Source organism: Buttiauxella warmboldiae (assembly GCF_003818135.1).
Taxonomy (GTDB): Bacteria; Pseudomonadota; Gammaproteobacteria; order Enterobacterales; family Enterobacteriaceae; genus Buttiauxella; species Buttiauxella warmboldiae.
Map to the genome: position 1 here is coordinate 115344 of NZ_RPOH01000010.1, position 57671 is coordinate 173014.

Genomic DNA, 57671 nt, shown 5'->3' on the forward strand with positions numbered 1-57671 from the left:
GGATAAGCGTGTTGCCAGTTATGCCATGGCCCTTGAAGGGCTAAGGGACGGCATGACGGTTCTTGCTGGCGGGTTTGGACTGTGTGGCATCCCTGAAAATCTGATTGCGGAAATTCGCCGTCGCCAGGTACGCAACCTGACCGTGGTCTCCAACAACTGCGGCATTGACGGTTTTGGGCTTGGGTTACTGCTGGAAAACCGGCAGATCCGTAAAATGATCGCTTCTTATGTGGGCGAAAACGCGCTGTTTGAGAAGCAGCTGCTGAGTGGGGAGCTGGAAGTTGAGCTGAAACCCCAGGGCTCGCTGGCTGAAAAACTGCGGGCGGGAGGGGCGGGGATCCCGGCGTTTTATACCGCCACAGGCTACGGCACGCCGGTGGCGGAAGGCAAAGAAACCCGGCAATTTGGCGCTCGCCATTACCTTCTCGAACCAGCAATACAGGGGGATTTTGCCATTATCAAAGGCTGGAAAGCTGACTGGTACGGCAACATTATCTATCGTCATACCGCCCAGAATTTTAACCCGCTGATGGCGACGGCGGCACGCATTACCGTGGCTGAGGTTGAGGAGATTGTCCCTCCAGGCGAGCTTGATCCTGCGCATATCCATACGCCGGGGATTTATGTGCACCGTCTTATTCAGGGGCACTTTGAAAAACGCATTGAAAAAAAGACGCTTTTACAAGGAGCTGCCGATGCTGACTCGTGAACAAATGGCGCAGCGCGTGGCGCGCGAATTGCAGGATGGGGATTACGTCAACCTGGGGATTGGTATTCCGACGCTGGTGGCGAACTATGTGCCGCAGGGGATCTCGGTGATGCTGCAGTCGGAAAATGGGTTATTAGGAATGGGCGGGTTTCCCGAGCCTGAGCAACTGGATGCCGATATGATAAATGCGGGCAAGCAGACGGTGACCGCCTGTGCGGGAGCGGCGATTTTCGACTCGGCACAGTCGTTCGCCATGATCCGTGGAGGACATGTCGACCTGACCGTTTTGGGCGCTTTCGAGGTTGATGTGCAGGGTAACGTCGCCTCGTGGATGATTCCGGATAAGCTGGTGAAAGGGATGGGAGGGGCGATGGATTTGGTCGCCGGTGCTCAAAATATCATTGTTACCATGACTCATGCCGCTAAATCCGGTGAATCAAAGCTGTTAAAGCGCTGCACGCTGCCGCTTACCGGCGCGGGCTGCATTCAAAAAGTCCTGACCGATCTGGCGTGGCTGGAAATAGAAGGGGGCTGTTTTATTCTGCGCGAACGCGCGCCCGGCGTCAGCGTTGAGGAAATTATTGCCAAAACAGCCGGGCCTTTACGGGTACCGGACTATGTTCCAGAAATGCAGTTCTGAGCGCGGCTAACAGGCCGCGCGGTTTTCAGAAGGCGATAAAGGTATTGAGCCAAAGCTGTGAGATATCCATAGTATTTTCACTTAACAGCGAGCGCTTCCAGGAAAAATAGGCACCATAACGCGGTGTTCCCCAACCCAATTGTGGCCCCAGCGTCAGTTCGTTAATGCGGTTTCCATTGGCACCGACTGAACGATTGTGCTGCTTATCATCGCTTATCTGGCTATGCCAGAATCCACTGACGCCGACGAAAAATCCCTGAGCAAAATAGTAGTTTGCCGAGTACTCAAGATTGGTCTCAATACCGGATTGATAGTCGGTATCTTCGTTGCGGGTGTTATACACAATTTTTGCCAGACCGCTGATATCAACATCCCGGCGTGGATACCACGTCCATGCCCATGAAGCCTGGATGCCCCAGTAGTTTCTGCCGTTATTTGCCAGCCGGTTCTTGTCATACTCGCCGGTTGGCGCGGTCACCAGCAGGGCAAAAATGTCGTTATAGGCGCCGAAGTGGCGCCCGAGCGAGGGGCCAAAGGTTATATCGCTTAAACCCGATGACGTGGATTTATCCATATAGTCCATATCCAGGCTGGTGCGCGTATAAACAAAGTTAGCCTCGAAAGCCAGATTGCCCGCCTCAATCAGGCCCGGGTCCGCTACGTGTAACAAGCGAAAGGCATGGGCCTGAGTCGCCATCGTCATTCCCATGCCGTTATCGTTGCCGTGCTCGTCTCGCGCACTAAACCCGTTGACCCAGGCGTTGTAGTTGTAAAGGTAATTTCCCGCGGGCATCAGCAGGCCGGGGAGCATAGATTGTACGCCTACGGGAACCACCGAACCGCCATTTTCCGTGGCGTAGGAGGCAGCAGGCAAACACCACAACAGGGCTACAGATAGTGCGCCGCAAGCACGACAACTTCTCATTTTTATTCTCCACTGTGACAGGTAACGTGTTGAATAAAATGTAGCCATTGCCGTTGAGATCAATGATTGCGGCTGCAGATAGCGACTATCCGGCAGAATGATAGATGGGCAGGGTGTCTGTTTTTTTATTCCGCTAAAACGCTCATTAAAAGAGGATAGAACTGCATATGAAATTGTTAACAGGCTTATCTATATGATGGCGCGCAACGGGTGATATTCAGATGTGAAGGAGGCGCAAGTTTCAGCCCGGTGATAGCCCCAATCTGGGAGCCAATACGCTTAACGCAGCCATAAATTAAGCGTACTAGCTCAGACTTATAATCTGACGGGTAGGTCTGTGCCGGGAGCGTTCGTTGCTAAGTTACATGGCAGCGCAGGTCACCACCACTTTCTATTAGCAGCGGAAATTGCATGCCATTCATTTGGCAGTGACCCAATCAGGTACGTATAAAAGAATTAACCGCTAACGGATTAATTCAGGAACTGAAGGTTTAACCCGAAGAAAATCTGCCAGTGAGGCTGCCCCGGACCGCGGTCTGCAACCGAACCTTGAGGCTCCACAAAGAAGTTGTAGACGGTTTTATCCTGCTTGATAACCTGCCCAATACCTAAACCCAGCGGTACACTGTAGCTATCATTCTGGAAGTTATAGACCCAGATAGGCGCCGCTCGCAGATAAGTGCCCCCACCCAGTTGATAGAATAAAAATGGCTGGAAAGTACCCAGATTCACCTCGCTGCGGTTGTCTTCTCCGGCAAAGCTATGCTGCCATGAGGCCAGATAACCGTACTGGAATTTTGGCGAACTGGCATCGAAGAGCACGTTAACCAAACCCGCAGACCATTTTTCTGTTCCCAGAGCATCTTCAGTCGCAGTCGGCGCCGTAATTTGCGGACCGAAACCAAAACTCACTGCCGGATTGCCGGTATCAATAAGCCATGACGCAAATAAGTTCAAATCACCTAAACCTGTTTTATGACCACCGCCAGGCGCAACCGGATAGGTATTAATCGGTAATGAACCACGCAACAGCCATTTGCTGTCACCTAATGAAAAAGGCTGCGCATAACGGAACCAGAACTGATTGGCATCCTGATCCGTACCGCTCACATCCCCGATGTAATAGTTCTGCATATTAAATGCAGTCATATTCGCCAGAGGGTTGTTTGCCTGCGCCGCATCCGGGGCATGCTCTTGCACAGCTAAGGCATAAGATGAAACAAGACATAATATTGAAGGTAAGATCGAGTATGAAAGACGCATAGGATTACCTGAAGTAAATCCCCTGCAGCCGTGACGCCGCAGGGGAATTATTTATGGTGTAACGATGTTGAACCAGAACTCAAACTTGTCCATGTAGCCCAGCATCTCATCGAGCTTCGCACCGTTACCGGTGACTTTCACTTCGCCTTTATCTTCAGCCTGCTTCAGGGTTTCTTCTTTCAGGATGATCTTATTGAGCGTTTCACGATTAAGCGTAATAGTCGCATCCGCGTCTTTCGCTTCAGCACCTGCGGTATGGTTCAGTACGCCATTTTCCAGCTCCAGTTTGTACTTGCCGCCGTCGCTGCCGAGATCGATATTAAACACCGCTTTAGCGCTTGCCGCTTTTTCACCATTGATGTGAACCCCGAGGTAATCGAAGAACATCTCCGGTGACATGGCTTTCACCGTATCCGGGCTTGCGGTATTTGGAGTTGGCAATTTCTGAACCCCATTACGCAACTCCTGCGCGCCGGTCAGGTAGAAGTTACGCCATGGTCCAGACTCTGCCTGATATCCCAGTTGCTCGAGTGCGTCAGCTTCCAGATTACGTGCCGCCTCGTTGTTTGGATCGGCAAACACGACCTTACTGACAACCTGCGCAACCCATCGATAATTACCCTGTTCGTAATCCGTTTTCGCTTTTTGCAGGATGTTATCGGCACCGCCCATATATTCGACGAATTTCTTCGCGGCCTCTTCTGGTGGCAGCTCATCGAGTGTTGCCGGGTTGCCATCGAACCAGCCGAGGTACAGCACGTAGGTCGCTTTAACATCGTGACTCACCGAACCGTAGTAGCCACGGCTTGCCCAGGTTTTCGCCAGGCCTTCAGGAAGTTTGAAGTTAGCGGCAATTTCATCACGTGTCAGGCCGGTGTTTGCAAGGCGTAAGGTCTGGTCGTTGATATAGCGGTACATATCACGCTGACCCTTCATCAGATTAACAACGTTTTCATTACCCCACGTCGGCCAGTGGTGCTGAGCCATAATGATTTCGGCTTTGTCACCCCAGCGGTTAATAGCATCGTTGATATATTTTGACCATGCCAGCGGGTCACGAATTTTCGCGCCGCGCAGGGAATAGGTATTGTGCAGGGTGTGGGTGACATCTTCCGCAGCTTCGATGAGTTTTTTCTCTTCGATGTACCACAGCATTTCGGACGGTGCTTCAGAGCCAGGCGCCATCATGAAATCGTAGGTCAGGCCGTCAATCGTCTCTTTCTGTCCAGTTTTGGTGATGTAGTTCGTCGGAGCGATTAATGTCACCGTCCCGGCAGAAGTCGTGGTACCCAGACCCGCACCCACCTGGCCTTTAACATCAGGCTTCAGCAGGTTGCCGTACATGTAGCTGGCGCGGCGGCTCATGACGTTCCCCGCCATAATGTTCTCGGACACGGCTTCATCCATAAAGCCCGCCGGGGCGTAAATCTTCACTTTGCCTGATTTCACGTCAGCTTCGTCGACAACCCCACGCACACCACCGTAATGGTCAACGTGGCTGTGGGTGTAAATCACCGCGACCACAGGTTTATTGCCACGATTTTTGAAGTACAAATCCATGCCGACTTTTGCTGTTTCAGCAGAAACCAGTGGATCAACAACAGTAATACCCTCTTTACCCTCAATAATGGTCATATTGGATAAGTCGAGATTACGGATCTGGTATACACCCTCGGTCACTTCAAAAAGGCCGCTGATGTTAATTAATTGAGACTGACGCCACAGGCTGGGGTTGACACTATCCGGCGATTTATCACCTTCTTTAATAAAGGCATATTTCTGCGGATCCCAGACCACATTCCCCTGCTCACCTTTTATAACATCAGTGGGAATTGCAGCAATAAAGCCTTTATGTGCGTTGGTAAAATCGGTGTTATCAGAGAAGGGAAGTTGGTTATAGAGTGCATCATTGGCTTGTTTTGTTGATGCCGTTGCCTCTTTGGGGGCTTCCTGCGCAAACAATGGAGTCAGTACTGTGGATGAAAGCAGCCCTGCCAGAGCAAGACTTTTGACTATTAATTTAAGTCTCATTTCTATTCCTCATATGTGATCCCTCAAATTACTCAGATTATCCGAGTAGTTACATCGAGTAATAATTCATTGGTCTAAATAACATTTACGACTAGGGAGTATTGTCGTTTTTAAATATAACCAAAGAGTTACATTTCGCTATATTGGAATACAAAATATTAGCAATTTAACTTTTGCTGGTTTGACGTTATCAGGAGTAAGGTCGCATGCTGGTATTGCGCATAGTCATACCATTGATGTTTAGAGACCGTCCAACAGCTTGATTTGCGCGTTTGAAGCTTCTTCGCTCAGAGCAGACCTCGCGGCGCATCAGGCAGTCCGCTCCGTGCCGGAGCTGAAGTTACCGAAATTCTAATGTGTCCATCAACCGTGAAGAGAACGATACCCTTGAAGCGGCGGTATGGAAGCCAACAAATTCAATATCCCTGAACAGACTCATTCTCCGGATAAAAACTGCAGCTTCAGGACATGATGAATAGTAAACCCCCGTAGTAAACGGGGAAGCGGTCATATTGCTAATGCATCAACCACTTGAGCAACGGTTTTAATCTCTCGAATACTGCCGATGCCGGTACCCAGTGATATATAGCCTTCATCGGTGTTCCCTTCTAGCATCCCTATACGCAAACCGCGTAACCCGCCCATGGTTTTTCCAAGCTCTTCGTTACTGGCTCCCGCTTTATCCATTTGCACCAGTTTTTCCGCCAGCTTACCGGGCAATGAACGATAGTAATCAGGCATGGTGCGGAAAAGCAGCATATCGAGTCCGTCAGAATTGATGATTTTGTCTTTCACTGACTGCGGTACGCGGCTTTCTTCGGTACTGATAAAAATGGAACCGGCAAAAACCCCGCTTGCCCCAAGGGCGTGAGCTGCTCTGGCGGTACGGTTATCTGTGATACCTCCGGCGGCCAGTACCGGGACATTTTGCACGGCATCTGCAATCAGTGGAACGATTGAAAATGTTCCCAGCGCCTTGCCTGGCAAGGTTCCGCCTTCGTCAAAACCGGTGGCGACAATAATATCTGCCCCGGCGACTTCGGCGAGGCGGGTGTTTTCAGGGGTGGGGTTGATATCGCGGTAGATAATCTTGATGCCCGCTTCTTTCAGTTGGTCAAACAATACGGGGATCACCGCACCTTCGCCATAGCCTGTATAAACCACAACTTTCACCGCTTCTTCTTTGATCACCTGTAAGATTGGCGGAGTCCATATGTCGTTTTCAGGTGTCGGGATCAGATTGACGCCAAAAGGTTTTTCTGTGAGCGCTTTGGTTTTACGAATTTCCTCACGCATTTTTTCGGCCGTTTCATGTGGCGTAGAAACTGCGGTTTCTGCCGTTAATCCTGCGTTTGGGCCCAGCACACCAAGCCCTCCGGCATTGCTGACAGCGGCGACTAAACGGGCATCGGTCAACCATGATAATGGCCCCTGAATGACAGCCTTTTCTATGCCCAAAATTTGGCAGATACGGTTATTTTGCATGGCGTAATGTCCTTAACAAAGAGGTCCGGCAGCCTGAAACGGCGACCTTAAAGAGTTTTTATGTTTCGAAATGGCGCTACACAGCCGCTCAGGTTTCGGAATGGGGAGAGTGTAGAATGGGGGATTGTTTGGAAAAATAGTAAAAACAGTTCATCACTATTACGAAATCAATAATAATATGGTTATCCGGTTGCGAATTGACGACTCTTAGCTCTCCTGTGAAAGAAATAAGCGATGCAAATTAATCTCTTTGAATCTATTAGAATTTTTATCGGAATTGTCGAGTCAGGTAGCCTCACGCAGGCGGCGGAGAATCTGCAAATCCATCGTCCTGCTGTCACCAAAGCTCTGCAACAACTCGAGCAACACAGCGGTATTCGATTATTGCAGCGCACGACACGGCGAATTAACCTGACGCCAGAGGGGGAAGAATTTTATCGCCGCAGTAAACCCTTACTGGCCCAGACGGATGATCTACTGGAGTCGTTTGCCGCCGACCATGTTTTGCGTGGGCAGTTGCGCGTCGATATGCCAATCGCTTTTGCGGCTTTACTCGTCGTGCCAAATTTGCCCGATTTTTACCGTGAGCATCCTGATATTGAAATCATACTGAGCTGCTCAGATCGCCGCAGGGATATGCTGCGCGATGGCCTGGACTGCGTGCTGCGAGTCGGGGAACTCGATGATGGCGACTACATCGCCCGGAAGATGGGCTCCATTAAAATGACGACGTGCGCCAGCCCGGCTTATCTTGCAGAACATGGTACGCCAGAAACATTGGAGGAGTTGCGCCAGCATCAGGCCGTCAATTGGATTAACAGCAGCAGTAGGCAAATTATGCCGTGGACGTTTCAGACACCAGGGGGTACAGAAGAAATTAGCCTTTCCGGTAAGCTTGTGCTGGATAACTCCGAAGCCTATATAGCAGCGGGTCTGGCAGGGCTGGGAATATTACAGGGGATGAATGTTTTTTTACAACCTTACCTCAACAGTGGCCGCCTGGTAGAAGTACTGACAGACTATCCCGTACCACCTCGTCAGCTGTCACTTCTTTATCCACACCGCCACCTCTCCCGTAAGGTAAAGGTATTTGCCGAGTGGTTAGAGAGGTTATTGTAACTTTTAAGTCGAAAGTTGAGATGATTAATGATTAGCCACAACTTCCGCTCCTCGCTCAAAGCGACCCTCCGCGCCACTCTCCCGTCCGCTCCGTGCCAGTAGAGGAAGTTGCTACGACTGGCGTGTTAATCAATAGGGCGCAGGCTAAAGTAATGCATTTGCATTGTGCAATGCACTTGCATTATAATGACCGTGCTCATCAGAGCAATCGCAGCTAATGCGACTTAACTTTAAAGGAAACAACCCAGCGGCTTAGCAAACCGATAGCTCCGCAGTATGAGTCTGGGTAAATAAAATGAACTATTCCCGGTGGGTTAGGCCCGCCCCTTGTGATGGAGGAAGTGGGAATGAAGAGGGTTCAATCAATGGCTACTCAATTTTTAAATAGTGCGAACGTGTCACTGCGTGCGGAGTCTCGACTCACCGAGCGTAGCCAGACAACGATTCCTGCTGCAATACGCGATGCTTTGCATCTCAAGCCTGGTGAGTACATAAAGTACACCTTGCTTGCAGGCGGTAATGTCATCATGTCCCGACAGGAAGAAGAACAAGATGATCCGGTTATATCGCAGTTTCTGACTTTTCTCGAAAATGACATGAAGACAAAACCACAGAACATTCACCCCGTACCGGCGTTGTTTTGGGAAAGCATTAAAGAATTAACTGCTGGAGTTAATGTCGATTTAGACGCGCCGCTTACCGATGACTAACAAATAAGAAACGACGGTGAGGCATGGAATACTTAGTAATAAATGGGTGGAAAATCTGCTTTCATTCATGCTTTCTGACACAGATTGCAGAACTTTCTCAGAAGGTAATTGAATTAAAGGCTGCAAAGCCCAGCGAATACCGCGGCAAGAAGGAAACAAAGCTCCTGCATGCGATTGAGCGAGTCATCGAGGAATGGATAGCAGTTGACCCCCTCAATGCGAAATATCGTCAGGGTGATACTTTAGGCGATGAATTTAAACATTGGTTCCGCGCAAAGTTCTTGTCGCAGTTTCGTTTGTTCTATCGTTGCAGTGCGGAGCATAAGACTATCATTATCGGTTGGGTAAATGATTTCGATACCCTTCGTGCTTACGGATCTAAGACAGACGCTTATACGGTGTTTGCAAGGATGTTAAAAGCTGGCGACCCTCCAGGCGATTGGGAGAAGCTTCTCAGCGAGGCTAAAGCTGCCACTGCCACTACTTCTATTCCAGGTTTCCTCGAAAAATAAACCGGAGAGCATTCACAGGGATGCGATAGCTTCAATAGCGAAGAAGTTAATTCCGCTTCACGCCCACTTTTGTCCTTTGAGGACTAGCAAATATTTCGCTTCGTCGTAACAGTTTCTGCTCTTTCAGTCGCCGTAAAATGCAACTGCCGAGTTCACAGAACCTCAACCACCTCAAATTCTTCTGTGATCAGCTCCATATCATCAGAAAAATAACCTTCCCGAGTAAAAAATCGCTGATGCTCTTTCCGCCAGTACTCGAGGCTTAAATCGCCTTCGCCCTCTTTTCGAGCAAATTCCGCGGTAACATCACAAAAACGCACCAGTCGCATCGAAACCAATCTGATAACGCATACAGGTACATCCTGACCATCAAGGATGATGTTATAACTCCCAATTTGGGGTGCAGATTCTTCCTGCTGATAAGAGGCAAAAGATCCACATGAGGCCGTTTTAATCCCTTTTATAATAAGGGTTGCGAGTTCGTTGGCCAGCACTTGACTATCACCCACTTGCCAGGCATTCGCGCCTGGATACTTCACTTTTAATACATCAATCTCACGCATCCGAAGGCCTTCTTAATCGCATGTTAACAAAGAAATTGCATACATTTTTTGAGCATGAATTGACCGGACATTAACATTGATGCCGACATATTGGTATCTTGTTCACGCTCCACGTCCTGAGGTATGCGATTTGTGTCGCCAGTGCTGCTGCCATCAAAGCATTAGCCTCTATAACACTCGGGTCTGCCGTCAATGGGATCGCGTTATCAATATTCACCACGCGTTGCCCGATAAGGGCCATTGCGTGGCCACCTTTGGCATTCAGAAAATTTCAGATCGTGTCGCGCCTGGCACGTTTCAGTGGTTGCAGACTGGGCCACCGTATCATCAGTTCACACAGCAGTAAGCTACCCCGATGTGAGAACCATTCCAGTGGCTGAGGATAATCCTGTTTAAGCGTGTTGATTATTCGGTTCACAAAGCGACCTGGTTACAGGCCGCCTTGTCCCGGAATTGATCAACAAGGCCGATTTGTCCTGGTCTTGTTCTTATGGTTCTCCGGATCAGACATTGGAGATGGTACTCAGGGGTAGCTGCCTTTGCGGTTTCAAAAGCCAGATGACGAGGGCTGCGAAGACGAAAGACAGGGCAAACAGCAGATAAAGGTCAGCGGGTTGCCAATGTGCATCGATCAACCGGCCAGCCACCAATGGCGAGAGAATCGCGCCGGCACGGCCGATGCCAATACCCCAACCCAGGCCGGTGACGCGCTGGGTGGCGTTGTAGATAGTCGGAGTTAGGGCATAGAGTCCGGCAACACAACCGTTGACAAAAATTCCGATCAGCAGTACCAGGGCGAAGGCCAGGCTCGGCAAGATAGTGAACTGTACGAAGGCGGCCAGGAGCACCGCGTTGACCAGAAGGTAGAGCATCAGCACCCGGGACAGACGAAAGCGCGATGCGAGCAAGCCGATCAGTGACGTGCCGAGAATGCCGCCGACATTGAGCAGTACACCACCGGTGATTCCCTGTTGGTTCGACAGACCCGCTGAAACCAGCAGCCTCGGAGTCCAGCTCATTACGAAGTAGAAACCGAACATCACCAGGAAGAAGGCTATCCAGATGAGTAAGGTTGAACGGAGCAGGGTTGGTGAGAAAAGCTCGGCGAAAGTTGCTTTTAGCGGTTTTCGGGCGTCCTGCCGCGCCTCGGGCATTTGATCGACGGCAGCGATCGCGACTCGTTGCAGCAAATTATTGATGCGTTTCAGTGCATTCCGGGGTTGACGAGACAGCAGGAAAGCCAGGGACTCGGGTAACCAGAGTGCGAGGAGCGGAAGGATCAGCAATGTTGTTACGCCACCGTAAAAGAACACCGAACGCCACCCCATGGAAGGGATGATCTGCGCTGCGATGATGCCCCCTATTGTTGCCCCCAGTGCATAGGCCGTGGATTGCAGGCTAATGGCCAGACCGCGCCACTTCTTGTTTGCATACTCCCCAGCGACGACATAGCTGCTGGCCAGAATGCCACCGATGCCGAGTCCGGTGATCAGCCGCAGCACACCGAGTATCTCGGGGGATGTCGCCCTGGATGACGCCAACATGCCGAGCCCCGCGATGCCGACACTTAGCAGGATGAGCGGACGTCGTCCAAAGCGGTCGGCCCAGGGGGCGATAAACAACGACCCGATCGCCATTCCGACAAGCCCTGCGCTAAGCAAGTAGCCGAGGTGAATGCCGCTGAGGCTCCAGTCGGCAGAAATAGACGCGGCGGTGAATGCCATCACCAGGACATCGAAGCCATCTAGCATGTTGATCAGAAAGCAGAGCGCAACCACGCCCCACTGGAAACTGACCATAGGTTTTTCATCCAGCTGTTGTCCGATCGAATGGCTCATGGGATCAGTCTCCGAAGTTGTAGGTCGGGAAGGGGGGTGAACAACGTGCGACCAAAGTCGTCCAGCTATTCAGTGGATACCGTTTGTACATGTCTATATCTTCGTCTTTTGGTTGGTGTAGCATGCATAATGCTGTCTTTGGCGCAGCAAATGCCCTGGAGCCATGTGTTTGGCTTCAAGGGTTTGGTCAACGCATCCGGACCATAATGCGCACGCACATCCAGCGGTACGTGCACCGTGTGCTCAAAAGGTGGACTGGCGAAGCTGCTCAATGATTCGGCGGGCGCGATTGGCACCGGCATCGACGTGTATGTCAATCATCGGTTTCGCGCCGAACCGGCACATGTTCTGGAACTGGGCTTCGATAATTATCTTGTCTTCATCGAAGGTCATTACCGTTTGCTCAACAACCCTGGCCTTGATGGCTTCGGGGTCGCTTTCGGGATTGGTGGCAATGGTCCAGAAGTAGTGACTGGTGGTTTCGGTTTCTGGTGTGACGCCGTGGAAACCGCGCATATGGAAGCCACCGCGATCGGGGTCATCCAGGGCATCGGTACCGGCATTGACCGCACCGGTCCAGATACGCAGGTGACTGACGTGAAATTCGATTTCCTGCCAACGGTCCACGGTGCCTTTGAAGGGATAAGCGGCGGTGTAAGTGGGGGGTGGAACGGAGTCCGGCATGTGGCGTACGACCCGCACTATGTCGCCTTTACTTTCGACAGTCATCCGGGCATTCATATGAATACTGGCGTTACCGCCGATGGTGCGCAGGTGGACATAACCCAGATGACTCAGGTCCATGAGGTTATCGTGGATTAACTGATAAGGCGCGTTGTAGTGATACACGTTACCGTCGAACAGGTACTTGCCATTGCTGTGAACAGGGTAAGTCGGTGGTTCACAGCTCGGTTCCGGTTGAGCCTCACTGCCAAACCATATCCAGACGATCTGGTCCTGCTCACGCACGTGATAGGCAGGCACTTTGGCTTTGCTCGGTATCTTGTCCTGGCCCGGGATTTCGATGCACTTCCCAAGCGCATCGAAAACAAGGCCGTGGTAACCACACCGAATACCGGATTCTTCTAGCGTGCCGTTCGACAGTGGAAGCGCTCTATGGCAACAGCGGTCTTCCAGCGCAGCGACCTCGCCGTTGGTTTTACGGAACAGTACGACAGGCTTGTTGAGTAATGTCCGGCCAATGGGTTTGTCCTTCAGCTCCCATCCCAGAGCCGCGACGTACCACTGGTTGAGGGGGAAGCCTGGTAAGGCAGGCTCTGAAATTTCTACTGCAAGAGTTTGGCAGGCGGATGTGTTCATGGTGTTCTCCATATTGATATTGTTGTTTGGGTTCATAGATCAAGAACGAGGCGCGATGATTTGGCGCGCGAGCAGCAGGGGGTAAAACAGTTATTTGCGGCTTGTTCTGCCACGGTCAGGAATTTGTCCCGATGTTCCGGGGTGCCCTTGAGTACACGGGTTACGCAGGTGCCGCAGACGCCTTGCTCGCAGGATGATTCGATCTCTATTCCGGCCTCGTCGAGCACTTCGAACACGGTGCGTTCGGCAGGAATCTGAAAAACCTGGCCACTGCTCGCCAGTTCAACTTCGAAGGGAACATTGGTGTTGAGATCGGCGGGCTCTGCGGTGAAGAACTCCTTATGTACGCGGTCCTGCGACCAGCCAGCATTCTGCGCAGCATCGAGGATGTAGTTCATGAAACCGACCGGCCCACAGACATAGAGATGGGTGCCAGCGTCTGGTTCTGCCAGCACGGCCGACGCATCCAGTTTTTGTATTTGAGCACCACTGTCGTCATGAAACTTTATGCGACCGGCAAAAGGCGTTTGAGCAAGCATCCCAACGAACGCCGCTCGTTCTCTTGATCGAAAGCAGTAGTGCAACTCGAAATCGGCCCCTTGATGTGAAAGCTCATAAGCCATGGCTAGCATAGGCGTGATGCCGATACCACCGCCGAACAGCAGATGTCGGTTGGCTGAGCGTTCAAGCGGGAAAAGGTTGCGCGGAGTGCTGATAGACAACGTTTGTCCTGACCGTATCTGCTCGTGCATGGCCCTGGAGCCGCCACGGGAAATCGGGTCCTTGAGCACACTGATAAGGTAGCGATGGCGCTCCCGGGGATCGTTGCACAAGGAGTATTGCCGGGTGAGGCCATCGGCAATGTGAATGTCGATGTGGGCACCTGCCTTGAAGGCTGGTAGTGCGCCGCCGTCTACAGCACATAATTCGAAACTGCAGATGCCTTCGGCTTCCTCTGCTTTGCGGGTGACGTTGACTTTAAGCATGACTTGTCCCTCCAGACTTAAGTGGCTGCTGAAAAAATGCATGAGTTAGGGCGTTAGATTGAGCCGAGTCAGCCGGTCGCAGGCACGTGGAGGACGATCGTTTGCTTGTTGAACAAGGCTAATGGGATGACATTGAAGGTGTTCATGACCAAGTCCTTATAATTATTTTCATGTGGCAGAGCGACGGCATATTATGCAGGTCATCGCATTTGCCATTCGGTCCAGAAATACTCGTATCATTTAGTTGCGATGTCAACGAATGCAGTGCAAATATTCAACAAGCATTTAACAAATGTTAAACAGATCTCTAATTCAAGGTGTTTGCTCAATGTCCACAGAATCCCAACTGAACCTGGCTCGTTATGTCCCGGCACTACTGAATTTCCTGTCCAACAAGCTCTCCGCTGGAGCCTCACAGTGCTATCGCAAGCATTTCGGCATAGGGGTAGTTGAGTGGCGAATGCTCTCAATGCTCGCCGTGGAAAATGACATCACCGCCAATCGAATTTGTCAGACGATCGGGCTCGACAAGAGTGCGGTCAGCCGTTCACTACAGTCACTTGAAGTGGCGGGGCACATTAGCAGCCAGGTTGATTCAAAGGATGCACGACGCAACACCGTCAGCCTGACTGACAGCGGAAAAGCGTTACATGGCCGAGTATTGAAGGTTGCACTGGAACGAGAGCGACGTTTGCTCAGCGGGCTTTCTGCTTCGGAAGTGGACACCCTTATCGAATTGTTGGGCCGCTTGCATTCCCAGGTATCTAACGTGAACGATTACGATCCGGCACCCTGAGTCACTTCATTGTGTAATTCTCAGGGCGTGAATGACTATATCTCGCTCATAGCTGACCGAGGTCCTATGGACGGTTTAGTGCCAAAAAATGGACATCCAGTTAAAAAAGACAATCAACCTTGAATGATTTCCTGGATGGCATTTTAGCTTATTAGGTCTTTACCTCAACCCTATAGCATATTGGCCCATTTTCATTGATTCCTGGCGTGCGGCTTACTCACTACCGCTCCCTGTAATGGCAGCTTCAGCAGGCCGTCGGTGCATCTTTCTCACCAAACATCGCCCTGCTTAAATCTATCCGCCATGCCGGTAAAACCCGAGCCATTACGATTGACCTGATTTCATCGGCTAATGACCAGAGGGCATATCACGGCCGATCCCTTCCTCGTTTTATAGTAAGCCCACTCGCATCCCCGATAGCACAACAGCCAATACGGTGGATGAATCAATCTGATTAATGACTGGAGCCATCAATGAAATTAACGCAAATCCGCAATGCCACGCTGGTACTGGAATATGCCGGTAAAAAATTCCTGATCGATCCGATGCTGGCAGAAAAAGAAGCCTGGGATGGATTTGCCGGAAATGCACGCCCGCACCTGCGCAATCCCATGGTTGCCTTACCTGTGGCCGTTAAGGATTTATTGGCGGTTGACGCCGTTATCCTGACTCACACCCATACTGACCACTGGGATGAGGCTGCTCAGCAGGCTGTTCCCAAAGAGATGCTTATCTACACGCAGGATGAAAAAGATGCGGCGCTTCTTCGTTCTCAGGGCTTTCTCAACATTCGCGTTCTGAAAGATGAAAACCATTTCGTTGACGGCCTGACTATTTATAAAACCGACGGCCAGCACGGCAGTAACGAATTGTATGCCGATGCTCAGTGGGGTGAGCTACTGGGTGATGCATGCGGGCTGGTCTTTACCCATCATGATGAAAAAACGCTGTATATCGCGGGCGATACTGTCTGGGTTAAGCCTTATGCAAGAAACCTGCAGCGTTTCAAACCGGAGATTGTAGTGCTGAATACGGGTTATGCGGTCAACGACCTTTACGGTCCGATTATCATGGGCAAAGAGGATACGCTGCGCACGTTAAAAATGTTGCCTGGTGCAACCGTCGTGGCTTCCCATATGGAATCGATTAACCATTGCCTTCTTACCCGTGCGGAACTGCGCGAGTTCACTCTTGAGCACGGCATTGAAGATAAGGTTCTTATTCCCGCAGACGGCGAGACAATGGCTTTCTGATAAGCCATTCCGCATGGCCGATGACGAATGCCATTACTACTGGTCACCTGTTATCCTTGAGTCAGTTAAAATCAGCGTGTTAGTCGCCGGCGATCCGGTGGCTATCATTTACGGTAAGGTTAAGGTTATGTCTGCACTGACGGTCGCCGTGATTGCCACGGCCGGATTTAGTCCATTTCACTTTTCAGTCCCTTGTATTATTTTCGGGCAGTCTATGCCGCAGCCGGATTTATTCTGCGTCGAAATCTGCGCTGAAAACCCAGGCGTTGTGCTGTCTGATATGGGCCTGTCCATCAACGTGGAGCATGGACTTGAGCTGCTGGATACCGCAGACATCGTTATCGTACCTTACTGGAATCATCCGGAAGAAAAGCCTTCTCAGGCCCTGCTGGATGCGCTAATAAACGCATGGCAGCGCGGCGCAGAAGTGGTGGGGCTTTGTCTCGGTGCTTACGTACTGGCCTATTCAGGTTTGCTTGATGGGCATCGTGCCGCCACGCACTGGGAGTTTGAACAGGACTTCATTGCACGATTTCCTGCTGTTCATCTGGACAGCAACTCGCTGTATACCAGTGATGAACGCCTGATTACCTCTGCGGGTACCGCCGCCGGTATTGATTGCTGCCTGAATATTATCCGTGACCGTTACGGCTCGGCGATAGCTAACCGGGTAGCAAGAAGAATGGTTGTTCCTCCTTACCGGGAAGGCGGTCAGGCCCAGTTTATTGAACGTCCGGTCCCGGTATCTACGCGGGATAGCAAAATGAACGAGCTGATAGACTACCTGCGGCGCAATCTCGATAAGCAGCACAATCTCGATTCACTGGCCGGATTTGTCAGCATGAGCCGACGAACGCTAACGCGCCATTTTTTCAAGGCAACCGGCGCCACGCCTGGCGATTGGCTGAATTCTGAGCGCCTGCAACGAAGCCAGGAACTACTGGAAACGACGAACAGTAGCATTGAAAGTGTGTCCGATATGGTGGGTTTTCAGTCGCCAGTCTCGTTCCGGCAGAGCTTTAAAGCGAGATTCAGCGTCAGCCCAAGCGAATGGCGTAGAGCCTTTCGCGGACCTGCGCCTGTTGATGTGGAAGTAAAGTGAGAGGTGGCCTGCCAGCTCAAGTCTGAGCTAATACAAGTAAAGCCCACATAAGTAGAGTGGGCTCTGCAACCTTGCCTGCAGTTCAGCGGGAACTTAAAGCATTTCGGCTGATCTTCAATTGCTTACTGGCTATTTAAAACATCAGCAAATATTGGCTGAGGTCAGCTGAAACTGGCTCGCGGTATTAATTTTCACGGCTCATAACCGCCGCTTCTTCCTGCTTCGCCGTGTTTGAGCGGATCAGACTTTGTCCACAAAGTAAGTAGGTTAATTTGTTTGACAGGGGCCAGGCCACCATCGTCATAACAAAGGCTATTGGCCAGGCGACCAGAAACTGTTTAGGCCAGATTGTCAGCAATGCTGCTGATGGGCCAAGGGCTATCAGCAGCATAATGCCTGACATCGAAAGGGCCATTATGCCGGTCATCAGAAGTTGATTAACAAGTACCGTACGCTTTTCCATCATCAATCCTGTCAGGGATGGCGGTGCGCTAAGCGAAGGGATCGACGAAGGCACCATCCATCAGTTGTGGGTGGTGCCGCGGGTTCGGAGCAGGCGCTCCGACTTCATCTCGCTACGAGGACTGGAATAACCAAACCAGTCTTAATCTTTTCGGCGCCGGGAAAGTATCAATTAACCCCATAACATTCAATATATTTACGCAAAACAATTTATGCCGCCAGACCGCTGCTGGCGGCAAGGGCGGTTACCGACATTCGGCAGGCATCAGGGCATTAACATCCTGCACCAGTTTTGGCAGGGTGTTGGCCGCCGTGTCGCGAGCGGTCACTAATGCTTCGGTGTGGCCTTTAATCACTTCAATAATTTTTAGTGAGTTTTCCCCCGGGAATGAAGCCCATTCGCCTAATACCGGTACCTGTTTCAGGCTGGTGGTATGGTTCGGGTGAGAGGTGTAAAAATTGCCAAGCAGCTCTGCGTGCTCCACGGCAATTTTGTTGCCCGGCATATAGCCTGTCAGGCTTGCCATCGCGGTCTGGCCCTGCGGGCCGGTGACGAATTTAACATATTCCCAGGCGGCGGCCTGGCGTTTAGCATCTTTTGAAAGCACCATAGCGACGTTCCCGCCTGCGGGTAATTGCCCCTTCGCATCGGCCAGTGGGAACGGCATGGTTTTAAAGCCGAAGGTACCGCCAATCTGTTTTTCAGCGGCGGCGACGTAAGAGGTGGAATCCGCCATGATACCCACGGTCCCTGAGACAAATGACTGCCGCGCCTGCCCAAGCGCCAGGTTAGGCATACCTGATTTGCCAAACAGCTCCAGCGTTTGCAGCGCCCATTTGCCCGCATCACTGTTAAAGCCAATTTTGCAGCTGCCGGGTTGCAGCATGTGCCCGCCTTTACTGGTTATCAGCGTCTGGAACAGCCAGTTGCCGGTCTGCTCCCACTGGTAATAGAGGCCCGTCACCGGCGATGGCGCGCGGCTTTCCATCGCCTTACCTAATTTAACCAACTCAGGCCAGGTATTCGGTAACCGGTCGGGATCGCCGCCCGCCGCTTTCACCATGTCCGTATTAATATAAAGAACCGGGGTGGACACCGCAAAAGGCAAACCGTACTGCTTGCCTTTCCAGGTCCCAAGCTTAGCCAGCGTCGGGTAGTAGCCTAATTTATCCAGGCCACCCTCCCGGTGAATATATGCATCCAGAGGTGTCCCAATGCCACGTTCAACAAACAGGCCGATTTGGTTAATGCCGTTGAAGGCCACATCCGGCATGCTATTGGTGATTTGGCCCCGCAAAATTTCCTGCGCCGCCTCCTCATAGCCCTTTACCGGATTACGGAACTTAACTTCAATATCAGGGTGTGCCTCAGTAAAGCGCCTGGCTAATTCCTTGTGCAAAGAATTAAACGTTCCCGGGGTGGTATAAAGCACATCAAGGGTTATTTTCTCATCCGCATGGACGGCCGTAATACCCGACAAGATAATCATGCCGGACAAAATGCGGCGGCACACTGCAACCGGTAAAGACATGGTGTTCTCCTGAAGTCATTAAAATAAAAGTTTATTTATCTGCTGATGTTGTCATGCCATCGATAAAACGGCGCTGCGCGGCAAGGAATACGAAAATTAATGGAATAACAATAATGACTGCCCCTGCCATTAGCGGCCCCAGCGACTGGCCTGATTCATCATCGCGGAATAATAAGATGCCTAATGCCGGGGTCGAGATAGCCTGGTCGCGCACCGCGATCATCGGCCAGAACAGGTCGTTCCAGTGCGCGACTAACGAAAAAATGCCGAATGAAGCGAGGGCGGGGGTACTCATCGGCATGATAATGCGCCAGATAATCGAGAACTCGCTCAGGCCATCAAGTCGCGCGGCCTGAAGGATCTCTTCGGGGATTTTGCGAAAGAACTGGCGCAGCAAGAAGATGCCGAAGGCCGAAATGATCCACGGCAGGATCAGCGAAACATAGGTATTGAGGATGCCGAAGAGGTACAGCATCAAAAAGTGAGGGATCGCCAGCGCCTGCGGCGGTACCAGCAAACCGACCAGCACGGCGGAAAAAAGGGTATCCCGGCCGAGAAACCGCAGTTTTGCCAGCGCATAGGCACAGGGCACGCACACGATGAGCTGGATCAGGAAAATCACGGCGCAAACAAAAATGCCATTGGCGATAAACCGCAGCATCGGTACCGATGTTAAGGCCGCCCGGTAGTTCTCAAGGCCGAAAAATTGCGTAGGCCACAGCTGAAAATTAGCGGCGAAAATCTCCTGCTGCGGCTTCAGGGACAGGCTCACCATCCAGATAAACGGCAGCAGGGTAAACAGAGCGGTCGCCAGCAGAATCACATGCCGCAACACCTGCTTTGGCGTAACAGCGAATGAGGGAAATTTAATCATGAGTAATGTACCCGTCGCTCCAGAATTTTCGACTGGCCGAGAGTGAGGCAGACCACAATCAGCAGATAAACTACGGTAAGTGCCGCGCCGTAGCCGGTTCTCAGGTAATCAAAACTTTCGGTATACAGCCGGTGCAACAGAACTTCCGAAGCGTAATTAGGCCCGCCCTGGGTCAGCACCCTGACGCTGTCGAACACTTCAAAAGCCCGACATGCGGTCATCACGCTGACGAAGAGCATCACGGGGCCGAGCAGCGGAAGGGTGACGGTGCGCAGTCGGTCAATGATGCTGTCTGCCCCATCAATGGCGGCAGCGTGATAGAGATCCTCCGGGATGGACTTCAGTCCGGAGACAAACAGCACCATGGCGAAGCCAAAGTTTTGCCAGATGCCAATAACGGCAATCACCAGCAGAGCCGTATCTTCATCGCGCAACCAGTTCGGGCCGGCGATACCGAATACCGACAGCGCGCGATTCACCAGTCCGATGGTGGGGTGAAGCATTGACCCCCAGACGATGGCCATTGCTGACATCGTCGACATCACCGGCAGAAAGTGAACCGCACGGTAAAAGCCGCGCAGGCTGGGGCTGGATTCGATTAGCAGCGCAACGATCAGCCCCAAAACCACGGTTCCGGGCACGACAATAGCCACATACAGCAGCGTGTTTTTCAGCGCCGTCCAGAACACCGGGTCTGAAAAGAGCGCATTGAAATTTCCCAGGCCAATAAACCGTAACGTTGCGGTCCCAAACTGCCAGTCAGTCAGCGAGACGACAATCACTACCAGCGCCGGAACGAACAGCAGCGCAATCAGTAAAAAGGTGGCGGGGAGCACCGCGAGATAAGCAAAGAGCCGCTGGGCCTGGGCTAATGATTTTTTCGGTGCCTGCCGGACTGTGCTGGCTGTGACAAGGTGTAAAACGCTCATACCGCGATCCGCTCCTCTTTTGTCAGCCGCTTCCCATCGGTATCAAAAAACAGCATCTGGCGTACATCAAGCATGATGCCTACGGCGTTACCCGGTGAAAGCCGGGGGGCATGCGGATCGCGGCGCACGATAATCGTGCCCGCCTGGCCGAGCGCCACATGAATGAAGATATCCGCCCCGAAGTTTTCAATATTACTGACCACGCCTTCCAGCATGCCGGTTCCGCTGGCCACAACGGACGCCGCTTCCGGTCGAAAACCAATGCGGTGTACGGCGGCAAAGCCGTATCGTGGGGCGCCGGGCATCGCGTCAGCGGCCAGGATATTAATCTTCGGGCTGCCAATCAGCTCTGCCACCCGGATTTCAGCCGGATTGCGATACAGCTCTTCCGGCGCGGCAATTTGCAGAATATCGCCGCCGACCATGACGGCAACCCGATCGGACATGGTCATCGCTTCCGCCTGATCGTGGGTCACATAGACAAACGTCACCCCAAGGCGGCGATGCAGCGCCACAATCTCAGCGCGCATCTGCACGCGCAGCCTGGCATCAAGGTTGGAAAGGGGTTCATCCATCAGGAAGATTTTAGGATGACGGACCATGGCGCGCCCCAGCGCCACGCGCTGGCGCTGGCCACCCGATAGCTGCCCCGGTTTACGCTGCAGAAGATGGTCGATATTCAGCATCTTCGCGACCTGATTGACTTCGTCGGCAATCACCTGCTCAATGCTTTTTCGTGCCGGCATCAGTGAACCCAGCACCGGCAGGCGCTGGGTACGACTCAGCCGTTGCATCCGCAGCGGCAGAGCAATATTGTCAAACACCGTGAAGTGCGGATAGAGCGCGTAGGACTGAAAAACCATCGCGACATCGCGCCCGGCTGGGCGACGCCCGTCAATGTTTTCGCCATCCAGTTCAATGCTGCCGCTGTCCTGCTGTTCCAGGCCCGCCAGAATGCGTAGCATTGTCGATTTACCGCATCCGGAAGGGCCGATTAAGGTCAGAAACTCGCCGTCACGGATATCCAGCGAGACGCCTTTTAGTACGGCGGTTTCACCATATCCTTTAGCTATCTGATTCACGCTAACGCTCGCCATTTTTATTCCTCGCGACTTTTGTGTTGCAGGGGCTGGCCATCAAATGAGGGCAGCGGTTTGTCCAGATGGGTGAAAATGGTGGGAGCAATATCAATCACGCAGCTGGCCGATGAGCGCACGCTTCCCGGGGTAAAACCCTGGCCTGCAATCATCAGAAACGGCATCTGTTCATAGATGCCCAGGCCGCCATGCTGCCCGGCCCCGATAACGTCCGCTTTATCACCCGCGCGTCGGGCGGTGAACCCTTTCCCGGCCACGCCGTAACCATTTTTTTCCTCCGTGCTGAACATGGATACGGCGAATTCCGGGCCCGCCTCAAGTGGAATGCCTGCCGACTCAAATTCACTGCGCGAGAACACCTGGCCTGCCCAGGCGCGAGTTCGCAGAAAGCGTTCCATCTCTGATTTTCTGCAGGCCACGTCAGGATGCATGTAAATCAGGATCGCGGTGCCGCTGGATGCCACCACCACCTCATCCGATTCGAGGCTGTTTTTCAAACCTGCGCTCACCAGTTCAGCTTCAACATTGATCGCCTCATCCACGATTTGATGGCCGTGATCGGACCCCAGCAGCAGCAAAATATCTTGTCTGTCCGCCATGGCCTCAACCGCGGCAATCACCCGCCCCGCATGGCTATCCGCGCTGCGCAGAATGGCCAGATGCTCGGGGGAACCTAACGGCAAACTGTGCTGGGAGGCGTCGGGTTCGCCCAGCCAGAGAACGCCCAGCGCCGGACAATCCTGAGCGCTCACTACGCGGGCGATAAACCTGTCGGTCATCACGCTCTCGCCTTCGGCGTCCAGCGCAATATTGAGCTCGTCAGCAGGAGGAACGGGCTGGCGGCCGGGGCCAAATGACCCCGCGCGATGATAGACGTGACCAAATCCATCCGGATCGTGGGCATAAGCCGCGCCGGGTGACACATTGCTGAAAATCACCACGCCGCCCTTATCCGTGAGATGTTCGGCCATCGTCGGGACATGCAGAGAGCGGCCAGTGAGGTGGCGCTTGTACTGGAGAAAATCTGGTTTCCCTGCATCGTGCCGGACCAGGCGGGCATTTTCAGTCAGCACCATGGTATTGCCCGCCATTCCATGACGCGCAGGGCGGCACCCCGTTGCGATGCTGGCCGCTACCACACGAGTGCAGCTTGGGAATACGGTTCGGTGCGCGGAAAACTGCTCGGCACGGCGGGAAAAGGCATACAGGTGAGGGGTATTTTCCTCACTAATCAAATCCCGACGTAAACCGTCAAGTATGACAAGCACGGCGCGACGCATCACAGAGCCTCATTCAGGACGGCGCAGAAGATGTCAAAGTTGCGCAGCCGATGCGTTGGATTGGCTTTGACGGGAATGGAAGTAATAAAAGGAACGACCTGTTCAGTCAGGCCGCCATGGGAGCGTAGACGAGTGCCGGAAAGTTGAGACAGATCGTGGTCGGCTTTACCGGCTCCCAGCGCTACCCCTTTGGTTGCGATAACCGCGATGTCGCCTTCACGATCGTCGGCTACGTCGAACTTCAGGCAGACTTCATCACGCGGCAGGGCCAGGGCAACGCCTGGGATAGCGCGGACAAATGCCAGCACCTCATGGATATCGATATCCGGGGTCAGGAGATGAATGCGCACAAACCCACCCAACGCGCCGTGGTGGCGCACAAACGGGTCGGTAATCGGGCAAATCACCCGGCACTTATCTGCGCCGAATGCTGCGCTCAGCCTGTCGGCAAGATAAACAATACGCGGATTACCCTCGGCATCCGCCATGTCGCTCATCCCATGGTCAGCCACGATGCCTAAGCGCGCGCCCAGCGCCAGCATTTTGCCCAGACGCTGGTCGACGGCCACCATAAATTCGAGGGCTGCGGGATCGTCGGGAGCATGTTTATGCTGGACGTAATCGGACAAGGAGAGGTAGCTGATATCCGGCCGGTGAGTTTCCAGCAATTTGATCCCCGCATCCAGTACGAAGAGTGAAAGATCGGCTGAGTACTGATCGGGCGCATGTCGACCGACAAGTGCTTCAACATTGCTAATGCCGTTCTCAGCCTGGGTCGCTTCGTTGGCTTTTTCGGCAGAGAATGCAATACCGTCCAGATCCTTGCCGAGCGCTTTGCGCAGCTTATCTTTTGCCGTGATCGCCACAACCTTTGCCCCCGCACGGGAAAAGGCGGCAAGCAGCGTTGGCGCACGCACCGGAGTGGAGTCAACCATCATCACGTCTTTGCCTGTCTCACGGTCAAAATAGAAGTTGCCGGAAACGCCATGCACATTTGGCGGTACGCCGCACACGATGGAGACGTTATTCGGATTGGTAAAGGTTGGCATGCAGGCCAGTGCCTTACTGGCGAAGCCGCTGCTACGCATGCTATCGATATTCGGTATCAGCCCGGCTTTGCTCGCGGCATCGATATATTCAGGGTCGCAGCCATCGAAACAGACCACCACCGTTGGTTGCACCGGCCATCTGTATTCACGGCCATTAACACGCACGGTTTTTTTATCGTTGTTAATATTATTGCATTCTGACATCGGTAATCTCTCGTATGAACAGGTGATGGTGGTGAAGCTATCATCGACAAGTGACACATTTGTGAATCTGTAGGAACAAATGTGCTATCATCGGGCGGATATGAGTCAATGCCATGATTATCAGAGAAAAAATTTTGCAAGAAAGCCAAATTACTCAAAATGAAAACGCCTTGATTGCGCGCATTTGCTGGCACTACTTCAGGGAAGGCCAGACTCAGGATGTGATTGCGCGCCACCTGAATATCACCCGTAAAAAGGTCAACCGTATCCTTGGGGAAGCGAGAACCTCGGGGTTTGTGCAGATTATTCTGCCGCAGGCGGTTGCGGTGCGTAACGATCTGGAAAACACCCTGAGCGCAAAATATAACCTCAGCCGGGTTATCGTGGTTCCGGCACCGATTGCAGGTGATGACGTCAGGGAGATGGTTGGCGCGGCTGCGGGGCAGTACGTCTCAGAAAATCTGCCGCCATCGGGCATGCTTGGCATCAGCTGGGGCGGCACCATTCATAGCGCTGCCCGGCATTTTTTGCCGCGCGCGGCAGGGGGCGATCGGGTTGTGTTGCTTTGCGGGGGCCTGGCTGAAAGCACCAGTATCAACCCTTATGACAACGCCGCCTCCGTTGCGCGCGCGCTTGAGGCAAAATGTTTTTATATCACCGCCCCGATGTTCGCCCCTTCGCAGGCGCTACGGGACGCGCTGGTCGCAAGCGAGCCTGTGAAATCGGTGCTTGCGATGGCAGGCCAGCTGGACATGGCTCTGCTGAGCGCCGTCGACCTTTCTGAGCAATCTAAAGCGCTGGAATATGGCGTTATTGATCGGGCTTCACGCCTTTCGCTAATTGCAGCGGGCGCGGTGGGTGATATCTGTGGTCACTATCTGGATGCTCAGGGAAAGACGGTCATACACCCTTTAGCGCAGAGGGTGATCAACCCCGCGATTGCGGATTTAAAAAAAACCGGGCAGCTGGTACTGGCTGCGGGCGGGAGCCATAAATACGCGATTATCCTGGCAGCGATCCGAGCCGGGCTGTGTCATGTGCTGATATGCGATGAGAATGTCGCGCAGGCGCTTGCGGCAGCGTGATCCTGGCGGCATTGCCGGTTACAGGATGAATCGCCATTGAGATAGCGAATGGGCTAAAAAGCAGAACCGGGCAAGAATATAAGCTAAATTCGTGCCCGGATGATCAAGCGAGGAGGGAATTAACTTTTTTGCTTCGCGCTTTGGTTGATACCAGCTTCGGCAAGCCTGGTTAATTTATTATCCGTCGCTTTCTCTTCTTCCAGGGTTTGGCCAAGAAGCTTTTTGGCATCGCTGTAACCCAGCATCTCGGCCAGCGTACACAGCGTACCGTATGCTGCGATTTCGTAATGCTCCACTTTTTGGGCCGCGGCAATTAAACCGGCGTCCCGAACCGCGCCTTTATCCACGCTGTCGATCGTTTCCTGGCCTTCTTCAATCAGCCCTTCCATGGCCACACACTTCATACGTTTTAAGCGGAATTCAGGAATGCTGTCTACCACCTGGTCGATGCGCTCTACATGGCCGCGTGTTTCTTCAAGGTGGCTGTTAAACGCTTCGCTTAATTTGGGGTTTTCGGCGGCGCGTGCCAGTTTGGGCAGTGCGCGGGTCAGCTGTTTTTCTGCGCTATAGGTGTCAGATAATAAATGAACAAAAAGATCTTCAATGGTTTTGATCTGCATGGGATCGCTCCATAATTCGCTCTTTATTTTACATCAAGGCAGCATGAGCGCACCGATGGCTGCGGCACACCCATGCTGATAAGCTATTAGCCAACGGCGAGGCGGTTATTTATCCGGCTTGCGGCCGCCGCCGTGACTGTTTTCGCCGCCTTTGCGACCGGCTTCTGAAGCACGCTGCGGGTCATTTTTAAAATTCCCACCGCTGTGTTGCCCACCTTTACGTCCTGCTTCTGAGGCTTTTTCACGGTCTTCGGCGAAATTACCAGATCCACCTCTATGCTCTGCCATAATAATATCCTCATGTTGCGTTAGAGATAATGACATACGGAATATGTCATAACATGGAAATTTAAAACTAGCGCAGGATGAGAGAGAGTCAAATTTATATTTTGGAGAGATGGGTGTTGTAAGGGGATGTTATTGTCTGAAGCGAAACGTTAATTATATTTAGACGGCTTAGGTAACCTATTGAATTTTTCTTAGGTTTTATTTGGTTAGCCTGATTGAGATGCCAGTATAATTATATAATATGTCAGTTTTACGCTAAAAATGTTACGTTTGGTTTATCGTCTGGCTACCGAAGTGAAATGGCCAGCTGAGATAATTCTGAATTTTAGCGAAAAAGAGCCGTGACTTAAACGGCGGAAAATAGGGAGTAAATAAAATGCAGTGGTGGTTAAAGCATATCTAACCACAGGTTGAATGCTCTGATTTTTTATTCTTACTTCAACTATGTTACATAGGTGAAATATTTATGATTCTTCTCGTATCACATAGCCTTATATGTGAAAGCTCGTATTTTGCAGCGCAGTGAATGAGACCGCGGTAACGATTTTTGTTCTATGCTTTATTTTCTGCGTATAACTAACAGGAGCTGAATATGCAAAACAAGAATCAGATCCCAGAGTCCCGTAATATCCCCCATGCTGATGCTTATCCAACGCCCCCTTTTGAGCATCAAAAGCAGCCTTTTCCGGGGCTGGCGAAAAAAATGATCCCTGTTCCTGACCACGGTGAAACATCCTATCAAGGCAGCGACAGGCTTGTTGGACGTAAGGCGTTGATTACCGGCGGGGATTCCGGGATAGGGCGCGCCGTGGCTATTGCATTTGCCCGGGAAGGGGCCGACGTTGCCATTAACTATCTCCCTGAGGAAGAAGAAGATGCGGTAGAGGTGATCGCGCTGATTCGTGCCGAAGGCCGTAAGGCCGTCGCCATTCCTGGTGATATCAGGGATGAAGACTTTTGCCAGCAGCTGGTCACCCAGGCAGCGCAGGAGCTCGGAGGGCTGGATTTGCTGATCAATAACGCAGGTCGTCAGCAGTTTTGTGAGTCGATTAAAGATCTCACCACCGAAGCCTTTGACGCTACTTTTAAAACCAACGTTTATGCGATGTTCTGGATAACTAAAGCCGCGCTGAGCTACCTGCCTCGCGGCGCGGTAATTATTAATACGGCATCCGTGCAGGCCTATCTGCCGAGTGACAACCTGCTTGATTACTCGCAAACCAAAGCCGCTATTGTCGCGTTCACTAAATCTCTCGCCAAACAGCTGGCGTCTGAAGGTATTAGGGTGAATGCGGTGGCACCCGGTCCTTACTGGACGGTTTTACAGTGTAGCGGCGGCCAGCCGCAGGAAAAAATTGAAAAATTTGGCGCTTCCGCGCCGCTCGGACGTCCAGGACAACCGGCGGAAATTGCCTCACTATATGTGACGTTTGCCGCTGCGGAATCCAGCTTTACCTCGGGCCAGGTCTGGTGCTCAGACGGTGGTACCGGCACCTTGTAATCAATGTCATCACAACCACCAGCGCCTGCACAAGAGGCGTTGATGGTAAATAAGCTTCTGAATCTTACCCAGTGTGCCTTATATCCCCGTCCTTCAGGGCGGGGAGGATGTCAATTTGTAGTAGTAAGGGTTTTGATCCTTACTACTATTTTTTGAGTTCAGGAGTCGTTTAGCGGAATAATGGAAATATGCCCGTTGCTTTCAAGAATGGCGTATTTAATTTTTTGCCGTTCAGTGATGCCATGATCGATACGCGCGGCCAACAGAATATCTTCTGCGGAGATATCCGCCTTAGTTAATTTTTCAACATAGAAGTGGCCGTTTTCTACCAGGATAACGGGCGTGCCATCAAGTAAGTCGTCGGCGGCAGGGATTTTTTTCTTTAATATTCCGAAGGAGATATCGACCACAATCAGCGTCACGATGGTGAGCATGGCGCCGGTTACTGAAAAGTCATTTCCCAGCAAAGCCTGTTGTGTGGCTTCACTAATGATTAACAGCAAGATTAAATCAAACGAGGTCATTTGCAGCAGCGCGCGCCGCCCGGCGATTTTAAATACCACGATTAAAATCAGATAGACGGCCAGCGCCCTAATTACCGTATCCATTGTTGTTGTCCTCAGGGATAAACAAACTGGCTGAAGGTTAGTCCAGCCTGCTGGTTTGCAACCACATGGCTGGTAAGCTCGCCGGCTTGCATTGGGGTAAGGCTTAACCAGATGGTTTGCGTGGCGTTTGCCATCGAAGGGGAATATTCGACGATCAGCTCGCCGTGTTGGCTGTACATTTTATCGGGCTGTGGCAGCAGATTATCAATGCGGTAACCGTGCATAAAATCGCCGCCCAGCTTGATTTGCTGAGGCTTGCCGGGTGCTGGCGCAAAGCTAATTTTCAGCTCTACGTCGCTCAACAGGCGGTTGAACTTCTCATAGTCCACTTTTAACGTATTTGCTTGATTTGAAAGGCTTTTCTCACTTAAATACCCCTTTGAAAAAGCGCCAGCCAGCGCACCAAGGACTATCAGCAACAGCAGCACAAACCCGATTTGTCGCACCACAAATTCAAACTGCAGCCAGCGGGGTTTTTCTTGGACCGGCGCGGATTTTTTTACCGATTCAGCGTTCATTATTTTCACCATGGATAAAAGGGCATCCGGCAGTACAGAGCTTAACCCTATTGAGCACCGGCGTTTTAACACCGGTTAAAAGCCATTAACTGCGAGCACGGCTTTTAACCGGTGAAGAACGAAGAGCCTGTCACGCCCGGGTTATTTCTTAGCTTCTACACCAGGCTGGGCCGAGCGGTTTAAAAACGCAGCGGTGAGTTCGGGGAGATGGGCTGCCGCCCAGTCGGCCATGGCTTGTTCTTGCTGGCGGATAGATTTGAAGACCTCCACGCCTTGTGGATCGCCTGCGGCTTCAGCCGCAGCAATCAGCGAGGTATAGCAGGCTATTTCAAAGTGTTCAAAAACATAGCTGCTGATCGCGCCTTTTACCACTTCATCAGGCGTCATCATGCCGCTTACCGCCTGGCCCAGAGCCACTATTTTGCTCATGGCATCTTTAAACGAGGAGGTTGAAATACCGTTACGCGACAGCACTTCTTCCAGTAATGCCTGCTGTTGACGGGTTTCTTCAAGATGCCGCTCAAGCTGCAATTTGAGGGCTGGATAGTGCTCAAGGCGTTCGGACATCTTGCTGAGCATCGACTCTGCCTGTTTCTCCATCGCGTGGGCGTCACGTAACCAGTCATGATAATTCTCTACCGGGGTCATAGATATTCTCCTTCGTCAGTTGTTAGTCAGAACGGGCTGGAGCATAACGCTCCTTTTCCTTCTTTCTACTTTCATAGCGAAGCGCTGAAATAAAACGGAACGGATAACTTCCTGCTACCGTTTGAAATAAGCAAATTAAATAATAGTCGAAAATTATGGCATGGGGTGACGAGATGAATTGAAGTGCGCGAACCGTAGCTGATAGATAGCTATGGCAATGTACTCGGTTAAATACCCGATTTATTCTCTGGCAAGGATTTAACACGCCAGGCGATCCCACCGCAACCCGGTACCAGATTAAATGCCCTTGCTCCCAGGCGGGACTGCAGAAATTTCACCCGCATAATAATTACCGCTACAGTTATTTGAGGGCGTATTTCGGTAACGCAGCGATAAGAGAGCGTAAAGATGAAAAGCGACTGGTATAAAAATGCGATTATTTATCAGGTGGATACTGGTTATTTTATGGATTCAAATGGTGATGGAATCGGGGATTTAGGCGGGGTGGTAAAACACCTCGACTATATTCGCGGTATCGGCGCAACGGCAATCTGGCTGACGCCTTTTTATCTGACCCCCTTCAGGGATCACGGATATGACGTTCAGGACCATCTGCAGGTAGATCCACGCTTTGGCGACCTTGCCGATATGGTATTTATGCTGGAACAAGCGGAAGAGTTAGGGCTGCACGTTATTATCGAGCTTATTTTACAACATACCTCCCGCGAACATATTTGGTTCCAGGAAGCCAGAAAAGATCGCAGCTCTCCTTATCGCGATTATTATATCTGGGCAGATGAACCCCCGGAACATGATGAGCCGCCGATGTTTCCCGGTGTGGAAAATAGCGTCTGGAGCTGGGATGACCGCGCGCAGCAGTTTTATCGTCATATGTTTTATCACCACGAGCCTGATTTGAATCTGGCTTGCCCGGCACTGATCAAAGAAATTGAGCGCATTATCGTGTTCTGGCTGCGTCTCGGGGTTTCGGGATTCCGGCTTGATGCCGCCTCACATATGGTGAAACAAGCGGGGCAAGGGGAGATAAAAAAGGGTTTTCCTTTACTTAACCATCTGCGCGATTTTGTCGGGCTGCGTAAACCGGACACTATTTTATTAGGGGAGGTCGATGTACCACCGGAGCAATATCGGGATTATTTCGGCGATAACGACAGGCTACATATGCTTCTCAGCTTTACGCTAAATAAGCATATGTTTCTTGCTTTTGCCCGCAAAGACGCACGTCCGCTGGCGAAAGCGATTGAAGAGATCCCGCAGCCGCCGTTACGAGCCTGTCTGGCAAACTGGCTGCGTAATCACGATGAACTGGATTTGGGCGAGTTAAGCCAGGCGGAGCAAAAAGAGGTTATCGCGGCTTTTGGTCCGGCGCCGGATATGTATATTTACCAGCGTGGGCTGCGGCGGCGGTTGGCACCGATGTTCAATAACGACACGCAAAGGCTGGCGATGGCCTACGCCGTGCTGTTCTCGCTACCCGGCACGCCGATCGTTCGCTATGGCGATGAAATTGGCATGGGTGAAAATCTCGCGTTAAGCGAGCGCAACGCGGTGCGCACGCCTATGCAGTGGTCGGGGGAAAATAATGCCGGGTTTTCTGCGGCGGCTGCCGAAAAGCTGATTGCGCCTGTGATTAACCGGGGGCCGAATCGCTACCGTCTGGTGAACGTCAATAAATCACAAATTGAAGACCGTTCTTTACTGCATCTGGTTAGCAAAATGGCAAGGACAAGGCTTGGGTGTAAAGAGATAGGATCGGGGCGCTGGAAGATGATTCACACCCAAAGCCCATCGATTCTGGCGATTCGCTATGACAGCGATGGCGATGCGCTGCTGATGGTGACCAACCTGAGCGATAAGAAAGCCCGGGTTACTATCGACCAACCAGACCTGATGATGCTTACCGAACTGCTGGGTGATCAGGAATATGCAGCCTCGGGCACCATAACAACGCCCTGCAAATTTCCGGTTAACGGCTATGGCTATCGCTGGTTTACGCTGAGCAAAATACCCCATAGCAGCGCCCGGTAATGTCCATTTCTCAGCGTTGCCGACGCTTGCTGCGCCACCACACCAGACCACCGAGAATACCTAATGCCGCAAGTGCGGCTTTTCCTGCAAAGGCAGGATCGATGGCGATAACGCTGTTCTGCGCTTCATGGCTAAATTTTCCCCGGCTCTGGTGATGGCCTTCAACCGGGGAGAAGAGGTTATCCGCTTCGGCCTGCGAATGAGCCGAGGCCTGCATCTGGCCGCCCCAGGCTTTCTTCGCCATTAACTTATCCAGCCAGCCGGGGAAGAACATATTGCCGATGATCGATTCTATCGTCGCTTTGCCAACCCAAAGCTCACGCGGAGCTTTAATCGTGGCTTTAAAAATGGCTTCAGCCACCGCTTCAGGTTGGTAAACAGGGGCCACCGGACGGGTAGCGCGGGGGAGTTTATTGCGTGACCAGTCGAATTGCGGCGTATTCACACCGGGAAGATGAACCATGGTCAGGCGGATCCTGGAATGATTATGGGCAAGCTCGGAACGTAAAGCGTCAGTAAAACCGCGAATGGCGGACTTTGCCCCACAATAGGCCGATTGCAGAGGAATTGAACGATAGGCCAACGCCGAGCCAACCTGGATAATATGCCCGCAGCGGCGGCGTTCCATCAGCTTTAAGGCTTCGCGAGTGCCATTAATCACGCCATGGTAGGTGACATCGGTCACCCGCTGGTATTCCGACTGGTTCATTTCCGTAAAGGGCGCGATAACGGTGCACATTGCGGCGTTGATCCAGACATCCACCGCCCCCAGGGTGTTGGCTATTTCATGGGCTGCCTTTTTCATTTGCCCGGTATCGGCAACATCCGCACTGACCCCTATGGCCCGGATGCCGATGCTTTCCAGCTCCTTCACCGTTTCGCTAAGCCCTTTCTGGCTGCGTGCAATCACCGCCACATCATAGCCGTGGCGCGCAAAACACAGCGCGGTTGCCCGCCCGACACCAGCCGTTCCCCCCGTCACTACCACTGAAGGCATAGGTTTCTCCTGTCATTATCATCGTGCAGCAATGGAATTTTCTGCCTGACATTGATTATTGGATAAGGCAGGGGATTTTGCTGAGGGTTTTCATTAACGCTTCATCTGGTGGTTCACCCACACCAGGTTATTCACCGCAAATCCCAGCCCCCGGGCAAAGGACAAATAGCGCTGTTTCACCTCGTCAGGAATTTCAGGCTGGCGCGATAAAATCCACAGGTAATCACGGTTTGGCCCGCTGACCAGGGCATATTGATAATCCTCATCCAGCGCTATAACGTTATATCCGCCATAGAACGGGCCGAAAAAAGAAACCTTGAGGGCCGCAGTTGTCGGGGCGCCGGTAAAGTAGGCTTTGCCCTCGCTTGACTTCCACTGCTTTTTAACCGCATCAAACCCCTGATTGAGTACGCTAATTCCCCCATCGCTGCGCTTGCCGTAGGTAGCGGTCACCTGTTCCAGGCCGCGTTCAAAACGGTTTTCGAGGCGTGCGATTTCATACCATTTGCCCAGATAACGAGCGGAGGAAAAGTTTGTCAGTGGCTTTACCCCTTCAGGTGGCGTAGGGGAACGGCAGGCGGTTAAAGCCAACGCTATAGCCACCCCCGTCAAAACTGGCAAAATCCTCATTAACCAATCCTTAATATAAGCATGGGTATTTGCGGCCATTGGCACAGGCGCTCAATTTATATATTCGGTGGGGCTTACGCCTAATTTCTGGCGCAATATAATGCCGACCGAAAATTTTTGTAACACGAGCCTGCGTCAGTCAAAAACGCCATTTATGATGGATGTCACTATGGCGGTGCTGAGCGCGATTAACACTAAATCATCGCCCACGATCTTCCATTCATACCCCGGATAATAGGGTAACTGGTTCAGCATCGACGCTGGCACTGTCTTTTTCGCAATCCCCGGAGGAAGAGGTTTTCCCCGCGCCAGATTTTTTGCAATACCCGGTGGCAGAGACTGATAACCCGTCAGGCCATAATTGACGGCCAGATGGCGAGCGGTATCGAAGCTGATATCCGAGTCGACACGGTCCGGTTTACCGTAGTTTTTACGTTGCCCGCCTGAAGCGTTACTTTTTTTCTCTACGTTCTTCTGATTATTGCCATGGTGGCTACTGTTTTTATGATTGCCGCCGCCCCCTCCATTGCTATTGCCGTTGCCATTACCGTTTCCGGGATTTGCCAGCACCGGAGTGGCGAACAAGGAGAGTGAGAGCAGCGTGACCAAAACGGCGGTGCTATTGCGAGGTTTAAACATGGTTATTTCCTTTTGTGTACCCGTTTACAGAACAGTAGCTGCGGCTATGAATAATGGCAATATGTCCGATTCCGAAATTAAACTGGCCAACCAGCAAAGGGCAAAGTGGAATAATTAGCTCGGAACCATAATCGCGAAGTGAATCAAACTTGAAATGAAAAACTGCTTCCCTATGTGAAGCAGTTGACTCTGAGTTGCTTTAGCGGCGTTTACTCTAAGGTTTCAGGCAGGATGCCGGGGCTAAACGCATGCCACACAGCGTTACCAGGCAGATAATAGCGCCGGCATAAAAGGTTGATGCCGCGCCGAGCGTTTCCCATAAAATACCGGCCCCCAGGCTTGCCAGCAGCAAAGCAACGCCGCTCACCAGGCTAAACATGCCAAATGCCGTGCCGCGTAAATCCGTCGGTGTGCTACCGGCAATCATGGCCGCCAGCAGGCCCTGTGTCATCCCCATATGGAGTCCCCACAGCGCCACGCCCGCCAGTATCCCTATCCAGTGAGTGCTCAGAGCCAGTACCAAATCGGCAACAATCAGCACTAATAAACCGCCCTGCAGCATTGTTCTGTGGCTCATTCGGTCGGAAAGCTTGCCTGAGGGGTAGGCCGATACGGCATAGATCAGGTTCATTGCCACCATTACCAGGGGAATAAGCGCCAGCGGAATATCCATCTGCTGCGCCCGCAGGACTAAAAAAGCCTCGCTGAAACGGGCCAGGGTGAATACGCCACCTAGCCCAACAACCCACCAGTAAGTTCGCCCCAGACGCGCCAGATTCTCTCGTTTGATGGGATTACTGCGCTTGTGTGTGATGGGAGAACGCGGCTCTTTGAGACCAAAAAACAGTAACCCCAGGGCCAGTATGCCAGGGATCACAGCGACCCAGAAAACCGCACGGAAGTCGTCGTGCCACAGCAGCATCAGGGCAACCGCGATGAGCGGCCCCAGAAAGGCGCCAATGGTATCCAGTGACTGACGCAGACCAAAGGCGGCACCGCGGATGTCTGGCGGAGTGACATCGGCAACCAGAGCGTCTCGCGGAGCGCCACGGATCCCTTTTCCCACGCGGTCGAGCATACGGGCGCTAAATACCAGCCCCGAGCTGGATGCTATTGCAAACAGCGGCTTGCTCAGCGCCCCGAGACCGTACCCCAGCAGGGCCAGCCCTTTGCGCTTTCCCAGGTAATCGCTCAGCACGCCTGAAAAAACTCTGATGATTAACGCAGTTGCTTCAGCAAGACCTTCAATTAAGCCAATGATAATGACGCTGGCTCCTAAGGTGGTTGCCATAAATAGCGGCAGCAGGCTGTGGACCATTTCGGAGGAAATATCCATCAGCATGCTGACACCGCCCAGCACCCAGACACCTTTAGGAATACGCACCAGCACGGAAAAACGTGAGGACATCATGTCACTCCAACACACTCGTTGAAAATCAGATGCCTATTAAACCAACATTTTTCGAATTTGATAAGCATTAAAAGCAAATGATTATCAATATCATTATTGATGCGGTTGACTGCCTCTTTCAGTCGCTTTTATTACCTGTGATAACTCAGCTGGCAGGAGTGAGTGAAGAAGGCGCAGCCTCTTCCCATCCGACTATCTGATTTTTACCATTATGTTTGGCGACATAAAGTAGCTTATCGGCGTTTTCAAGCAGCTCTTCAGCCGTATCCTCTGCTTTCCAGGCCACCAGGCCGCAGCTGAAGGAGGCATGCAGCCCTTCTTCACGCCATTTTCGTTCGCAAATCTTTAGCCGCCACTCTTCTAAAATATCGTGGCACTCTTTGTAACTGAGGTAAGGAAACAGCACCGTAATTTCCTCTCCGCCAAACCGGTATAACGAACCATGGCTTGCGACAATGTTAATACCTGACTGGCTGACAAACTGTAACACCATATCTCCTTTGTTATGACCAAAGGTATCATTAATCAGTTTGAAGTTATCCAGATCGATAATTGCCAGATGGAAATGATGCCCTTTCTTGATGAGCCGCGACATATCGTCATCAAATTTTCGGCGCGTACCCAGCTCGGTCAGGCTATCGGTAGTGGAAAGGAATTCGGCCGCTTCAAGTTTTTTTTGTTTCTTTATCAGGCTGTCAGAAATATTTTCAAGCGTGGCGAAATTTTCTGACATTTCAACGCCATGGATATTCATAAACAAGATGTTAAGCATCCTCTTAAAATAAATTCTGCATAATAGCATGATGACTAAATATAAAACTGAACAGGTGGCAATAACCGAGAACAGAAGAATGTATGCCGCGTAAAATACATCATGATAAGAGTCATAGCTGACCACGGTAAAGGCAACCCAGTCGGGGTTATTGTAGGTGCGATAGAAAACAAATTTGTTGGTTTCGCGGTCAAAAAAATGGCCGTGGTGTTCAGTCGCTTTCGCAATCCAGGTATCAGGCACCTTATTTGAAAAGATTTCATTTGAATTAGCATGCATAATCACGTTGCCATCTCTGGCTGCGACTTTAAATTGACCATTGTAAGGGATGGCGAAGTTATGCAGGATGCGGCTCATTCTTCTCAAGTCGAGTTTTAAAGCGACGTTTCCTTTATGCTCAGCGTGGTCATCGAATATATTCATGCTGACGATAATCGCCATTTTGATATCGTCATCCTCATTTTTCGTTGCCGGTGTATACGGCCGGGAAAAAAATATTTCATCCTTTATCCCGGCTTTCGGATACCACGACCGACTGGTAGGCTTAAAATTATTCAGTTTGATGGTCGAGGGGTAAACTTTAAAATTACCATGAGTGTCTGAAATCAACCCTGCTTTGAAGAAAATGGAGGAGTTGATAATTGCGGGGATCAGGGTGTTAATTTCGTTGTATGTTGGGGCAATAAATTTCGCAATATTATCTCCCCCAAGGCTACCTTCGATCGACTGAAACAACAATTCGATTTCATGCACCTGGTGCTCAATGCTGCTCTGGGCGGCATTCTCAGTGACCCGGGTCAGGGTTTCAACGAATGTTTTATTGGTATTGTACTGGATATAAAAAAAGCTGCAGATGCTGATAAACAGAAAAGGAATGAGCATTATTAGCATTAAAATGGTTACTGCTTTATTTGTTGTAATTTTCATTTTTTTAACTCAGAGTTACCTTGTAACTTAAATGTAATATATACAACCAAATGTTGTTATAAAATGCTGCAGTGTGATTTTAACAGGCAATAGCAATGTTACTAATCTTGCTTATGATAAATAAGAGGGGAGAGGCAAGCAATGAAAATGGAATAATATTACTGAAGGTGCATGTAATAAATCAATGCTGTTAACATTCGAACCTTTCTGCTGTTGTGAAAAACGTTAAAATGTTTAACGCGCCATTAATTTAATTAACAAACGGTAAGCGATTTAAGCCAGACCTGGAGAGGGGACCTGCGGGGAAAGAGGCAGCTAACACCAGAAACCGCTCTGCCTCTGCTGGTTAAATATCATTATAGCCAGTGTGGGTATATGTCCCCTTCACCCGCTTATTGAAAAGTTAATTACGCTTTAAACACCGAGAATTTTTTCATCAGCGGTTTCAGCTGTTCGGTATCACCATAGACCGCCAGAGCAACAAAATCTAAATTTTCCAGGGGAGTTTGCCGCGTTAAATTTATTTGTTCCGCTGAAGAGCTTCCCAGCATGGTGGTGGTAAAAAAGTTATAACATATTTCTGCCGCCTGGCATTTGAGCGCTAGTGTCGCTAGCTGGCTGCTATTCTTAGACTGTAAAATAATCACCGGATAATTATTTAAATAGGCGCAAAGCCCGCTTTCCTGATTTTGATAATCATGAAAGTTGAGGTCTTTCTCTTTCAGTAAGATCCCTGAACTGATATGAGCAATAGCATTCATCAGCAAGGCGATATCTTTATTACGGTCCACAACGAGATATAATTTTTTTTCACAGTCTTCAAACATCATGCCATCTCAGGTTAAAGGGATGATATCGCGCACCCCGGCTAATTCTTATTTCGACTCCCCGACACACAGGGGAGTTTGTCTGGCAAAGCACGGATAAATCGTGGCTACAGTAAAAAATACCCTTCAACCATCAGACGGGCTTTACCCGTTAATTCAACGCGGCCGTTATCTTTTATATGGCAATCAATATTGCCCTTACGCGGGCCGCCTTGCTGTGCGCACAAGTGCTTTTTGCCCAGCTTATCTGCCCAGAGCGGGGCCAGAAACGTATGAGCCGATCCTGTTACCGGATCTTCATTTACGCCGACCTGCGGTCCGAACCAGCGTGAACGGAAATCATAATGTTGCGCTGCCACTGTCACCACCACACCTCGGGTTGCAAATTTTTCCAGCGCCGCGTAATCAGGTGAAAGCATCTCCAGCCGCTCTTCATCTTTGATGATGACGACAATATCAGAAGCCTGCCAAATCTCGGCGGCTTCGCCTTCTAATCCCAGCGCCGCGAGCAATCCTTCCGGTGCTGAGATCGGGACTGGATTAACGAGTGGGAAATCGAGCGTGTAATTCTCACCATCGGATTTAACCTTCAGTATCCCGCTACGGGTAGAGAAACGAATTTCCTGTTCCGCAAAGTCATGAAGAGAAAAAAGCACCGCGGCGGCGGCAAGAGTGGCATGGCCGCAAAGATCAACCTCAACGGCAGGGGTGAACCAGCGCAACGCGAAATCTTCATCCTGGCGGACCACAAATGCGGTTTCCGAAAGATTATTCTCGCGGGCGATATTTTGCAGCGTAATGTCATCGAGCCAGCTATCCAGCAGGCAGACGGCCGCGGGGTTTCCGGAGAAGGGCCGATCGGCAAACGCATCCACCTGATAAAAAGGAATTTTTTCAGCGCTGACTGCCTGATTATTTTTCATTTAATCTCTCCAGATCGTTATAAATAGTGTGTCGAGTTACGCCCAGCGTTTGTGCGGCTTGCTGAATGCCACCTTTCATCTTAAAAATACCTTTACCGTGCATTTCAGAAACTATTTTCACCCGCTGTGATTTCGGGATTTTCTTCCCGCTCACCGAGTGCCTGTCAATAATGTCCTGAATCGTTTGCTCAATAAGCTGACTCAGCTCCGGTTCCTGACTCTGTGGTTCTGTTTTGCTGCTTATCACATCAATGGCTTTGCGGAGCTGTTCATAAGGGGAGGTATCCACATTGACGCAAAACGCCATCAGTGGTTCCCCCTTACTGCTGTAAAAAAGTGTTGAAGCGCTGCTGAGCAACTTCCCCGATTCCGTCGTCGTTTTATAGTCTTTTATGGTGACGGGCGGTGTATTCGGCTTTTGCGGCACTAACCCGGCAAAACCCGCATCGGTGTCGGGCCCGGAGAGCAGATTATCGCCGGGTTTGCGCCCGCTAATGTGACCATTAATTATTTTCTGTACCGAATGGGCTGGCGTGGTCAGGTTATGCAGAACAATTTCATGATTACCGGCGAGAGTGGCCGCCAGTGAATCCATAGCGGCTTCGAGAATGCTGCTCAGCAAATCAAGCTCTTTCTGGTGTTCTGATGCCATTGTCAGGCTCCGTTATGGCTACGGTCCAGCGCCTGTACTTCAATCTCCACATCCAGATTAAAAGCGATGTTGGTGGTGGTCAGGCTGCGGGCTGGAAAATGAGTCTGGAAGAAGGTTCTGTAAACCTCATTAAACGCCGCAAAATATTTCATATCCGACAGCCAGACTTTTACCCGCACAATATCTTCCAGGGAACATTCCGCCCGGGCCAGAACATTTTCAATATTGCAAAGAATGGTGCGCGTCTGCTCCTCAACGCTGGCATACAGAGGCAGGCCCCGATCGTCCATCGAGACCTGACCAGAGAGAAAGACAAACCCTCCCGCTTTTACCGCGTCAGAAAAAGGATAAGGTTTTGTCGAGGGATAATGCTCAATAGGTTTGTGCATGGTTGTGGTGTATTTGAATTATTCAGCGAAGCAATATATCGACTGAGTGTTAAAAATTCAACAGAAAGTTGAATTTTTGGGGCGGCCAATAAAACGTCCAGGGGAATGGCAGCATGTAACCCTGGGAGGGTAATGAAAAAGGCTATCTCGGTGTTTAAGCCAATACTCCGCACCGAGGTGCGGAGTGTATACGTTTTCAGCTATCAGGCATGGGCTACGGCAAGTACCCCTGTATTTGTGTTGGTAGTCTGAGAGACTAAAGAGAGTGAAGAGGCTGCGGGGGCCGGAGCGACAGAAGCCATTGCCGTCACCAGTTGCCCGGCTGCACCACTTGCGGTATATGAATTAGCGAATCCAATGCAAGTATTGAAATTGCCGTGCTGCCACATTTCATCCATCGAGGCTTCAAAGGTTCCGTCAACGTTGTCAGTACGATAGGCTCCCCATGGGTTAGTGAGGATAAAATCATTGGTGGCTTCATTAAAACCGATAATCGCAAATGCATGTCCCCCAACGAAATTTGTTTGCCCTGTGACGGGATCTGTTGAGTTCTCCCAGCTGGAAAGCTGCGCTGGGGCTCCATTCAGTACCGCTGTTTTCAGTAATTCAAAATCCGTGGTGTTCCATGTCTCTTCGCTGGTATAGGTCGCTCTGAATTGAGTTATCTGGTCACCGGTAATGGCTTGCAGTTTTTCAAAGAGACCTGGAAGGCTGGAGTAACTGTTATTTTCCCCCCAGTAGGTGGATTCAAATGCCACGTTTGCCCGTTCGGCAATCGCCACCCAGTTCGATGTATCCATACTTGCGCCATAGCTACACACATTACTGTCAACGTTGACCCAGGTAGCAACGCCTTTATTAAAGAAGCGTACGCTGTAAGTATCATTTGAGTTCTGAACGATCATCGATTTAATAAAATTGGGGTCGGCATCGACAACGGCCTGGAGGGCGGAGAGATAGGAACAATCGCCGATCCCTCCCTGACGAATATCATTGATGCTCGGCATGCCGTCGGCAAATAGCGGCCTACCATCAACATGGGCGGTTGAAGAGGAGACCGGCACGTCGGCACCGTCAAGCCAGGTGGTGATTAACTGGCCAAACTGCGTTGCCGATGAATCCACATTTAAACTGCCAATGCGAGTAAATGACCCATCTACAGGCGAAGTCCACTGAACCGAAGCTCCGTTCGCTCCTGTGACCATGCCGTTGATCAGCGAATAGATCGAAGAAGTTGTCCCGTGTACAGCCCCGATATCCTGCAGATAGATCTTCAGATCGTTGTACTGTGAGGCAGTTAGACCGTCCGTCAGTTCAGCGGCAAAATCTTTCATCACAGATTCAATCGAGCGGAAGCTGAACAGGGATTCATTACTGGCATCAAGGGTCTGCATAATGTTTTTCAGACCCATATCGCTCAGGCTGCTAATTAACGACTGCTCTGTGCTCTGGTTAAGCGCCACCAGACTCTGCTGCGAGGCGGTGAGCGTACTGCGCTGAGCAGCGGTAAGACGCGACTCAATAGAAAGCAGCGTATCATTGCTAAGAGTGGTTAAATCCCCGGCATAACAGGCAAGATGAGCCGCATCCAGATTGCTGATTGCCGCAGGCGTCAGGGCGGCAAACTGGGCTGCGGTCATTGACTGAAACTGCGTTAAGCTCAGGTTATTAAGCAGTCCCGGCTGTAGCCATTCCGGATGCGTCAGTGCCTGGACCTGGGTGGCATTAAGGGTATTAAACTGAGCCTGAGTCAGCCCCTGGTATTGGGTGCGAGTCAGGGAGCCAAGCTGGCTGGCTGAGAGGGCGGAAATATTAAGGATGCCGAATTTTCCGCGCGGCAGAGAGCCGAGGTTGTTCATGGTGGCGACCTGAGCGGCGCTCAGGGCCGTCAGATGGGCGTTATCCACCGCCGAGAGGGTGGAGGCGCTAATCTGGTTCAGCTGTGTTGCCGTCATCGACTGGAAGGTGGAAATATTCAGGTTGTTCAGCCAGTCGGAAGAGAACCAGTAGAAACTGATCGCAAGGCTGGCTAACTTTTCAGCGGTGAATCCTGGCGCGGCGGAGGCTGACATCCAGTCAGGGTGCTGCATGGCGTGGATCTGGGCATTGCTTAAAGAGCTGATTTGTTGGGCTGTCAGGCCTGCATACTGACTTTTAACCCAGCCTGCGATCGCCGATGTGGACAGGCCGGTGAGATTGAGCTGGCCGAACTGGGCGCTGCTCAGGGCTGCAATGCTGGTGATGTTGTTAACTTCTGCCGGAGTCAGGCTGCTCAGGTGCGAGAACTGATACGGCGTTAGTCCCTGCAGGGCCGTGGTGCTCAGGCTGTTGAGCCAGCTGTCGGGCAGGAGAGAAAAATCGGTGTTAATGGCGTTGACCTGGGCGACCGTCAGGGCACTGACCACATTTAGCGGCAGAGCGGCTGGATTGGTCATGGCGCCAATCTGTGCGGTGGTCAGGCTGCTGAATTCTGCAGGCGTAATGGTCGCATATTGGTCGGGCGTCCAGGCGGCAATCTGCGCGTTTGACATGGCAGACAGGTTGAGCAGGCTGAACTGATGCGCGCTCAACTGGCTCAGATCGTGTAATGCGGTGAGCTGGATGGGGGTAAGAGTGCCGAGGCAACTATCGCTGATACCGGCAATGGCCGATGCATTAAGCTGGCCGAGCTGAGTGGCGGTGAGCCCCTGAAAAACTTCCGGGGTCAGGCTGCTAATCCAGTCTACGGCAATAGCGGAGAAATCAAGTTTGATAACACTAATCTGCGTGGCGTTCAGGGCGCTGAAATGAGCCTTGTCAATCTGCGTCCAGGTCGCTGCGGAAATCTGAGCCAGGCGACTGTTATCCAGAGCCTGGAAAGAATCCAGCCGCATCTGGTTAAACCAGGCGCCGTTAAAGCGGCTGTAGTTAGTGGTGAAAACCAGTACCTGCGAGGGCTGAATGCCGGAAACCGCAGAGAGTGGAAGCCAGGTGGCATTCTGCATGGCATCAATCTGAGCTTTGGTTAACAGCGACATCTGCGCGGCAGTTGTCCCGGCCCATGAACTTTGTCCCCAGCTCGCCATAGCGGTGGGTGATACGGCAGTCAGATCAAGCAGGGCAAACTGGGCGCTGCTAAGAACGGCGCGTTGACCAACAATACCAATCTGGGTTGGCGTAAGCGCGGTTATATGGGCGTTGTCAATCTGCGCCCAGGTCGCAGCGGCAATTTGGCCAAGACGGCTGCTGTCCAGCGCCTGGAAAGTAGCCAGCGGTAGATAGTTGAGCCAGGCTGCGCTGAACCAGGAGAGGCTGATATTAATTCCGGCTAATTTTTCAGCGGTGAACCCAGCAGCGGCAGAAGCGGGCATCCAGTCAGGATGCTGCATTTGCTGAATCTGGGCGCTGCTTAGCGACTGGATTATATCGCTGTTCAGCAGTGCGTAATCTGCCTGTGTCCAGGCAGAAATATTGTTAATATCCGGCGAAGTCGTGCCGTCTTGTGCGGAAGCCATAGAATACCCCTTGAGAATCGCTGTTATCTTTTTAGCAGCCTGAACAGTTAAATTCACCGCAGATGAAAAATGCGAAATTAATTGATTCAGGTTAAATGGTGTTGATGTCGTGAAATAACATCACCTTCAAATTAACGGTTGATTAATTAAATGGCAACATGCTGGCAACTGATTTTTTCGCTGAAGAATTGAAATGTTTTTTTCAGGGGCATTAACGATGCTTATTGGTTTTCTCTATCTTTTCAGGATAATTCGTTAAATATATTCACACTTCTTATGTATTTTGCCGATTACTCCTCATTTTTTGTTTTATTTACTTACACTTTGCTTTCTTGTGGTTATTGTGTAATTTTACGTTAGCATTAAATTAACAACTCATAAGGGAGTGCGTCAGAGCAAAGCTTGTTTTCATCTTTATGATTTTATGTGGTTTTATCTTTTCGGTGGCTTCTTTCCTTCCTCCGTCAGCCTGTTGCGCGAAGAGGATAAGGTAAAAACGTGTTAACGGAATGGGGTAAATCGCCAGTAGTGATAAAAGTTATAGTTATTTAAATTTTTTACAAAATGAGAAAACCGTTTTCGTTATTGGAAATGTCGATCTCAATCTTTCCTGTTTAATACAAATAGTGTCAATTGGATAAAGCTTTAGGGAATGGATTAATTACATTAAACAATCTGAGCGATTAATGTACGCCGTCATTATTTCTCTGTGGAATAACAATTCTGCTGACGGTCTACGCGCGTGGATAATAATTAGAATCGGTGGTAGATGATGGATAGCGGTTTTTTCTGTTTACAGGTTATTGGCGCATTTCACCAGATTGCGGTCGATAAAGAAAATCTTAAGCATCAGTTTTCCGGTCACCTCGACACCCGTCCAGATGGACAAGCGGTTTTTGGCCGTCAGGCGATATTAATGGCTGCGCAATCCCTGGGGCTGAAAGCAAAAGTTGTACAGCAGGATGTCCGCCGTCTCGATAAGGCCGCTTTGCCGGGTATTGCTCAGTTTCGTGACGGACGTTTCTTTATTATTGCCCGTTACGACCCCGGAACCCGCCCCGACGGGGGGGAAGCCGCTCCGCGTTTACTGATTCAACACGAAGGGAACCCACCCGAATTTATTACGCTTGCCGATCTTCTCGTGCAGTGGACCGGCGAAATCATCTATTTCACCAGTAAAATGAACTTCAGCGGCGCGTTAGCAAAATTCGACTTTACCTGGTTTATTCCCGCCCTGATAAAATATCGGCGCATTCTCGGTGAAATCCTGCTTATCTCTCTTGTTCTGCAATTAATTGCCCTGGTCACCCCGCTGTTTTTCCAGGTGGTGATGGATAAAGTGCTGGTTAACCACGCGATGAAAACCCTGCATGTTGTCGCCGTTGGCCTGATTGTGGCGAACCTGTTTGAAGCGATGCTGACGGGGATCCGCACCTGGGTATTTGCCCATACCAGCAGCAAGATTGATGTGGAGCTGGGTGCACGGCTGTTTCGCCACATGCTTAATTTACCCATAGCCTATTTCCAGAGCCGTCGCGTTGGGGATTCCGTGGCGCGCGTGCGGGAGCTGGAGAATATTCGTGCTTTTCTGACCGGTAATGCCATCACCGTGGTGATGGATATTCTTTTCTCCTTTGTCTTCCTGGCGGTGATGTTCAGCTACAGCGTGAAGCTGACGCTGATTGTTATCGCCTCGATTCCGCTGTACATCTTTTTATCCGTGGTCTTCACCCCCGTACTGCGCCGCCGTCTGGATGAGAAGTTCAACAAATCGGCGGAAAACCAGTCTTTCCTTGTGGAAACCATCAGCAATATTGATACCGTTAAAGCGATGGCCGTTGAGCCACGCTGGGTCAAAAAATGGGATGAACAGCTGGCCGGGTATGTGACATCAGGGCTGTCCGTGACCAATATTTCCACCATCGCCAGCGGGGGGATCACGCTTATCAGTAAGCTGGTGACGGCCGCCATCATGTGGGTGGGCGCCGGGCTGGTGATTGATAATCAGCTGACCGTAGGCGCGCTGGTGGCCTTCAATATGCTTTCCGGCCAGGTTTCTCAGCCTATCCTGCGGCTGGCGCAGCTGTGGAATGATTTCCAGCAGGTGGGGATCTCCATGAGCCGCCTCGGTGACATTCTCAATGCCCACCCGGAAGTGATGGATCAGAAATCCCGCCTGCCGCGGCTTAACGGTGCGATTGAGTTCGACCAGGTGTCCTTCCGCTATCGGCCGGACGCCTCAGAAGTGCTGCGTCAGGTCAGTATTGCGATTAAACCTGGCGAAGTGATTGGCATTGTCGGCCGTTCAGGCTCAGGAAAAAGCACGCTGACCAAACTGGTGCAGCGCCTGTATATACCCGATCGCGGGCGCGTGCTGCTGGACGGACACGATCTCGCGGTGATTAACACCACCTCACTGCGCCACCAGATTGGCGTGGTGCTGCAGGAAAACAGCTTATTTAACCGTTCGGTACGCGCCAATATTGCGCTGGCTAACCCTGCGCTGCCGCTCGAAACCATTATTGAAGCGGCGAAACTGGCGGGGGCACATGAGTTTATCTGTGAATTACCCGAAGGCTACGACACGATTATCGGGGAGCAGGGGGCGGGCCTGTCAGGCGGGCAGCGTCAGCGTATTGCCATTGCCAGGGCGCTCATCACTAACCCGCGCATCCTGATATTTGATGAAGCCACCAGCGCGCTGGACTACGAGTCGGAAAAAATTATCCAGGACAATATGCGGCGCATCTGTGAAGGCAGAACGGTGTTGATCATCGCACACCGCCTCTCCGCCGTGCGTGAAGCTAACCGGATTATCGTGATGGAAAGAGGCCAGATTGCAGAGGTGGGTAGCCATGATGAGCTGTATCAGAAATCTGGCGGCATCTATGCGCATTTGTATTCGTTGCAGCAAGGAACCCGTAACGGAGGGGGATCATGAGCCTGAAACACCGCTATGCGGCCTGGTGTGAACTGCTGGCGCACTACCGCAAACATTTTTCCTGGTTCTGGCGCCAGCGCAATGCCATCACCCCTCCGTCACTGAAAGCCGAAGAAGCAGAGTTTTTACCGGCAGCCCTGTCATTGCAGCTCTCGCCCGTCTCGCCTACGGCGCGCTGGACCGCACGTATTCTGATGGCGATGGTGCTTTTCCTGTTCCTGTGGGCCTTTATTGGCAAAGTGGACATCATCGTGTCTGCCAGCGGGAAAATCATTCCGTCGGAAAGATCCAAAACCATCGCCTCGGTGGAAACCGCGCGCGTCACGCAAATTTATGTACACGACGGGCAGAAGGTGCAGGCAGGCGAGCCGCTGCTGACGCTGGATTCCGGCATGATTGAACACGAGCAGAAAAGGGCGGAAGTCGATCAGGAGATGGCCGCGCTCCAGGTGTTGCGCTCCCGGGCGCTACTGGCCTCTCTTGATACGGGCAGGCTACAGCCGTTGAGTGGAGCCGACGGACTGGCGGCTGACCGGGTGGAAGAAGCCCGTAACCAGCTGGAAAGTCAGTGGTTCAATGTGACCAGCAGACTCCAGGCTCTTGAGGGTGAGATTACCCGTTACGGCCAGCAGTTACCCATCGTCAGCCAGCGTGCGCAGAACTATAAAGAACTGGCAAAGGATCATGATGTTGCCGTGAGCGCCTGGCAGGAAAAAGAGCAGGACAGGATTGAGCTACAGGGAAAGCTGGCGGACGCCCGCCATCAGCGCGCGGCGTTTCTGGCGGAAACACGCAAGAACACCGCAGAAGAGCTGACCACCGGTATGAAGCAGCAGCAGGAAGCGCAGCAGGATATACAACGGGCAGCGGCACACAAAACCCAGCTTCAGATTAATGCTCCGGTTGACGGCATCGTCCAGCAACTGAAGACCCATACCGTCGGTGGCGTGGTGAGTGCCGCCACCCCGCTGATGGTGATCGTGCCTGAGCAGAGCAGGGTGGAGATCGAGGCTATCGTGGAAAACAAGGATATTGGTTTCATAAAGCAGGGCCAAAGAGTCGCCGTGAAGATTGAAGCCTACGACTACACCAGATACGGCATGCTTGACGGTGTGGTGACCTATATTGCCCGCGATGCGATGAATGCCGGAACCGATAATATTGCCCCCCCTCCCGCAGATGACAGCGGTAATGAGCCCCAGAGGCCGCAGACCTCACAGTACGCCGTGCATGTGCAGCTCGATCGCAAAATCATGGATATAGATGGCCGGGAGGTGGCGCTCAGGCCGGGCATGAGCACCTCTGTTGAAATTAAAACCGGCAGCCGGCGGGTGATTGATTATTTCCTGTCTCCCCTTATTCAACATACCCATGAGAGTCTGAATGAACGCTAATAAATGGTTTTCAGCCCCGCTTTTTACGCTGTGTCTGTGCATTCTGCCGGTATGGGGAGAGGGGCTACAGTCCTGGATTGACGATCCGTTGCGGGCACAACCGGTGCAGCTTCAGGGGGGCGTGACGCTGCCTGATGCCAGCCAAGTCAGCTGCATGGCCGCCGTGGATTTCAGCCAGCCGCTGGAGCTGCGCGATGCGGTGGACACCGCATTGTGTAATAACCTGCAGATACGCGCCACCTGGGCACAGATCAAAGCGCAGAGCGGCGTGCTGGGCGAGGCTCGTGCTGCCTATCTGCCGACCATCAGCGGCTCTGTTAGCCGTCTGCGTAATACCACGACCTATGGGTCCGGTTCGCGGGAGCCCGGCACGAGCAGCACCGGTAACCAGTATTACGGCTCGTTAAACTGGCGCCTGTTTGATTTTGGGGGGCGAGCGGCAAACCGGGAAGAGGCCAATCAGATGCTGCTTTCCGCCATTGCCGGTCATGATGCCTCATTACAAAAAACCATGGCTGCCGTTATCCAGGCCTGGTTTGAAGTGGCCACCAGTCAGGCGGTGATGACCGCGCGTGAACAGATTTCTCAGCTGGCGCAGCAAACGCTGGATGTCGCACAGCGGCGGGAGCAAAAGGGGGCGTCATCACAGGATGATACGCTGCAGGCGTCGACAGCGCTGGCCAAAGCTGAACTCAATAAGATGCGCGCGCAGGGAGATTATCTGAAGAATCTTGCGCTGCTGAAACAGGCTATGGCCATCGATCTGAATACGCCAGTGAGCCTGCCCCCGCAGCCCGAGCGCGTGATCCCTGCGGATATTCATGAGCTGGGCAGGTGGCTGAAAGAGGCGGAAGCCCGTCATCCGGCGATCCAGCAGGCGCGTGCAAAATGGCTGGCCGATCGGGAAAAAATTACCGTGACCCGTTCGGAAGGGCTGCCCACGGCCGACCTGACGGCGCATATCTCAAGAAACGGTTTCCCTAATCAGGGGCTGTCAACGATTAACCAGACCAGCAGGGATATCGGTATTACCGTCTCGATCCCGCTGTTTGAAGGCTTCAGCCGCAACTACAAAATTATGGAAGCGCGTGCGCAGGCAGAGCAGAGCGAGGCGCAGATGGAAGAGACCACGACGCAGATCCTGACGGATGTTGTTAAGGCTTATGCCGATGCGAAAACGGCGGTGGGTGTGCTGACGGCAAGCGAGCGGCTGCTGAACGCCGCGCAGGCCTCTGTGGCCTCGGCTAAGCGGCGTTACGCTAACAGCGTGGCGGATATTCTTGAGGTGCTTAATGCCCAGTCGTCGCTGGCGGACGCCCAGCAGCAACGCATTGAGGCCATCGCCCAGTGGCGCTCGGCGCGGCTAAGCCTGCTGGCAAATACGGGAATATTGAGCCAGCTCTCCGGCACGGCAGATGAATAACGCTCACATTATGAGCTGGAGAGAAAAGTAAACGGATAGTAAAAATGGGAGGGGGTTGGGTTAAAAAAACAGGCCCAAGGTTAGCATTTGGTGTGTTTATTGTGTAAAACTACATAAGTTTAAGTAAACAAAGTAGATGAGAAATTAACGTCCAGTGATGATCGAATGGATGCCATCTCTTAATGCCAGCGTAGCGCGCCACCAACGTATGCGAGCAAAACACGCGATGGCCACCATGTTACAAAAATGAAACATTGTCTTGCCCGTCGTTCCCTGATGTTAAACCAGAGTGGACTGACGGTGGGCTACAGGAGCGCTATGAATAAAATATACAAGCTGGTTTATGACAAAAATAAAGGCGTCTGGCGTGTGGTCAGCGAGAAAGCCCGGGCGGTTGGTAAATCTGTCATAAATAGCGCAAAAATAGATTTAGCTGGCACGAATTTTATTCATAAGGGGCTGGTGGGAGGATACAGTATTGTTAACGTAACTGTGCGAAAAACTACATTATCGTTTTTAGGGCTTGCAGCCATCTTTTATAGTGGAATGACAGTTACATGGGCGAGTGGCACAGAGGGTACAGGTGGGGGGTTTGCACAACCTGATGGCAACATTAGTGTAGGTTATCTGAATGGCACTCCGCGAACGGCAAACGGCTTCACCGGCCTGGTGGTGAACCAGCCGAGCACGCTTACCAGTAATGTGACAGGAGGCATCGGTGCTACCGGTTTAGACAATAGCAACAGCTATGGCTACTTCCGGTGGGCCGGTGGGAATGGGGGGGGAGGAGGTGGCACAGGGGTGTTATCTACGGCTGACATTACTAACCAGGCAACCCTTATCGGCGGGAGTGGAGGCTATGCAGGATATGGGCGTGGCAATGGCGGTGGCGGTGGCGGTGGTGCAGGGATAAAAACCTCAGCATCCGTTGTGAACAGGGGGACCATTACTGGCGGTGCCGGGTCTCCCGCGCAAACTAATCTTGCGAGTGGTGGTGGTGGGGCAGGTATTTTCGTCAGTGGCAATAGCACGCCCGTAACGATAATAAACTACGGTGCCGTTAGCGGCGGCGGCGCCGCCTCTTTTTTAGGTAGGGGTTCTAATGGCCCAGGCTATGGTGGGGCAGGTGAAGGTGGGGCGCTGGGAGCAACAAGAACGACCTATTCCGATGGTGGTGCTGCAATTGCTGGCTCCAATATTATTATTGATAACTATAGTGGGCTTAATGCGGGGATAGGCGGTGACGGAAACCGTTACTACGCTATTGACTTTTTCGGTGGAAATAATAACCAGCTCAATCTGTATAACGGCTCAGTGATTAACGGAGCAATATACTTAAGATCCGGACGGGCAGAGATTATTGAGCGTGTTGGAGCCCGGATATTTAATAATAATATTGTGTTTGATGGTGCAGGGACTTTCAACACGAATAGTTTTGATTTTACCTCTAACGGTGTTATTAGCGGCGCTGGCTCCGTGATAAAAACGGGGGCGGGAACGTTAATATTGAACGGACGGAATACCTATGCTGGCGGCACTACCGTTAATGAAGGGACGCTACAGGTTTCCAGCAATAACAATCTGGGCGCCAGTTCTGGTGCGCTCACCTTAGATGGCGGAATCCTGCATTCCACCGCCACCTTCTCTGACGGGCGTGCGGTACGCTTAGGCAGCAGAAGTGGAACTTTGACTGCCGATAGCGGAACTACCCTCAGCCTGACCGGCATAATTAGTGATGCGAATACTGGTGTAGCAGGGGCATTAACGAAAAATGGTGCCGGAAGTTTATCCCTTCGCGGTAATAATTCCTATACCGGTGAAACCACCATCAAGCAGGGAACATTATTGCTGGCTGGCGATGGCAGGATAAGCAACAGCAGCGTCAATATCGAAAGCGGCACCCTGGATATCAGTCAGGCGACCTCCGATCCTTCGGTTGTCTCTCTGGCGGGAAAGAGCGCAGGAACTCTGGCGCTGGGCGGCAGAACACTGACTTTATCCCACGCGGCAGGGAACTTTGACGGTGAAATGACCGGCAGCGGTGGGCTCACTGTGGATAAAGGGAGCGAGACGTTATCCGGCACCAGCGCCGCCTTTAGCGGCCTCACCACGATAAATGATGGCGGAACCCTGTTTGTTAACGGTACGCTCGGCAGTACCGCAAGCCGGCTACAGGTGAATTCGGGCGGCGCGCTACGCGGGAGCGGCACCCTGGGCGGTGATGTTACCGTTGGGGATAAAGCAACGCTCGGCGCCGGTGCCATAGCGGACCCGGCATCAGGAGAGCTCGGGACCGGAACGCTTACTATCAACGGGACCCTGAGCCTCGCGCAGGAGAGTCAGCTGAACTTTCAGTTCGGCAGCATTAACTCACCGGGCGGGCAATATAACGATTTAATCGAGGTGGAAGGGGATCTGGTGCTGGATGGCAAGGTTAATATTGCTGTCACCCCGGGGCGGACCTTTGATACCGGCCTGTTCCGCCTGTTTAACTACACCGGCACGCTGACCAATAATATCCTCGATATAGCAAATATCCCGGCCACGCTTAATTCCGGTGACTTTTATGTCCAGACATCGATAGATAACGTTGTCAACCTGGTGAACAGCACCGGGGTCACATTACGTTACTGGGATAACGGCACGCGTAATAATAACAAAATAGAGGGGCAAAGCGGCACCTGGCGCGATGAGGTTAACGATAACTGGACGCTCAATGATGGTGAAATAAATTCTGCCTGGAGCGACCAGAGTTTTGCCGTCTTTATGGGGACTGGGGGAGAGGTCACCATTGATAATCAGGATGGTAAAATCAACCTCTCCGGTATGCAGTTTGCCGTTGACGGTTATACCCTTAAAGACGGCACGCTGACGTTTATGCCTAAGGCGGGAATAGCCAGTATTAACGTCGGAGACGGAACAGCTAAAAGCAAAGATTTTACCGCCACGGTTAACTCTGTGCTGGCCGGTAACAGCGGGCTGGACAAAGTGGGATTCGGTACGCTGGAGCTGACGGGAGATAACACCTACAGCGGCAATACCCGCATCAGCAACGGCACGCTGCAGATTGCAAAAGCCACCGCTCTGGGAAGCAGTAACAATAGTCTGGTGCTTAACGGTGGCACGCTGAATACCACAGCCAGCTTCACCCAGGACCGTAGCGTCGAGGTTGCGGCCGGCGGCGGTGAAATGGATACCGATGATACCACCACGTTGGTACAGTCCGGCAGCATAGCTGGCAGCGGTGCGCTGATAAAATCAGGCCGGGGCACCCTGACGCTGACGGGCGCCAACAGCTGGTCCGGTGGCACGGCTATTAATGACGGTACCCTGCAGATTGGCGACGGCGGGACAACGGGCAATATCACAGGTAATATCATAAATAACGCCGCTCTGGCCGTTAACCGCAGCGACAGCCTGACGCTGGCGGGTATCATTTCCGGCAGCGGCGGGCTGCAGCAAAATGGTACGGGCACCACGATCCTGACTGCGGACAACAGCTACACCGGGGCTACAACGATTAACTCAGGCACGCTGCAGCTTGGCAACGGTAGCACCAGCGGCAGCGTGAGCGGTGACATCACCAATGACGGCGTGCTGGCGGTGAATCGCAGCAATGATGTGCTGCTGAAGGGCGTGATTTCGGGAAGCGGTGATTTTGAGCAGAATGGCAAAGGCATCACCGCCCTGAGTGCGGATAACACCTTTACCGGCTCGGTTACCGTCAACGATGGCACGCTGCAGCTTGGCAACGGCGGCACCGGCGGCAGCGTTACCTCTGACATCACCAACAACGCCACCCTGGCCCTGAACCGCAGCGATACGGTGACGCTGGATAATATTATTTCCGGCAGCGGGGTCGTGGAGCACAACGGCACGGGCACCACGATCCTGACGGGGGCCAACAGCTGGTCCGGGGGGACTGAATTAAACCGGGGCACGCTACGGATTGATGAAAATGACAATCTCGGGGACAGCGCCGGGCAGCTGAGCTTTAACGGCGGCAGCCTCGCCACAACAAGCAGCTTCACGCTCGATCGCACAGTGAATATCTTTTCTGCCAACGGCGAGATAAATACTTCAAGCGGTACAGTTCTGACCCAGGATCGCGGTATTAGCGGCAGCGGCGCGCTGATAAAATCAGGCCGGGGCACCCTGACGCTGACGGGCGCCAACAGCTGGTCCGGTGGCACGGCAATCAATGAAGGCACCCTGCAGATTGGCGATGGCGGGACAACGGGCAATATCACGGGTAATATCATAAATAACGCCGCTCTGGCCGTTAACCGCAGCGACAGCCTGACGCTGGGCGGTATTATCTCCGGTAGTGGCGAGCTACAGCAAAATGGCACGGGCACCACGATCCTCACCGCAGATAACAGCTACACCGGAGCCACCACGATTAACGCGGGCACGCTGCAGCTTGGTAACGGCGGCACCAGCGGCAGCGTGAGCGGTGACATCACCAATGACGGCGTGCTGGCGGTGAATCGCAGCAACGATGTACTGCTGGGCGGGCTAATTTCTGGAAGCGGTGATTTTGAGCAGAATGGCAAAGGTATCACCGCCCTGAGTGCGGATAACACCTTTACCGGTTCGGTTACTGTCAGCGATGGCACGCTGCAGCTTGGCACCGGTGGCACCAGCGGCAGCGTAACCTCTGACATCACCAACAACGCCACCCTGGCGCTGAACCGCAGCGATACGGTGACGCTGGATAATGTTATTTCCGGCAGCGGGGTTGTGGAGCACAACGGCACGGGTACCACGGTCCTGACGGGGGCCAACAGCTGGTCCGGCGGTACTGTATTAAACCGGGGCACGTTACAGATTGGGGAAAACAACAATCTCGGGGATAGCGCCGGGCAGCTCAGCTTTAACGGCGGCAGCCTCGCCACAACAAGCAGCTTCACGCTCGATCGCACAGTGAATATCTTTTCTGCCAACGGCGAGATAAATACTTCAAGCGGTACAGTTCTGACCCAGGATCGCGGTATTAGCGGCAGCGGTGCGCTGATAAAATCAGGCCGGGGCACCCTGACGCTGACGGGCGCCAACAGCTGGTCCGGTGGCACGGCAATCAATGAAGGCACCCTGCAGATTGGCGATGGCGGGACAACGGGCAATATCACAGGTAATATCCTGAATAACGCCACCCTGGTCGTTGAGCGTAACGACGAGCTGACGCTGGATGGCACCCTCGCCGGCTCCGGCGTTTTGCAAAAAAATGGGGCTGGCGAGCTGATTGTCAGCGGGAATTATGCCCTTTCTGGCGGTACATGGGTCAATGACGGCACGCTGACATTTTCCGGCAACAATGTGGTGACCAATATTATTGGGCAATCTGGTGCGGCGTTAAATTTGCGCCAGAATACCACTCTCACCGGCTGGGTCGATCCGCTGGATATGCAGATTGACCGCGGGGCCTTGTGGAATATGAACGGCGCCGCCGGGCAGAATATTCTGGACACCCTGACGCTGGCAGGCCATATCAATTCTGTCGCGCCGGCATCGTTCGGTGGCTTCGCGCCACGCAACTTAACCGTAACCGATCTGAATGGCCAGAACGGCACGGTGACGCTAAACACCCGTCTCGGGGACGAAAATTCTGCGACGGACCGCATTATTGTCGATGGCGGCAGCGCAACCGGCACGACCGGGCTTGCGATCCGGAACATGGGGGGCGGCGGAGCCAGGGTAAACGGAGACGGCATACTGCTGGTTCAGGCCCTGAATAACGGCACGACGGATCCGGGCGCGTTTCAGCTAAGCCAGCCGGTGTATGCCGGTGTTTATCAGTATTCTCTGGTGCGTGGCTCCACAGAAAGCGGGGCGACGGATAACTGGTATCTGACCTCCAGTCAGGTTGTCTGGCCGGCGGCAGAGCCAGAAACAGGAGGGGCTGAAACGCCAGAGCCTGAAACGGGAGGAACTGGCGCGAGATCGATGCCCGTTGCTAACTACCGTCCCGGCGTCTCAACGGCCGTCGCTGAGCCGCTGATTGCCGCCGCCGCCAACATGGCGCTGATGAGCAGCTTCTACGAACGCTCAGGGTTTTACGGAACGGGAACGTCGCTTGCCAGTGCGCCATGTGCAGAAAACCTGGCCCTGTGGTGCGCCAGCGAGTCCCGTGCCTGGGGGCGTTACATCAACAACAATATTGAACATAAAGGCGATGGCAAAGGGATCCACGGCGATGCGGGGCCGCGCTACAACCAGGACATTCATGCCATTCAGTTCGGGAACGATTTCTGGCGGGCCGCCGACGGCAGTGGCAATCTCAGCTATGCGGGCCTGTATGGGGCGATCGGGACGAGTAAAAGTGATGTGACTCACAGCGATGGCCGCCGCGCGGGACAAAACCATACTGACGCCTACAGCGTGGGGGCTTACTTCACCCATATTCGCGCCAGCGATGCCTGGGTTGACTCGGTGCTGCAGGGGAGCTGGCTGAAAACGCGCAGCCAGTCAGATGACAATACGCAATTTAATACCAGAGGCTATGCACTGGCCACGTCGCTTGAAGGCGGGTATCCGTTGCTCAACCAGGGCGGCTGGAAGCTTGAGCCTCAGGTACGCGTGGTCTGGCAGTACCAGAAGCTCGGGAATACGGATGATGGGCTGACGAACATCCACTTTGAGGATTACCAGTCTCTGCAGGCGAGCGCGGGAATACGCTTAGCCAACAGCGGGATTATTGGCAGTAAAAAATACGCGCTGTGGCTCAACCCCCGCGTGGGCAGAGAGTTTATGGGCACCTCGCGTACCGATTTTGCGGCGGTTAATGGGGAAAGTAGCACGGTGGCGCTGACGACAAAAAACCGGGGCGAAACCGGGGCTATGGTCATCGGCGGAAGCATCGGCCTGAATCAGACGCTGTCGCTCTACACCTCAGCCAACTGGAGCCAGCGTTTTGACAATAATGAGCGCAGCCTGGACGCCAGCGTGGGGGTACGTGGAACCTGGTAACTTTAAGGGGAGGGAGGCCTGCTTTGCGAAAAGTGCCGTCCGGGAGCCTGTAGCGAGGTTCGTCTCCCCTGAGGATCTCTGGCCGTCAATCACCAGCTGAAATAACTCATCGCCTTATTGAAAATAACATGATGGTTATTTTGTTCAGCATGTCAGGTATATTGTAAAATGAATGATTCAAGTTAAATGCAAAGAAATAGTTAAAAATAATTGCAAATGAATAATGTGAGTTATTTTAATAAGTAATAGTGTGTCGTTGATATAATTTGGTTTTTATTATTTTTAATGTGTTATGGCATTTTCAGTGTAGGAGGATTTAAAAAATATAAGTTTTAATTAAACGTAAGCTTGAATGTTTACTAAAGGGGCGTTGGGTTACATGTTTAATTAAAGGGGGTTAAAAAACAAATAGTACCCTGAAGGTTTTATATCAATACTATGATGTCTGTGTAGTGCATGCTGCATTATATTTTATTATTATTGATAATGCTGGGGTGTTATCTGTGTGAAATATATTAAGCTTGTGGGTTTGGTTGAAAATTATTTTTCTGGGAGGTTAGATATGAATAGACCGGAAGTCGAGATTAATGCTTTAATTGATGTTTTGGGGAATAGAAAAGATTTTATAACTCATCGATTTTCTAAAGGAACGATATATTATCCTAATAGCTCAGATTCTATTGTGATATTGTATGAGGGTGATGTGTCATATTATAGTGAGAATAGAAAGCTTTTTTTATTTCCCGTGCATGCCCCTTTTGTAATTGGATTAACAAAATTGGCAATACTGGAAGAGAATTATTATATAAAATGTGAAACGGATGTTCGGGTGTCATTTTTACCCAGTAACCTGGTATACGATGTTATTTGTGAAGAAAATATGTGGCAAAGCGTAGTTATGGTGATCTGTTATATAATGCATGTCAATGAAACAGTGGTTATTGAATGCACAAGTGCTTATGAAATAATAAAAAAATGTCTGCTTGAAATATGGCGTCTCCCTGAGAAAGAAAGATGTTCAATATCAATATATAAATTTATTATGAAGAAACATCCAATATCAAGAAGTTCGATTTCCAAAATACTTAAGAGTTTAAATAAGGGTTTGTATATAAAATCAACGAGGGGAGTGCTTATGGAATTAAATCATCTCCCTGATAAATATTAGATTTTAAATAAAAAATGGGCCCAGTGGGAGCGAAGGTACAAAATGAGACAGTTGTGTGAAGATGTACCCGGCAGTTTTTGCCACCGGGTTGAAAAAACGTGAATTATGGTTGTGGTATT

Annotated in this window: 46 protein-coding genes and 2 pseudogenes (2 of these 48 cut by a window edge); 16 read left to right on the forward strand and 32 right to left on the reverse strand. The window is 51.8% G+C overall.

Translation table 11 applies throughout. The features are described from left to right. Nucleotides 1-709, forward strand: the 3' portion of a protein-coding gene (locus EHN07_RS03500) for a CoA transferase subunit A (RefSeq protein ID WP_124022817.1). Its footprint begins 11 nt before the window's first position; only the last 709 of its 720 coding nucleotides appear in the window; the start codon falls outside the window, past its left edge; the stop codon is at nt 707-709. Beyond that, entirely contained in the window at nt 696-1349 is a 654-nt protein-coding gene (locus tag EHN07_RS03505; protein ID WP_124022818.1) for a CoA transferase subunit B, read from the forward strand. Before EHN07_RS03500 ends, EHN07_RS03505 begins: the two co-directional genes overlap by 14 nt. 25 nt (nt 1350-1374) lie before the next feature. Here the strand turns inward: EHN07_RS03505 and EHN07_RS03510 are convergent, their stop codons facing one another. From EHN07_RS03510 to EHN07_RS03525, 4 genes are all read right to left on the reverse strand, one after another. Then, nucleotides 1375-2274: a SphA family protein gene (locus tag EHN07_RS03510; protein WP_167467270.1), complete on the reverse strand. Its 900-nt coding sequence runs from the start codon at nt 2272-2274 to the stop codon at nt 1375-1377. 471 nt (nt 2275-2745) lie between these two features. Next, nucleotides 2746-3474, reverse strand: coding sequence for a hypothetical protein (locus EHN07_RS03515; protein WP_244202341.1), 729 nt, complete (start codon nt 3472-3474; stop codon nt 2746-2748). A 114-nt stretch (nt 3475-3588) separates the two neighbouring features. Next, on the reverse strand, nt 3589-5568 hold the full coding sequence (locus tag EHN07_RS03520; RefSeq protein ID WP_120064164.1) for an alkyl/aryl-sulfatase: 1980 nt from the start codon (nt 5566-5568) through the stop codon (nt 3589-3591). A 507-nt stretch (nt 5569-6075) separates the two neighbouring features. Further along, on the reverse strand, nt 6076-7053 hold the full coding sequence (locus EHN07_RS03525; RefSeq protein ID WP_124022821.1) for an NAD(P)H-dependent flavin oxidoreductase: 978 nt from the start codon (nt 7051-7053) through the stop codon (nt 6076-6078). A 234-nt stretch (nt 7054-7287) separates the two neighbouring features. Between EHN07_RS03525 and EHN07_RS03530 the strand changes: the two genes are divergently transcribed. The 3 genes from EHN07_RS03530 (at nt 7288) to EHN07_RS03540 (ending at nt 9394) form a co-directional block, all read left to right on the forward strand. Next, nucleotides 7288-8172, forward strand: coding sequence for a LysR family transcriptional regulator (locus EHN07_RS03530; protein ID WP_124022822.1), 885 nt, complete (start codon nt 7288-7290; stop codon nt 8170-8172). 365 nt (nt 8173-8537) lie between these two features. Next, the gene (locus EHN07_RS03535) at nt 8538-8882 is read left to right on the forward strand and encodes a type II toxin-antitoxin system PrlF family antitoxin (protein ID WP_124022823.1); all 345 of its coding nucleotides are present in this window, start codon (nt 8538-8540) and stop codon (nt 8880-8882) included. A gap of 23 nt (nt 8883-8905) precedes the next feature. Continuing rightward, entirely contained in the window at nt 8906-9394 is a 489-nt protein-coding gene (locus tag EHN07_RS03540; protein ID WP_124022824.1) for a type II toxin-antitoxin system YhaV family toxin, read from the forward strand. A 152-nt stretch (nt 9395-9546) separates the two neighbouring features. On the opposite strand, the gene EHN07_RS03545 is transcribed toward EHN07_RS03540, so the two are convergent. From EHN07_RS03545 to EHN07_RS03565, 5 genes and pseudogenes are all read right to left on the reverse strand, one after another. Continuing rightward, entirely contained in the window at nt 9547-9957 is a 411-nt protein-coding gene (locus tag EHN07_RS03545) for an ASCH domain-containing protein (RefSeq protein ID WP_167467271.1), read from the reverse strand. 127 nt (nt 9958-10084) lie between these two features. Next, nucleotides 10085-10381 (reverse strand): annotated as a pseudogene (locus EHN07_RS03550) (IS110 family transposase); the annotation flags it as partial. A 79-nt stretch (nt 10382-10460) separates the two neighbouring features. Beyond that, on the reverse strand, nt 10461-11795 hold the full coding sequence (locus EHN07_RS03555) for an MFS transporter (protein WP_124022825.1): 1335 nt from the start codon (nt 11793-11795) through the stop codon (nt 10461-10463). 243 nt (nt 11796-12038) lie between these two features. Next, entirely contained in the window at nt 12039-13115 is a 1077-nt protein-coding gene (locus EHN07_RS03560; protein ID WP_124022826.1) for an aromatic ring-hydroxylating oxygenase subunit alpha, read from the reverse strand. Nucleotides 13116-13147: 32 nt separating this feature from the next. Beyond that, entirely contained in the window at nt 13148-14101 is a 954-nt protein-coding gene (locus tag EHN07_RS03565) for a PDR/VanB family oxidoreductase (protein WP_124022827.1), read from the reverse strand. Between the two features lie 328 nt (nt 14102-14429). Here EHN07_RS03565 and EHN07_RS03570 point away from each other — a divergent pair, with 328 nt between their 5' ends. The 3 genes from EHN07_RS03570 to EHN07_RS03580 all read left to right on the forward strand — a co-directional run bounded on the left by EHN07_RS03570 (nt 14430) and on the right by EHN07_RS03580 (nt 17252). Then, on the forward strand, nt 14430-14897 hold the full coding sequence (locus EHN07_RS03570) for a MarR family winged helix-turn-helix transcriptional regulator (RefSeq protein WP_124022828.1): 468 nt from the start codon (nt 14430-14432) through the stop codon (nt 14895-14897). A 473-nt stretch (nt 14898-15370) separates the two neighbouring features. Then, nucleotides 15371-16150, forward strand: coding sequence for an MBL fold metallo-hydrolase (locus tag EHN07_RS03575; protein WP_124022829.1), 780 nt, complete (start codon nt 15371-15373; stop codon nt 16148-16150). Between the two features lie 127 nt (nt 16151-16277). Continuing rightward, the gene (locus tag EHN07_RS03580) at nt 16278-17252 is read left to right on the forward strand and encodes a GlxA family transcriptional regulator (RefSeq protein ID WP_124022888.1); all 975 of its coding nucleotides are present in this window, start codon (nt 16278-16280) and stop codon (nt 17250-17252) included. Nucleotides 17253-17436: 184 nt separating this feature from the next. Here the strand turns inward: EHN07_RS03580 and EHN07_RS03585 are convergent, their stop codons facing one another. The 7 genes from EHN07_RS03585 to phnA form a co-directional block, all read right to left on the reverse strand. After that, nucleotides 17437-17715 carry a DUF2798 domain-containing protein gene (locus EHN07_RS03585; protein ID WP_208646970.1) on the reverse strand — a complete coding sequence of 93 codons (279 nt, stop codon included), beginning with the start codon at nt 17713-17715 and terminating at the stop codon, nt 17437-17439. 244 nt (nt 17716-17959) lie between these two features. Beyond that, complete coding sequence (locus tag EHN07_RS03590) at nt 17960-19246, reverse strand: ABC transporter substrate-binding protein (protein WP_124022831.1); 1287 nt, start codon at nt 19244-19246, stop codon at nt 17960-17962. A gap of 31 nt (nt 19247-19277) precedes the next feature. Continuing rightward, nucleotides 19278-20120 carry a carbohydrate ABC transporter permease gene (locus tag EHN07_RS03595; protein WP_124022832.1) on the reverse strand — a complete coding sequence of 281 codons (843 nt, stop codon included), beginning with the start codon at nt 20118-20120 and terminating at the stop codon, nt 19278-19280. After that, nucleotides 20117-21049, reverse strand: coding sequence for a carbohydrate ABC transporter permease (locus EHN07_RS03600; RefSeq protein ID WP_124022833.1), 933 nt, complete (start codon nt 21047-21049; stop codon nt 20117-20119). The genes EHN07_RS03595 and EHN07_RS03600 overlap by 4 nt, the downstream gene beginning before the upstream one ends. Further along, on the reverse strand, nt 21046-22146 hold the full coding sequence (locus EHN07_RS03605) for an ABC transporter ATP-binding protein (RefSeq protein ID WP_124022834.1): 1101 nt from the start codon (nt 22144-22146) through the stop codon (nt 21046-21048). The genes EHN07_RS03600 and EHN07_RS03605 overlap by 4 nt, the downstream gene beginning before the upstream one ends. 2 nt (nt 22147-22148) lie before the next feature. Further along, the gene (locus EHN07_RS03610; protein WP_124022889.1) at nt 22149-23426 is read right to left on the reverse strand and encodes an alkaline phosphatase family protein; all 1278 of its coding nucleotides are present in this window, start codon (nt 23424-23426) and stop codon (nt 22149-22151) included. Beyond that, complete coding sequence (phnA, locus tag EHN07_RS03615) at nt 23426-24736, reverse strand: phosphonoacetate hydrolase (protein ID WP_208646972.1); 1311 nt, start codon at nt 24734-24736, stop codon at nt 23426-23428. Before phnA ends, EHN07_RS03610 begins: the two co-directional genes overlap by 1 nt. A 56-nt stretch (nt 24737-24792) precedes the next feature. Here phnA and EHN07_RS03620 point away from each other — a divergent pair, with 56 nt between their 5' ends. Then, the gene (locus EHN07_RS03620; protein ID WP_124022835.1) at nt 24793-25764 is read left to right on the forward strand and encodes a sugar-binding transcriptional regulator; all 972 of its coding nucleotides are present in this window, start codon (nt 24793-24795) and stop codon (nt 25762-25764) included. A 119-nt stretch (nt 25765-25883) separates the two neighbouring features. On the opposite strand, the gene EHN07_RS03625 is transcribed toward EHN07_RS03620, so the two are convergent. Beyond that, on the reverse strand, nt 25884-26384 hold the full coding sequence (locus EHN07_RS03625) for a YciE/YciF ferroxidase family protein (RefSeq protein WP_124022836.1): 501 nt from the start codon (nt 26382-26384) through the stop codon (nt 25884-25886). 105 nt (nt 26385-26489) lie between these two features. Next, entirely contained in the window at nt 26490-26672 is a 183-nt protein-coding gene (locus tag EHN07_RS03630) for a con-10 family general stress protein (RefSeq protein ID WP_124022837.1), read from the reverse strand. A 592-nt stretch (nt 26673-27264) separates the two neighbouring features. On the opposite strand from EHN07_RS03630, the gene EHN07_RS03635 reads away from it, so the two are divergent. Further along, the gene (locus EHN07_RS03635) at nt 27265-28173 is read left to right on the forward strand and encodes an SDR family oxidoreductase (RefSeq protein ID WP_124022838.1); all 909 of its coding nucleotides are present in this window, start codon (nt 27265-27267) and stop codon (nt 28171-28173) included. A gap of 158 nt (nt 28174-28331) precedes the next feature. Here EHN07_RS03635 and EHN07_RS03640 read toward each other — a convergent pair whose 3' ends face one another. The 3 genes from EHN07_RS03640 to EHN07_RS03650 all read right to left on the reverse strand — a co-directional run bounded on the left by EHN07_RS03640 (nt 28332) and on the right by EHN07_RS03650 (nt 29947). Then, nucleotides 28332-28781 (reverse strand): DUF421 domain-containing protein, encoded by a 450-nt coding sequence (locus EHN07_RS03640; RefSeq protein WP_124022839.1) that lies wholly within the window; start codon nt 28779-28781, stop codon nt 28332-28334. An 11-nt stretch (nt 28782-28792) separates the two neighbouring features. Next, the gene (locus EHN07_RS03645; protein WP_124022840.1) at nt 28793-29299 is read right to left on the reverse strand and encodes a hypothetical protein; all 507 of its coding nucleotides are present in this window, start codon (nt 29297-29299) and stop codon (nt 28793-28795) included. 141 nt (nt 29300-29440) lie between these two features. Further along, nucleotides 29441-29947, reverse strand: a complete 507-nt coding sequence (locus EHN07_RS03650; RefSeq protein WP_124022841.1) for a ferritin-like domain-containing protein — start codon at nt 29945-29947, stop codon at nt 29441-29443. 408 nt (nt 29948-30355) lie between these two features. Here EHN07_RS03650 and EHN07_RS03655 point away from each other — a divergent pair, with 408 nt between their 5' ends. Further along, nucleotides 30356-31996 (forward strand): alpha-amylase family protein, encoded by a 1641-nt coding sequence (locus EHN07_RS03655; protein ID WP_124022842.1) that lies wholly within the window; start codon nt 30356-30358, stop codon nt 31994-31996. 10 nt (nt 31997-32006) lie between these two features. Here the strand turns inward: EHN07_RS03655 and EHN07_RS03660 are convergent, their stop codons facing one another. The 10 genes from EHN07_RS03660 to EHN07_RS03705 all read right to left on the reverse strand — a co-directional run bounded on the left by EHN07_RS03660 (nt 32007) and on the right by EHN07_RS03705 (nt 43657). Then, nucleotides 32007-32993, reverse strand: a complete 987-nt coding sequence (locus tag EHN07_RS03660; protein ID WP_124022843.1) for an SDR family oxidoreductase — start codon at nt 32991-32993, stop codon at nt 32007-32009. Between the two features lie 93 nt (nt 32994-33086). Then, nucleotides 33087-33623 carry an outer membrane lipoprotein Blc gene (gene blc / locus EHN07_RS03665; RefSeq protein WP_124022844.1) on the reverse strand — a complete coding sequence of 179 codons (537 nt, stop codon included), beginning with the start codon at nt 33621-33623 and terminating at the stop codon, nt 33087-33089. A gap of 135 nt (nt 33624-33758) precedes the next feature. Further along, nucleotides 33759-34262, reverse strand: coding sequence for an anti-virulence regulator CigR family protein (locus EHN07_RS03670; RefSeq protein ID WP_124022845.1), 504 nt, complete (start codon nt 34260-34262; stop codon nt 33759-33761). Between the two features lie 214 nt (nt 34263-34476). Continuing rightward, nucleotides 34477-35670 (reverse strand): MFS transporter, encoded by a 1194-nt coding sequence (locus tag EHN07_RS03675; protein WP_124022891.1) that lies wholly within the window; start codon nt 35668-35670, stop codon nt 34477-34479. A gap of 148 nt (nt 35671-35818) precedes the next feature. Beyond that, complete coding sequence (locus EHN07_RS03680) at nt 35819-37372, reverse strand: sensor domain-containing diguanylate cyclase (RefSeq protein ID WP_124022846.1); 1554 nt, start codon at nt 37370-37372, stop codon at nt 35819-35821. Nucleotides 37373-37779: 407 nt separating this feature from the next. After that, entirely contained in the window at nt 37780-38202 is a 423-nt protein-coding gene (locus tag EHN07_RS03685) for a DUF2000 family protein (RefSeq protein WP_244202342.1), read from the reverse strand. A 104-nt stretch (nt 38203-38306) separates the two neighbouring features. Continuing rightward, complete coding sequence (locus tag EHN07_RS03690) at nt 38307-39122, reverse strand: PhzF family phenazine biosynthesis protein (protein WP_124022847.1); 816 nt, start codon at nt 39120-39122, stop codon at nt 38307-38309. Next, complete coding sequence (locus tag EHN07_RS03695) at nt 39112-39774, reverse strand: helix-turn-helix transcriptional regulator (protein WP_124022848.1); 663 nt, start codon at nt 39772-39774, stop codon at nt 39112-39114. Before EHN07_RS03695 ends, EHN07_RS03690 begins: the two co-directional genes overlap by 11 nt. 2 nt (nt 39775-39776) lie before the next feature. After that, nucleotides 39777-40163, reverse strand: coding sequence for a RidA family protein (locus EHN07_RS03700; RefSeq protein WP_124022849.1), 387 nt, complete (start codon nt 40161-40163; stop codon nt 39777-39779). 203 nt (nt 40164-40366) lie between these two features. Next, entirely contained in the window at nt 40367-43657 is a 3291-nt protein-coding gene (locus tag EHN07_RS03705; protein WP_124022850.1) for a C2 family cysteine protease, read from the reverse strand. Between the two features lie 769 nt (nt 43658-44426). Between EHN07_RS03705 and EHN07_RS03710 the strand changes: the two genes are divergently transcribed. The 5 genes from EHN07_RS03710 to EHN07_RS03730 all read left to right on the forward strand — a co-directional run bounded on the left by EHN07_RS03710 (nt 44427) and on the right by EHN07_RS03730 (nt 57552). Next, nucleotides 44427-46598: a type I secretion system permease/ATPase gene (locus EHN07_RS03710; protein WP_208646973.1), complete on the forward strand. Its 2172-nt coding sequence runs from the start codon at nt 44427-44429 to the stop codon at nt 46596-46598. Next, nucleotides 46595-47992, forward strand: a complete 1398-nt coding sequence (locus tag EHN07_RS03715) for a beta-barrel domain-containing protein (protein ID WP_124022851.1) — start codon at nt 46595-46597, stop codon at nt 47990-47992. The genes EHN07_RS03710 and EHN07_RS03715 overlap by 4 nt, the downstream gene beginning before the upstream one ends. After that, nucleotides 47982-49415: a TolC family protein gene (locus EHN07_RS03720; protein WP_208646974.1), complete on the forward strand. Its 1434-nt coding sequence runs from the start codon at nt 47982-47984 to the stop codon at nt 49413-49415. Before EHN07_RS03715 ends, EHN07_RS03720 begins: the two co-directional genes overlap by 11 nt. 318 nt (nt 49416-49733) lie before the next feature. Next, nucleotides 49734-56384 carry an autotransporter-associated beta strand repeat-containing protein gene (locus EHN07_RS03725; RefSeq protein WP_167467272.1) on the forward strand — a complete coding sequence of 2217 codons (6651 nt, stop codon included), beginning with the start codon at nt 49734-49736 and terminating at the stop codon, nt 56382-56384. Between the two features lie 505 nt (nt 56385-56889). After that, complete coding sequence (locus EHN07_RS03730) at nt 56890-57552, forward strand: helix-turn-helix domain-containing protein (protein WP_124022853.1); 663 nt, start codon at nt 56890-56892, stop codon at nt 57550-57552. 117 nt (nt 57553-57669) lie between these two features. On the opposite strand, the pseudogene EHN07_RS03735 reads toward EHN07_RS03730, so the two are convergent. Continuing rightward, a pseudogene (locus EHN07_RS03735) lies at nt 57670-57671 on the reverse strand (PhoPQ-activated protein PqaA family protein); its annotated part runs 553 nt beyond the window's last position; the annotation flags it as partial.

Coding starts and splice junctions, on each gene's coding strand:
- EHN07_RS03505 (WP_124022818.1), top strand. CDS start 696: ATGCTGACTCGTGAACAAATGGCGCAGCGCGTGGCGCGCGAATTGCAG.
- EHN07_RS03510 (WP_167467270.1), bottom strand. CDS start 2,274: ATGAGAAGTTGTCGTGCTTGCGGCGCACTATCTGTAGCCCTGTTGTGG.
- EHN07_RS03520 (WP_120064164.1), bottom strand. CDS start 5,568: ATGAGACTTAAATTAATAGTCAAAAGTCTTGCTCTGGCAGGGCTGCTT.
- EHN07_RS03525 (WP_124022821.1), bottom strand. CDS start 7,053: ATGCAAAATAACCGTATCTGCCAAATTTTGGGCATAGAAAAGGCTGTC.
- EHN07_RS03530 (WP_124022822.1), top strand. CDS start 7,288: ATGCAAATTAATCTCTTTGAATCTATTAGAATTTTTATCGGAATTGTC.
- EHN07_RS03535 (WP_124022823.1), top strand. CDS start 8,538: ATGGCTACTCAATTTTTAAATAGTGCGAACGTGTCACTGCGTGCGGAG.
- EHN07_RS03540 (WP_124022824.1), top strand. CDS start 8,906: ATGGAATACTTAGTAATAAATGGGTGGAAAATCTGCTTTCATTCATGC.
- EHN07_RS03545 (WP_167467271.1), bottom strand. CDS start 9,957: ATGCGTGAGATTGATGTATTAAAAGTGAAGTATCCAGGCGCGAATGCC.
- EHN07_RS03555 (WP_124022825.1), bottom strand. CDS start 11,795: ATGAGCCATTCGATCGGACAACAGCTGGATGAAAAACCTATGGTCAGT.
- EHN07_RS03560 (WP_124022826.1), bottom strand. CDS start 13,115: ATGAACACATCCGCCTGCCAAACTCTTGCAGTAGAAATTTCAGAGCCT.
- EHN07_RS03565 (WP_124022827.1), bottom strand. CDS start 14,101: ATGCTTAAAGTCAACGTCACCCGCAAAGCAGAGGAAGCCGAAGGCATC.
- EHN07_RS03570 (WP_124022828.1), top strand. CDS start 14,430: ATGTCCACAGAATCCCAACTGAACCTGGCTCGTTATGTCCCGGCACTA.
- EHN07_RS03575 (WP_124022829.1), top strand. CDS start 15,371: ATGAAATTAACGCAAATCCGCAATGCCACGCTGGTACTGGAATATGCC.
- EHN07_RS03580 (WP_124022888.1), top strand. CDS start 16,278: ATGTCTGCACTGACGGTCGCCGTGATTGCCACGGCCGGATTTAGTCCA.
- EHN07_RS03585 (WP_208646970.1), bottom strand. CDS start 17,715: ATGGAAAAGCGTACGGTACTTGTTAATCAACTTCTGATGACCGGCATA.
- EHN07_RS03590 (WP_124022831.1), bottom strand. CDS start 19,246: ATGTCTTTACCGGTTGCAGTGTGCCGCCGCATTTTGTCCGGCATGATT.
- EHN07_RS03595 (WP_124022832.1), bottom strand. CDS start 20,120: ATGATTAAATTTCCCTCATTCGCTGTTACGCCAAAGCAGGTGTTGCGG.
- EHN07_RS03600 (WP_124022833.1), bottom strand. CDS start 21,049: ATGAGCGTTTTACACCTTGTCACAGCCAGCACAGTCCGGCAGGCACCG.
- EHN07_RS03605 (WP_124022834.1), bottom strand. CDS start 22,146: ATGGCGAGCGTTAGCGTGAATCAGATAGCTAAAGGATATGGTGAAACC.
- EHN07_RS03610 (WP_124022889.1), bottom strand. CDS start 23,426: ATGCGTCGCGCCGTGCTTGTCATACTTGACGGTTTACGTCGGGATTTG.
- EHN07_RS03620 (WP_124022835.1), top strand. CDS start 24,793: ATGATTATCAGAGAAAAAATTTTGCAAGAAAGCCAAATTACTCAAAAT.
- EHN07_RS03625 (WP_124022836.1), bottom strand. CDS start 26,384: ATGCAGATCAAAACCATTGAAGATCTTTTTGTTCATTTATTATCTGAC.
- EHN07_RS03630 (WP_124022837.1), bottom strand. CDS start 26,672: ATGGCAGAGCATAGAGGTGGATCTGGTAATTTCGCCGAAGACCGTGAA.
- EHN07_RS03635 (WP_124022838.1), top strand. CDS start 27,265: ATGCAAAACAAGAATCAGATCCCAGAGTCCCGTAATATCCCCCATGCT.
- EHN07_RS03640 (WP_124022839.1), bottom strand. CDS start 28,781: ATGGATACGGTAATTAGGGCGCTGGCCGTCTATCTGATTTTAATCGTG.
- EHN07_RS03645 (WP_124022840.1), bottom strand. CDS start 29,299: ATGAACGCTGAATCGGTAAAAAAATCCGCGCCGGTCCAAGAAAAACCC.
- EHN07_RS03650 (WP_124022841.1), bottom strand. CDS start 29,947: ATGACCCCGGTAGAGAATTATCATGACTGGTTACGTGACGCCCACGCG.
- EHN07_RS03655 (WP_124022842.1), top strand. CDS start 30,356: ATGAAAAGCGACTGGTATAAAAATGCGATTATTTATCAGGTGGATACT.
- EHN07_RS03660 (WP_124022843.1), bottom strand. CDS start 32,993: ATGCCTTCAGTGGTAGTGACGGGGGGAACGGCTGGTGTCGGGCGGGCA.
- blc (WP_124022844.1), bottom strand. CDS start 33,623: ATGAGGATTTTGCCAGTTTTGACGGGGGTGGCTATAGCGTTGGCTTTA.
- EHN07_RS03670 (WP_124022845.1), bottom strand. CDS start 34,262: ATGTTTAAACCTCGCAATAGCACCGCCGTTTTGGTCACGCTGCTCTCA.
- EHN07_RS03675 (WP_124022891.1), bottom strand. CDS start 35,670: ATGTCCTCACGTTTTTCCGTGCTGGTGCGTATTCCTAAAGGTGTCTGG.
- EHN07_RS03680 (WP_124022846.1), bottom strand. CDS start 37,372: ATGAAAATTACAACAAATAAAGCAGTAACCATTTTAATGCTAATAATG.
- EHN07_RS03685 (WP_244202342.1), bottom strand. CDS start 38,202: ATGATGTTTGAAGACTGTGAAAAAAAATTATATCTCGTTGTGGACCGT.
- EHN07_RS03690 (WP_124022847.1), bottom strand. CDS start 39,122: ATGAAAAATAATCAGGCAGTCAGCGCTGAAAAAATTCCTTTTTATCAG.
- EHN07_RS03695 (WP_124022848.1), bottom strand. CDS start 39,774: ATGGCATCAGAACACCAGAAAGAGCTTGATTTGCTGAGCAGCATTCTC.
- EHN07_RS03700 (WP_124022849.1), bottom strand. CDS start 40,163: ATGCACAAACCTATTGAGCATTATCCCTCGACAAAACCTTATCCTTTT.
- EHN07_RS03705 (WP_124022850.1), bottom strand. CDS start 43,657: ATGGCTTCCGCACAAGACGGCACGACTTCGCCGGATATTAACAATATT.
- EHN07_RS03710 (WP_208646973.1), top strand. CDS start 44,427: ATGATGGATAGCGGTTTTTTCTGTTTACAGGTTATTGGCGCATTTCAC.
- EHN07_RS03715 (WP_124022851.1), top strand. CDS start 46,595: ATGAGCCTGAAACACCGCTATGCGGCCTGGTGTGAACTGCTGGCGCAC.
- EHN07_RS03720 (WP_208646974.1), top strand. CDS start 47,982: ATGAACGCTAATAAATGGTTTTCAGCCCCGCTTTTTACGCTGTGTCTG.
- EHN07_RS03725 (WP_167467272.1), top strand. CDS start 49,734: ATGAATAAAATATACAAGCTGGTTTATGACAAAAATAAAGGCGTCTGG.